The organism is Filobacillus milosensis (genome assembly GCF_004402015.1).
GTDB classification, from domain to species: Bacteria; Bacillota; Bacilli; order Bacillales; family Alkalibacillaceae; genus Filobacillus; species Filobacillus milosensis.
Map to the genome: position 1 here is coordinate 1 of NZ_SOPW01000016.1, position 57,671 is coordinate 57,671.

General features: G+C 37.8%; 55 protein-coding genes (1 of these 55 running past the window's edge). 23 read left to right on the top strand and 32 right to left on the bottom strand.

What is annotated here, in order from left to right; translation table 11 throughout:
- Nucleotides 1-184, bottom strand: a 184-nt coding sequence (locus E3U55_RS13205) for a transposase (protein ID WP_134340956.1), incomplete at its 3' end; no start/stop codon positions are given.
- Between the two features lie 138 nt (nucleotides 185-322).
- Nucleotides 323-1,147: an STAS domain-containing protein gene (locus E3U55_RS13210; RefSeq protein WP_134340957.1), complete on the bottom strand. Its 825-nt coding sequence runs from the start codon at nucleotides 1,145-1,147 to the stop codon at nucleotides 323-325.
- A 182-nt stretch (nucleotides 1,148-1,329) separates the two neighbouring features.
- On the opposite strand from E3U55_RS13210, the gene E3U55_RS17570 reads away from it, so the two are divergent.
- Nucleotides 1,330-2,010: a hypothetical protein gene (locus E3U55_RS17570; protein ID WP_194840921.1), complete on the top strand. Its 681-nt coding sequence runs from the start codon at nucleotides 1,330-1,332 to the stop codon at nucleotides 2,008-2,010.
- A gap of 155 nt (nucleotides 2,011-2,165) precedes the next feature.
- Nucleotides 2,166-2,837 carry a GDSL-type esterase/lipase family protein gene (locus E3U55_RS13220; RefSeq protein WP_134340958.1) on the top strand — a complete coding sequence of 224 codons (672 nt, stop codon included), beginning with the start codon at nucleotides 2,166-2,168 and terminating at the stop codon, nucleotides 2,835-2,837.
- Between the two features lie 186 nt (nucleotides 2,838-3,023).
- On the opposite strand, the gene E3U55_RS13225 is transcribed toward E3U55_RS13220, so the two are convergent.
- The 6 genes from E3U55_RS13225 to E3U55_RS13245 form a co-directional block, all read right to left on the bottom strand.
- Entirely contained in the window at nucleotides 3,024-3,734 is a 711-nt protein-coding gene (locus E3U55_RS13225; protein WP_134340959.1) for a DsbA family oxidoreductase, read from the bottom strand.
- Between the two features lie 68 nt (nucleotides 3,735-3,802).
- Nucleotides 3,803-3,949, bottom strand: a complete 147-nt coding sequence (locus tag E3U55_RS17425) for a hypothetical protein (RefSeq protein ID WP_153801951.1) — start codon at nucleotides 3,947-3,949, stop codon at nucleotides 3,803-3,805.
- A gap of 298 nt (nucleotides 3,950-4,247) precedes the next feature.
- The gene (locus E3U55_RS13230) at nucleotides 4,248-4,604 is read right to left on the bottom strand and encodes a DUF779 domain-containing protein (protein ID WP_134340960.1); all 357 of its coding nucleotides are present in this window, start codon (nucleotides 4,602-4,604) and stop codon (nucleotides 4,248-4,250) included.
- 76 nt (nucleotides 4,605-4,680) lie between these two features.
- Nucleotides 4,681-6,201, bottom strand: a complete 1,521-nt coding sequence (gene exaC / locus E3U55_RS13235) for an acetaldehyde dehydrogenase ExaC (RefSeq protein ID WP_134340961.1) — start codon at nucleotides 6,199-6,201, stop codon at nucleotides 4,681-4,683.
- Between the two features lie 437 nt (nucleotides 6,202-6,638).
- The gene (locus E3U55_RS13240; RefSeq protein ID WP_134340962.1) at nucleotides 6,639-7,076 is read right to left on the bottom strand and encodes a peroxiredoxin-like family protein; all 438 of its coding nucleotides are present in this window, start codon (nucleotides 7,074-7,076) and stop codon (nucleotides 6,639-6,641) included.
- A 97-nt stretch (nucleotides 7,077-7,173) separates the two neighbouring features.
- Nucleotides 7,174-8,364 (bottom strand): multidrug effflux MFS transporter, encoded by a 1,191-nt coding sequence (locus E3U55_RS13245; protein WP_134341026.1) that lies wholly within the window; start codon nucleotides 8,362-8,364, stop codon nucleotides 7,174-7,176.
- A 171-nt stretch (nucleotides 8,365-8,535) separates the two neighbouring features.
- On the opposite strand from E3U55_RS13245, the gene E3U55_RS13250 reads away from it, so the two are divergent.
- The 5 genes from E3U55_RS13250 to E3U55_RS13270 are packed head-to-tail and all read left to right on the top strand — an operon-like array spanning nucleotide 8,536 to nucleotide 12,711.
- The gene (locus E3U55_RS13250; RefSeq protein ID WP_134340963.1) at nucleotides 8,536-9,264 is read left to right on the top strand and encodes a hypothetical protein; all 729 of its coding nucleotides are present in this window, start codon (nucleotides 8,536-8,538) and stop codon (nucleotides 9,262-9,264) included.
- Between the two features lie 17 nt (nucleotides 9,265-9,281).
- A complete protein-coding gene (locus E3U55_RS13255) occupies nucleotides 9,282-9,671 on the top strand; it encodes a GntR family transcriptional regulator (protein WP_134340964.1) in 390 nt (129 codons plus the stop codon).
- Nucleotides 9,671-10,522 (top strand): ABC transporter ATP-binding protein, encoded by an 852-nt coding sequence (locus E3U55_RS13260; protein ID WP_134340965.1) that lies wholly within the window; start codon nucleotides 9,671-9,673, stop codon nucleotides 10,520-10,522. Before E3U55_RS13255 ends, E3U55_RS13260 begins: the two co-directional genes overlap by 1 nt.
- Before the next feature lie 22 nt (nucleotides 10,523-10,544).
- Complete coding sequence (locus tag E3U55_RS13265; protein WP_134340966.1) at nucleotides 10,545-11,477, top strand: ABC transporter ATP-binding protein; 933 nt, start codon at nucleotides 10,545-10,547, stop codon at nucleotides 11,475-11,477.
- Nucleotides 11,470-12,711 (top strand): ABC transporter permease, encoded by a 1,242-nt coding sequence (locus E3U55_RS13270; RefSeq protein ID WP_134340967.1) that lies wholly within the window; start codon nucleotides 11,470-11,472, stop codon nucleotides 12,709-12,711. The genes E3U55_RS13265 and E3U55_RS13270 overlap by 8 nt, the downstream gene beginning before the upstream one ends.
- A 140-nt stretch (nucleotides 12,712-12,851) precedes the next feature.
- Here E3U55_RS13270 and E3U55_RS13275 read toward each other — a convergent pair whose 3' ends face one another.
- Nucleotides 12,852-13,403, bottom strand: coding sequence for a hypothetical protein (locus tag E3U55_RS13275; protein ID WP_134340968.1), 552 nt, complete (start codon nucleotides 13,401-13,403; stop codon nucleotides 12,852-12,854).
- Nucleotides 13,404-13,519: 116 nt separating this feature from the next.
- On the opposite strand from E3U55_RS13275, the gene E3U55_RS13280 reads away from it, so the two are divergent.
- The 3 genes from E3U55_RS13280 (at nucleotide 13,520) to E3U55_RS13290 (ending at nucleotide 16,870) form a co-directional block, all read left to right on the top strand.
- A complete protein-coding gene (locus E3U55_RS13280; protein WP_134340969.1) occupies nucleotides 13,520-14,278 on the top strand; it encodes a C40 family peptidase in 759 nt (252 codons plus the stop codon).
- A 261-nt stretch (nucleotides 14,279-14,539) separates the two neighbouring features.
- Nucleotides 14,540-15,397 (top strand): methyl-accepting chemotaxis protein, encoded by an 858-nt coding sequence (locus E3U55_RS17430; RefSeq protein WP_153801953.1) that lies wholly within the window; start codon nucleotides 14,540-14,542, stop codon nucleotides 15,395-15,397.
- A 12-nt stretch (nucleotides 15,398-15,409) separates the two neighbouring features.
- Entirely contained in the window at nucleotides 15,410-16,870 is a 1,461-nt protein-coding gene (locus tag E3U55_RS13290) for an aldehyde dehydrogenase family protein (RefSeq protein ID WP_134340970.1), read from the top strand.
- 175 nt (nucleotides 16,871-17,045) lie between these two features.
- On the opposite strand, the gene E3U55_RS13295 is transcribed toward E3U55_RS13290, so the two are convergent.
- The 3 genes from E3U55_RS13295 to E3U55_RS13300 form a co-directional block, all read right to left on the bottom strand.
- Complete coding sequence (locus E3U55_RS13295) at nucleotides 17,046-19,187, bottom strand: 5'-nucleotidase C-terminal domain-containing protein (RefSeq protein ID WP_228547567.1); 2,142 nt, start codon at nucleotides 19,185-19,187, stop codon at nucleotides 17,046-17,048.
- 165 nt (nucleotides 19,188-19,352) lie between these two features.
- Entirely contained in the window at nucleotides 19,353-19,517 is a 165-nt protein-coding gene (locus E3U55_RS17435; RefSeq protein ID WP_153801954.1) for a hypothetical protein, read from the bottom strand.
- A gap of 318 nt (nucleotides 19,518-19,835) precedes the next feature.
- Entirely contained in the window at nucleotides 19,836-21,614 is a 1,779-nt protein-coding gene (locus E3U55_RS13300; RefSeq protein WP_134340971.1) for a S9 family peptidase, read from the bottom strand.
- A gap of 143 nt (nucleotides 21,615-21,757) precedes the next feature.
- On the opposite strand from E3U55_RS13300, the gene E3U55_RS13305 reads away from it, so the two are divergent.
- The 3 genes from E3U55_RS13305 (at nucleotide 21,758) to E3U55_RS13315 (ending at nucleotide 25,237) form a co-directional block, all read left to right on the top strand.
- Entirely contained in the window at nucleotides 21,758-22,870 is a 1,113-nt protein-coding gene (locus E3U55_RS13305) for a PQQ-dependent sugar dehydrogenase (protein ID WP_134340972.1), read from the top strand.
- A gap of 426 nt (nucleotides 22,871-23,296) precedes the next feature.
- Entirely contained in the window at nucleotides 23,297-24,448 is a 1,152-nt protein-coding gene (locus tag E3U55_RS13310; RefSeq protein WP_134340973.1) for a thiolase family protein, read from the top strand.
- A 12-nt stretch (nucleotides 24,449-24,460) separates the two neighbouring features.
- Nucleotides 24,461-25,237, top strand: a complete 777-nt coding sequence (locus E3U55_RS13315) for a 3-hydroxyacyl-CoA dehydrogenase (protein ID WP_407644119.1) — start codon at nucleotides 24,461-24,463, stop codon at nucleotides 25,235-25,237.
- Nucleotides 25,238-25,519: 282 nt separating this feature from the next.
- Here E3U55_RS13315 and E3U55_RS13320 read toward each other — a convergent pair whose 3' ends face one another.
- The 4 genes from E3U55_RS13320 to E3U55_RS13335 form a co-directional block, all read right to left on the bottom strand.
- A complete protein-coding gene (locus tag E3U55_RS13320) occupies nucleotides 25,520-25,984 on the bottom strand; it encodes a MaoC/PaaZ C-terminal domain-containing protein (protein WP_134340975.1) in 465 nt (154 codons plus the stop codon).
- Nucleotides 25,985-26,000: 16 nt separating this feature from the next.
- Nucleotides 26,001-27,611: a long-chain fatty acid--CoA ligase gene (locus E3U55_RS13325; protein WP_134340976.1), complete on the bottom strand. Its 1,611-nt coding sequence runs from the start codon at nucleotides 27,609-27,611 to the stop codon at nucleotides 26,001-26,003.
- 76 nt (nucleotides 27,612-27,687) lie between these two features.
- On the bottom strand, nucleotides 27,688-28,761 hold the full coding sequence (locus tag E3U55_RS13330) for a CaiB/BaiF CoA transferase family protein (protein ID WP_134340977.1): 1,074 nt from the start codon (nucleotides 28,759-28,761) through the stop codon (nucleotides 27,688-27,690).
- A gap of 3 nt (nucleotides 28,762-28,764) precedes the next feature.
- Complete coding sequence (locus E3U55_RS13335) at nucleotides 28,765-29,910, bottom strand: acyl-CoA dehydrogenase family protein (protein ID WP_134340978.1); 1,146 nt, start codon at nucleotides 29,908-29,910, stop codon at nucleotides 28,765-28,767.
- A gap of 207 nt (nucleotides 29,911-30,117) precedes the next feature.
- On the opposite strand from E3U55_RS13335, the gene E3U55_RS13340 reads away from it, so the two are divergent.
- From E3U55_RS13340 to E3U55_RS13350, 3 genes are all read left to right on the top strand, one after another.
- The gene (locus E3U55_RS13340; RefSeq protein ID WP_134340979.1) at nucleotides 30,118-31,662 is read left to right on the top strand and encodes a vanadium-dependent haloperoxidase; all 1,545 of its coding nucleotides are present in this window, start codon (nucleotides 30,118-30,120) and stop codon (nucleotides 31,660-31,662) included.
- A gap of 69 nt (nucleotides 31,663-31,731) precedes the next feature.
- Nucleotides 31,732-31,929 (top strand): H-type small acid-soluble spore protein, encoded by a 198-nt coding sequence (locus E3U55_RS13345; protein ID WP_134340980.1) that lies wholly within the window; start codon nucleotides 31,732-31,734, stop codon nucleotides 31,927-31,929.
- 54 nt (nucleotides 31,930-31,983) lie between these two features.
- Nucleotides 31,984-32,166, top strand: coding sequence for an H-type small acid-soluble spore protein (locus E3U55_RS13350; RefSeq protein ID WP_134340981.1), 183 nt, complete (start codon nucleotides 31,984-31,986; stop codon nucleotides 32,164-32,166).
- A gap of 40 nt (nucleotides 32,167-32,206) precedes the next feature.
- Here the strand turns inward: E3U55_RS13350 and E3U55_RS13355 are convergent, their stop codons facing one another.
- Together E3U55_RS13355 and rlmN are read right to left on the bottom strand one after the other, a co-directional pair.
- On the bottom strand, nucleotides 32,207-32,932 hold the full coding sequence (locus E3U55_RS13355; RefSeq protein WP_134340982.1) for a coiled-coil domain-containing protein: 726 nt from the start codon (nucleotides 32,930-32,932) through the stop codon (nucleotides 32,207-32,209).
- Nucleotides 32,933-33,246: 314 nt separating this feature from the next.
- Nucleotides 33,247-34,326, bottom strand: a complete 1,080-nt coding sequence (gene rlmN / locus E3U55_RS13360; protein WP_134340983.1) for a 23S rRNA (adenine(2503)-C(2))-methyltransferase RlmN — start codon at nucleotides 34,324-34,326, stop codon at nucleotides 33,247-33,249.
- Nucleotides 34,327-34,626: 300 nt separating this feature from the next.
- Here rlmN and E3U55_RS13365 point away from each other — a divergent pair, with 300 nt between their 5' ends.
- Nucleotides 34,627-35,007, top strand: a complete 381-nt coding sequence (locus E3U55_RS13365; RefSeq protein WP_134340984.1) for a DoxX family protein — start codon at nucleotides 34,627-34,629, stop codon at nucleotides 35,005-35,007.
- Nucleotides 35,008-35,010: 3 nt separating this feature from the next.
- On the opposite strand, the gene E3U55_RS13370 is transcribed toward E3U55_RS13365, so the two are convergent.
- Together E3U55_RS13370 and E3U55_RS13375 are read right to left on the bottom strand one after the other, a co-directional pair.
- Nucleotides 35,011-35,667, bottom strand: a complete 657-nt coding sequence (locus E3U55_RS13370) for a hypothetical protein (protein WP_134340985.1) — start codon at nucleotides 35,665-35,667, stop codon at nucleotides 35,011-35,013.
- 239 nt (nucleotides 35,668-35,906) lie between these two features.
- Nucleotides 35,907-37,073, bottom strand: a complete 1,167-nt coding sequence (locus tag E3U55_RS13375; RefSeq protein WP_134340986.1) for a TraB/GumN family protein — start codon at nucleotides 37,071-37,073, stop codon at nucleotides 35,907-35,909.
- A 164-nt stretch (nucleotides 37,074-37,237) separates the two neighbouring features.
- Between E3U55_RS13375 and E3U55_RS13380 the strand changes: the two genes are divergently transcribed.
- Nucleotides 37,238-38,842 carry an alpha-glucosidase gene (locus tag E3U55_RS13380; protein WP_134340987.1) on the top strand — a complete coding sequence of 535 codons (1,605 nt, stop codon included), beginning with the start codon at nucleotides 37,238-37,240 and terminating at the stop codon, nucleotides 38,840-38,842.
- Nucleotide 38,843: 1 nt separating this feature from the next.
- On the top strand, nucleotides 38,844-39,701 hold the full coding sequence (locus E3U55_RS13385; protein WP_134340988.1) for an ROK family protein: 858 nt from the start codon (nucleotides 38,844-38,846) through the stop codon (nucleotides 39,699-39,701).
- Between the two features lie 124 nt (nucleotides 39,702-39,825).
- Here the strand turns inward: E3U55_RS13385 and E3U55_RS13390 are convergent, their stop codons facing one another.
- The 3 genes from E3U55_RS13390 to E3U55_RS13400 form a co-directional block, all read right to left on the bottom strand.
- A complete protein-coding gene (locus E3U55_RS13390) occupies nucleotides 39,826-40,851 on the bottom strand; it encodes a nuclease-related domain-containing protein (protein WP_194840922.1) in 1,026 nt (341 codons plus the stop codon).
- Between the two features lie 175 nt (nucleotides 40,852-41,026).
- Complete coding sequence (locus E3U55_RS13395; protein ID WP_134340990.1) at nucleotides 41,027-42,304, bottom strand: glucose-6-phosphate isomerase; 1,278 nt, start codon at nucleotides 42,302-42,304, stop codon at nucleotides 41,027-41,029.
- An 86-nt stretch (nucleotides 42,305-42,390) separates the two neighbouring features.
- Nucleotides 42,391-43,401, bottom strand: coding sequence for a TraB/GumN family protein (locus E3U55_RS13400; RefSeq protein WP_134340991.1), 1,011 nt, complete (start codon nucleotides 43,399-43,401; stop codon nucleotides 42,391-42,393).
- A 646-nt stretch (nucleotides 43,402-44,047) separates the two neighbouring features.
- Here E3U55_RS13400 and E3U55_RS13405 point away from each other — a divergent pair.
- The 3 genes from E3U55_RS13405 to E3U55_RS13415 all read left to right on the top strand — a co-directional run bounded on the left by E3U55_RS13405 (nucleotide 44,048) and on the right by E3U55_RS13415 (nucleotide 48,332).
- Nucleotides 44,048-45,631 carry a Mur ligase family protein gene (locus tag E3U55_RS13405; RefSeq protein WP_134340992.1) on the top strand — a complete coding sequence of 528 codons (1,584 nt, stop codon included), beginning with the start codon at nucleotides 44,048-44,050 and terminating at the stop codon, nucleotides 45,629-45,631.
- Between the two features lie 141 nt (nucleotides 45,632-45,772).
- Nucleotides 45,773-46,978: a lysophospholipid acyltransferase family protein gene (locus E3U55_RS13410; protein ID WP_134340993.1), complete on the top strand. Its 1,206-nt coding sequence runs from the start codon at nucleotides 45,773-45,775 to the stop codon at nucleotides 46,976-46,978.
- The gene (locus E3U55_RS13415; RefSeq protein ID WP_134340994.1) at nucleotides 46,968-48,332 is read left to right on the top strand and encodes a sodium/glutamate symporter family protein; all 1,365 of its coding nucleotides are present in this window, start codon (nucleotides 46,968-46,970) and stop codon (nucleotides 48,330-48,332) included. Before E3U55_RS13410 ends, E3U55_RS13415 begins: the two co-directional genes overlap by 11 nt.
- A gap of 33 nt (nucleotides 48,333-48,365) precedes the next feature.
- On the opposite strand, the gene E3U55_RS13420 is transcribed toward E3U55_RS13415, so the two are convergent.
- The 9 genes from E3U55_RS13420 to E3U55_RS13460 form a co-directional block, all read right to left on the bottom strand.
- Entirely contained in the window at nucleotides 48,366-49,157 is a 792-nt protein-coding gene (locus tag E3U55_RS13420; protein ID WP_134340995.1) for an SDR family oxidoreductase, read from the bottom strand.
- Nucleotides 49,158-49,486: 329 nt separating this feature from the next.
- A complete protein-coding gene (locus E3U55_RS13425; RefSeq protein ID WP_134340996.1) occupies nucleotides 49,487-49,837 on the bottom strand; it encodes a DUF4870 domain-containing protein in 351 nt (116 codons plus the stop codon).
- Between the two features lie 124 nt (nucleotides 49,838-49,961).
- Nucleotides 49,962-50,960 carry a DUF3231 family protein gene (locus E3U55_RS13430; RefSeq protein ID WP_134340997.1) on the bottom strand — a complete coding sequence of 333 codons (999 nt, stop codon included), beginning with the start codon at nucleotides 50,958-50,960 and terminating at the stop codon, nucleotides 49,962-49,964.
- A 318-nt stretch (nucleotides 50,961-51,278) separates the two neighbouring features.
- Nucleotides 51,279-52,595, bottom strand: a complete 1,317-nt coding sequence (locus E3U55_RS13435) for an S-layer homology domain-containing protein (RefSeq protein WP_134340998.1) — start codon at nucleotides 52,593-52,595, stop codon at nucleotides 51,279-51,281.
- Nucleotides 52,596-52,874: 279 nt separating this feature from the next.
- Nucleotides 52,875-53,270, bottom strand: a complete 396-nt coding sequence (locus E3U55_RS13440) for an ectoine synthase (RefSeq protein WP_134340999.1) — start codon at nucleotides 53,268-53,270, stop codon at nucleotides 52,875-52,877.
- A 19-nt stretch (nucleotides 53,271-53,289) separates the two neighbouring features.
- Nucleotides 53,290-54,564, bottom strand: coding sequence for a diaminobutyrate--2-oxoglutarate transaminase (gene ectB, locus E3U55_RS13445; RefSeq protein ID WP_134341000.1), 1,275 nt, complete (start codon nucleotides 54,562-54,564; stop codon nucleotides 53,290-53,292).
- 38 nt (nucleotides 54,565-54,602) lie between these two features.
- Nucleotides 54,603-55,088, bottom strand: a complete 486-nt coding sequence (gene ectA, locus E3U55_RS13450; RefSeq protein ID WP_228547568.1) for a diaminobutyrate acetyltransferase — start codon at nucleotides 55,086-55,088, stop codon at nucleotides 54,603-54,605.
- Between the two features lie 330 nt (nucleotides 55,089-55,418).
- Nucleotides 55,419-56,477 carry an ABC transporter substrate-binding protein gene (locus E3U55_RS13455; RefSeq protein ID WP_134341002.1) on the bottom strand — a complete coding sequence of 353 codons (1,059 nt, stop codon included), beginning with the start codon at nucleotides 56,475-56,477 and terminating at the stop codon, nucleotides 55,419-55,421.
- 63 nt (nucleotides 56,478-56,540) lie between these two features.
- Nucleotides 56,541-57,005: an ABC transporter substrate-binding protein gene (locus E3U55_RS13460; protein ID WP_228547569.1), complete on the bottom strand. Its 465-nt coding sequence runs from the start codon at nucleotides 57,003-57,005 to the stop codon at nucleotides 56,541-56,543.
- 131 nt (nucleotides 57,006-57,136) lie between these two features.
- On the opposite strand from E3U55_RS13460, the gene E3U55_RS13465 reads away from it, so the two are divergent.
- On the top strand, nucleotides 57,137-57,671 hold the 5' portion of the coding sequence (locus E3U55_RS13465) for a DUF3231 family protein (protein ID WP_228547570.1). 479 nt of this gene lie beyond the right edge of the window; only the first 535 of its 1,014 coding nucleotides appear in the window; it begins with the start codon at nucleotides 57,137-57,139; its stop codon lies beyond the right edge, outside the window.

Sequence of the window (57,671 nt, forward strand, 5' to 3'; positions counted from 1 at the left end):
AAGCTTGAACGTGTTGAATTTTTTGTACTCTATAATCATGTACTCGATTTGTGACTGTGTAACACTCTGGGCAGCAATGAGGTTGTCTCTCCAACTCCATATGGAGTTGGTAAAGTCCATCCGCTTCAACTGTTTTTGTAATAATAAACTCTTCTAATCCAGGCAATGAAATGTTAAAATTCATAATACACGCATCTCCTTTTTTGTACTTGTTTATTGGTCTAAACAAAGTTTAACAAAATTAGGAGATTGCGTGTTTTTTATTTGTCAGAAAATTATCTGTACCCCAACATATATTTTAGAGCCGTTTCTATAAATTCACTTACTCAAACACCTTATGTTTAACTAATGCTTGATTCAATGTACTATGCGTTTCTATGTTTTTGAAGTGAAGGCCTAGATTGACCATAGTTTGAGCGACTTCTGGTCTGATACCCACTAAAATAGCATGTGTACCTACTAATTCCATAGACTCAACAATATTATAGATATGGCTGGCAACCATCGTGTCAATGACAGGTACACCAGATAAATCAATAAACAAGTTGTTTAAGTCTTGATTGTTCGCTTCTTTTAATGCTGTATCTAATAAAATCTCAGCACGTTCTGTATCGACGTTACCAACAACCGGTAGCACTGCTGAGCCTTGCATTAATGGCACAACAGGTGCTGATAATACAAGGAAGTTATCATGTGATTCTTGAATTTTCGTTTTATAGTTTTCGATAAATGCTGTTGTAAATGAATAGATTCCTTCATCTAAAACAGGATCTAACCTACGAATTAATTCAAAAATACTTTCAATTGAGAAGTCATTTTCTTTCGCTATTTTTTCAACTTCTCCCCATATAATTAACCGTAAATTTGAAACTCTCTCTAACGTCGTGTTTAACTCCGTGCCACGCTCAATCGCGAACTTTCCAGTATTCATTCCCCACTCTGACATTTTTTCAATTTGTCCCTCAACACCAAAAAGACATGCATCTGCGAAAAATCCTGCTAATTGAGCCCTTATTTCCTGCGCTTGTTCATCGTCTATACTTTCTGGATCAGCTGCCAATAACGTCGCAATATCATACTTCTTTTCTTCTAACTTTTTCCCCATCAGTTCAATCTCTTGTTTTACTGTTAGAGTGTTTTCCGACATGACTTCTAGCACCTCAGTGATATTATTTGATACTCATAATTATAACGAACGATTCGCTATTTTCCTAATAAAATCGTTTTAATTTTGAATAAATTACGCATAACGACCCATTAATGAAGACAAGCACGTTTGCCTAACTATTGAATAGTTTAATTATGAAGGAAATAAAGGGAGGTTTAACTATGGATAAGTACCAAGGAAAGATGCAGGATTACAAAGGAAAAGGTAAAATCCACCAAAATAAAGGTAAGCTCTATAACCAAGCTGAAGGTAAAATGAATGATGCTAAAGGAAAAATGTATCATCAAAAAGGGAAGATTCAAAATCAACCTGATTACAAGATGCAACCTAAGATGAACCCAAACATGCAAAATTGGGGGATGGGCCCTAATCAGCCTTATGTTGGTGGAATGCAGCAAGGGCAAATGCAACCTAACGTTGGTGGTGTACAGCAACAGATGCAACCCAATGTAGGCGGTGCTCAACAAAGTCCAATGCAACCTAATTCTCAAATGAAGCCTGAAATGCACAAAAAGCAAATGTTTGATATGTGTAACAAACATCACCTTTACCTGGTCCAGGTAGAGACGGTTGATGGTCAATTGTTTGAAGGAATTATTGATGAGTACGATGAGGATGGTGTAACTTTAATCGTCCCATTCGGAGACATGGATGACGATCGTGGTGGCCCTGGATTTGGCCCAGGTGGTGGCTTTGGTCCTGGTGGGGGACCAGGTTATGGTTTTGGTCCAGGTTTCGGCCCCGACTATGGCTACGGTTACCCAAGACGATTCCGTCGTTTTAGACGTTACCGATACCCATTCTTTAACTTGTCTAGAATATTTTTCCCATTCTTTTTATAAAAGGGATGGTATGTACCCATTCCTCCAGGCTGCTTCTTACATTTAATGATAAGAGGCAGCTTTTTTTGTGAGAAATTAGGCGGTAACTTTTTAAGCAAAAGTTGGGCGAGCTTAGGTTATCAGCCTATAGAACTTGTTTTTGGAGGAGGGAGACCATGAATGACTTTATTGTATATAAAGGGATAGGGGATTCGTTAACCGTAGGAATTGGCAATTACTTTTCTAAAGGTTTTGTTAATCGTTACGCGCAACGTACGGTCGAAACACTACAGATTCCTGTTCGGACGGAGGTATTTGCCAAAAATAAAATCACAAGTGCTGATTTGTTGTATCGAATTCAAGATGAGAAAGTTCAATCACGATTAATGACAGCGAATATTATTACTATAACGATTGGTGGAAACGACCTTTTACAAGCAAACCGAGAGTTCACAAGAACTTTTATCCCTGGTGTTTTCGACGAAGCCACCTTTAGTTTTTATCGAAATATGTTAGCGGTATTGGCTGAAATTCGCTTTCTTAAATCACTTCACCCCACACCTTATATCATTCGTTTGATCGGTTTATATAATCCATTTCCTCATTTATCCTATAGTGATTTTTGGGTTCAACGTTTTAATGACATATTGCTTTCATTTGAAGATGATCATATTGCTTTTGTTGATATATACCCTTACTTTATTTACGGTGCAGAACATTTATTAAATTTCGGCGGGCTTCACCCTAATAAATACGGTTATGAAATTATTGCTGAAGCAACGGCTGCATCAGGATATGAACCGTTAAAAACTTTCTTATTAGAACACAGACAGCAGAAGAAAAATTAGAGAGGTGACTCATGATGATGAGTCATCCTTTTTTGTGTTCAGGTTAATGAAAAAGTAGCGAATAAGCCACTCAAAGTAGCGATAAAACCTCTTAAAAATGTATGTAATTAAAGAAGCTTTTGCCTCAAAGCACAAAAGCCATCCACAAAAATAAACCAGCCATGAATTATCACGACTGGTTATAACTTAACGACATGAATCGTCATCACAGTATTCAGTATTGGATTTTTTTTGGTTCAGAACTTGTATCTGAGGCTTACTTTTTTCTTCTTCATGGACTTTATTAAGAACGTCTTTAAATACTTCTATTGGCTGCGCACCGGATACTGCGTATTTTTCATTAAACACAAAGAACGGCACCCCTTGAACACCAATTTGCACAGCATCTTGTTGGTCCGCTACTACATCGCGTTTGTGCTTGCACGAACCGAGTACTTCCATCACTTCATCACGTTTGAAACCAAGCTCTTCAGCAAGGTCTCCCAACACGTCATGGTCTCCTATATCCTTACCTTCTGTGAAGTATGCGCGCATTAAACGTTCCATCATTTCATACATTTTATTTTGTTTATTAGCATAATGACTTAATCGATGGGCATCTTCAGTATTCGTTGGAATCACTTGGTCAAAATTAAATTCCAAGCCTACACCCTTTGCCTGTTCAGCCATATTGCTATTCATTTGTTTTCCTTCTTCATAGGTCACACCATATTTAGTCGCTAGCAGTTGGTGAATATCTTGTTCTGGATTCTTCTCTGCATTCGAATCTAACTGAAAGCTTCTAAAATGGATTTCGATATTTTCTTTATGATCAAATTGGTTCATCGCTTGCTCTAATCGCCTTTTCCCAATATAACAGAAAGGACAAACGACATCTGACCAGATTTCAATCTTCATCATCAAACCTCCATAATCTGTCTCAGAGCCATTATTGTATATTTAGTTCTAAAACTCAATCAAAACGCTTATTTCGTATTCACGTGTCTTGCTTCGCTTTCTTGCAAGTTGAGCTCTTTCTTTCGATGTTTGAATAAGCTATTTAACCCTTTGTACAGTAGGAATGCGGCTGCACTTAATACCATTAGAGTTAACATATAATATACGATTGTCACCGCAAATCACCTCGTTTTTAACAATCTTATACATAGTGTACGTATGGAATTATAATATTGCAAAACTATTGACTCGGTTGGCAAGCCTAATTTGTCAGTTTGGAGGGAAAGTTTTAATAAAACGGTTATTTGGTGCTGTGTTTCGGGCAAAAATTTAAGTTTAATTGGATTAAGTTTTGGTGTTTTTGGGAGAAGAAATTTGATGGATTGAGCAAAAAAGAGGCTTTTTCAGAAACGAATTTAACGTTTTTGAGAACTCTTCAAAAAAACCCCTTGCGCGAATACGCAAGGAGCTTCACTATTTTTGTAGTTCCTCATTTTCTTCATCTGTAAAGGCACGAGAGCGAGTTAAGAACCTCTTACCTTCCACGCCTTCAAGGGAGAACATCCCACCCCGACCATCAACCACATCAATGATGAGCTGAGTGTGCTTCCAATACTCGAATTGATTACGATGAATATAGAAAGGCGCGCCACCAATCTCACCTAAATAAACGTCTTGATCACCAACCATTAGATCGCCTTCAGGGTAACACATCGGCGAGCTGCCATCACAGCAACCACCTGACTGGTGAAACATAACGGGTCCGTGTTTACTTTTTAGTAATTCGATTAGCTCCAAGGTAGCATCTGTCGCTTTGACGCGATCGACCATACTAACACTCACCTTTCTTGTTATTGAAAGAAGCCTACTCAAGAGCAGGCTTCTACTTTATTATATTCAATCAAACTTAGAAAAAGCCTAATTTCTGAGGGCTATAGCTGACAAGTAAGTTCTTCGTTTGCTGATAATGACTTAACATCATCTTGTGGTTCTCACGACCGACACCTGACATTTTATAACCACCAAAGGCAGCATGAGCCGGGTAATCGTGATAACAGTTTGTCCAAACACGTCCTGCTTGAATACCACGACCAAAGCGATAAGCTTTATTAATATCACGTGTCCACACCCCTGCACCTAAGCCGTATAACGTATCATTTGCGATTTCCATAGCTTCTTCATCTGTTTTGAATGTCGTAACTGATAAAACAGGTCCGAAGATTTCTTCTTGGAAAATTCGCATTTTATTATGACCTTTAAACACAGTTGGCTGTACATAGTAACCGTCGGCAAAGTCACCGTCTTTAACGTTCTGCTCACCACCGATTAAGCACTCTGCGCCTTCTTGTTTACCAATGTCTAAATAAGATAAAATTTTCTCCAACTGCTCGCTTGAAGCCTGTGCACCCATCATAGTATTCGGGTCGAGTGGGTTGCCAGTCGAAATAGCTTTTACTCGCTGTAATGCTCGTTCCATGAACTCATCATAAATATCTTCATGGATTAATGCACGAGATGGACACGTACAAACCTCTCCCTGATTTAGCGCGAACATGACTAAACCTTCAATCGCTTTATCTAAAAAGTCATCATCTTCTGCCATCACGTCTTTAAAGAAGATGTTTGGTGATTTACCACCTAACTCAAGTGTTACAGGGATTAAGTTTTGAGACGCATATTGCATAATCATACGACCTGTTGTCGTTTCCCCAGTGAATGCCACCTTATCAATGCGTGGGTTCTGTGCTAATGGTTTACCAGTTTCCAACCCAAACCCATTAACAATATTCAGAACACCTGCAGGAATTAAGTCTTCAATGAGCTCCATTAAAACTAAAATAGATGCAGGTGTTTGTTCTGCTGGTTTAAGCACCACACAGTTACCAGTTGCTAGTGCTGGCGCTAACTTCCAAGTCGCCATGAGTAACGGGAAGTTCCACGGAATAATTTGCCCAACCACACCAATCGGCTCATTAAAGTGATAAGCCACGGTGTCATTATTGATTTCTCCAATTGAACCTTCCTGTGCACGAATGGCTCCAGCAAAATAACGGAAGTGATCAACTGCTAACGGTAAGTCTGCATTGAGTGTTTCACGAACAGATTTACCATTTTCCCACGTTTCTGCAACCGCCAACATTTCTAAGTTTTCTTCTATTCGATCAGCAATTTTATTAAGCATATTTGCTCGCTCAGCAACAGATGTTTGAGCCCACGCTTCTTTAGCCCCATGAGCGGCGTCTAAAGCAAGCTCGACATCTTCTTTAGTTGAGCGAGGAATTTCACAAAATGATTTACCCGTTACTGGTGTGACGTTTTCAAAATACTGCCCATTAACTGGAGGTGTCCATTTTCCACCAATATAGTTTTCGTACCGTTCTTTAAAGTTAATTACTGCTCCATCTGTGTTTGGAAATGCGTAAGTCATTATTTCGTCCTCCTTTTAATAATTCACAAGAGCTTCCATAGAATCGTGTATGCGCTTTCAATTAACGATTATGTATTAGCATGTTGAAACTCTTGTCCATCAATTCTACCAAATAATTCAGAATATTTAGATTAAAGTTTAATTACAATTGTAGACAAGCTTGTCATATTTAAATCTATGAGTATTAACTCAAATTTATGAATTACATCTTTTCAATGATTATTTAGTAATAGAAAGGAAGGATTTCATCCATTTTTAGAGTATTGAGTCTTACATTTCCGGAGCTTTTTTCGTAGTTTCAGGAGCTTTTTTGTAAGTTTAAAGGGTCGAAACGTGTCGAAAGAACTTAAATAACACCTTTTTCCGGACCTTCAACCTTCTTTTCCGGACTTTATAGAAAAAGGATACTTGAAATGTTTCCAAGTATCCTTTATTGTTTAATTTTTTATCACTTCTAATATCTTTCTTACTCTTGCATGTTTTTCTGGTGATTCATCGATGTGTTTCCAGATTAGTTTACCGTTTTCATCAAAAATGAAAGTGCCACCTTGGATAAAAACATCTTGAGTAGTCATCGATTTTTTCACAAATTCGGCCTGCTGTTTGTCTTTAGGAATCACATTTTTCAACTTACGTGTCAGCATACCTAGTGCGACTTTTGTAAATAACTTGAACCTCGATTGTGTAATCGTTCCTACCCCTTTAAACGCTTCCTTGTTAGGATCACCCACAATGCCAAAAGGATATGGTCCAAACGAGTCTAAAAATTGTTTAATAAACGATGCTTGAGACGGCGCTACAGCTATCACTTGGTAACCTTCACGCTCAATTAAATCATACTGTTCACGCAACTGCGCGAGATATTGGCGACACAATGGTCAACCAAGATGACGAGTAAATACTAGAATGGTATTTTGGTTTCTAAGAAGTTCGTTTAGTTCAACGGTACTTTGTTGTGTTTCTACATCATAATTAAGATTCACTACCTATGACCTCCTTAGTTTTAACTAATAATATATAACTTAGCACAACGAACACTTGGCTGACGACTATAATGGTTGCTAATGGCAAGATTGTGCTTGTTCCAAATAGGCCAACTAATGGGGCAACAGTTCCCCCAAAAATAAACTGGAACAATCCGAGCAATGCCGAAGCACTTCCCGCATTACGTTTCTGCGTTTGCATCGCTAAAGATAAGCTTGTCGGATTAATCATCCCTGTACTAGATGTAATGAAGAAAAGTCCAATTACCACTAAAACAAGTCCCCCATCAATAAGTGAAGCTGTTAGTAATGTCGCCCCACCTGTAAGAGCTACGATAAAACCAGCAACAAGTAAACGTTCTTCCTTAACATAGTCTGTTAATCTCCCGACGACTTGGCTCATTCCAATAAAACCTAGTGCATTTAATCCGAACACCATTGCATAAGTTTGCGGGGATAAAGCGAAAATATCCTGCAAAATAAATGATGAACCCGAGATATATGCGAACAGTGATGCAGCAGTAAAAGCTTGAACTAAAGCAAACCCCATATAGCGACGGTTTTGCGCTAATCGTGTAAACACACTGAAGGTAGTCTTCAAACCGCCTTCTGAACGTTCTTCATGAGGCAATGTTTCTTTTAATTTAAATATAGCCAGAAAAACTAGTAAAAGACCTACTACAGAAAGAATCGTAAATAAACCTCTCCAGCTGGTGAAAAGTAAAATCTGTCCACCTAGCATAGGCGCTAAAATTGGCGCGAGCCCCATAACTAAAATCAGTAATGAGAACATTTTGGTCATCTCAGAACCATCATATAAATCTCGAATGATTGACCTGGAAATGACAATCCCGCCAGCTCCAGAAAACCCTTGCGCAAAACGAGCAAGTATCAACACCCAAATATTTGGGGCAATCGCACAAATAATAGAAGCAATAACATATATCATAATGGCAATGACGAGCGGTTTTTTTCTTCCAAATATATCACTTAATGCGCCGATTGTCAGTTGCCCAAAGGCAATGCCGACCAGACTCGCGGTTAAACTAAGCTGTGTTAGGGATGTTGTTGTTCCCAAATCTTCTGCTAAAGATGGGAAAGCTGGTAAATATAAATCTATCGTTAAAGGTACAAGTGCTGTTAATGCACCTAACATTAAAAGTAGTTTCCATCGTTCCATTCTTGATTGTGACAAAAATAACACCTCTCCTTAATATTCACATAAACCATGCTATAGCAACAAAAACAAAAATAAAAGTAAGTTGATTAAAATTTGTTGACAGTGTGTATATGAAGTGTATATACTGTGTATATAGATATAAACAGTATAACAGTTGGGAGGCTTTTAAATATGAACAGTTGGAAAACAGCCAAGGATTTAGCTTTTTTCGAAATAAAAAATTCTTGGTTGCATCGACTTCTTCTTCTTTCACTAAGTGGTGGCATCATGTTAATCATTACCCTTGGAGCATTTCAACATTACTTTGAAAACAGCACGATGGGGATTGATATATTTTTCATCTTAATAATTTTCTACAGTTATGCTTGGGCGGTACCTAAACCCTTTCAATATCAGAAGATTAGTGATGAAAACTATGCTTCACCTGTCTTCATTTTTTTACATCAATTAGCAATTAAAAATGAAGTGTTAATTAAAAGTCGGTTTATCATATTTTTCACGATGATATTACCGTATTTAATTATTTTTATCAGTTTACTTTATATATCTCCTCAGTTAAGAGGTATTTTAGATGTCACTTCATTTATCTCATTTGTCATCTTATGGGTAAGTGTTGGTCTAGCATTTGGTGCTGTTTTTCCAGCATCAGATTTAGGCGATGTGAATGTAACAACAGAGAAACTTCTACTATATATATTTCTTTTAATAATCGGAGTTGGCGTAGTTTTCGCTTTCGCTTACGCACTATATGGTAATGGAATTATTCATTTTACAACCTACTTGGCAGCTCAATGGCCACTACTTACCGCCATTGGTTCAATTTTAACGGCTATTGTATCAGTATTATTTTGGTGGAAACATGCGCTAAAAAAGATTCAAGTCATAGACTTTTTAAATTAATTGGAGGGAGTATTTGAATGGAACTTCCAATCAAGATTTCACAACAATCAAGAGAACCCATCTATCATCAGATTGAAAACCAGATAAAAGCACTAATCGCTAGTGGACAGTTACAAACTGGTTCCCCCCTCCCTTCCATCCGTGCGTTATCAAAAGATCTGGAGGTGAGTGTCATTACCACAAGACGTGCTTATCAAGACCTGGAGTATCAAGGATTTATTCAAACCTTACAAGGAAAAGGGACGTTTGTTGCTGATATCAACCCTGCACTTAAACAGGAAATGAAACACGACTCTGTATCTCAAGCATTATCTCAAGCAATAGATACCGCGGTTCAACATAACTACTCTAAAAAACAAATAAAAGAGTTATTCCAATCTCTTTTAGACTCAAGGGGGGATTTGTGATGAATTCAGTGATTGAACTTAACAATGTTTCAAAAACAATTGATGAATTTGAATTAGGTCCATTAAACATGGCCATAGAACCAGGCCTAATTACAGCAGTTGTAGGTAGCAATGGGGCGGGTAAAAGTACATTTATAAAAATGTTGATGAACTTAGTGAAACCTAATAACGGTCAAATTCGTATGTTAAGCGAGGATATTCAAAACAATGAGCATTGGAAAGACCAAGTTGCATATTTGCCTCAACGCTTTACAGGTTATGATCCATATACAGGTAAACAGCTAAAAGTACTGATTTCTAATTTCTATCCAACTTGGGATGACCATTTATTTGAAGAGATTGTTGAGGCATTCGATGTCAATCTATCTAAAAAATTTAGTAAGCTATCACAAGGGATGCAGCAAAAACTAGCCTTATCATTAACGATCGCTAGAAACACAGATATCATGATTCTTGATGAACCAACATCCGATATGGATATCCCGTCCAAACAAAAATTAATGGCTATCCTCGTTGAATGGATGGAGCGAGGCAATCGCTCACTAATTTTTGCAAGTCACCAAACGGATGAAATACGCAAGTTAGCTGATACTATCGCAATCATCCAAGACGGTCAGATGCTTGGTCATTTTGAAAAAGAAGAACTGTCACAAGCTTATACTCAATATTGGATCACAGAACCTTTGCCTGAAGAACCATTACCAGGTGAGAAAAAGCGAAAAAATTCTCGCACGATCATTACTGATAACGAAATAGAATTAGAACTTCAATTAAGTCAACATCAACTCGAGTGGTCTCATAAAGAGAAATTAGATATAGAAGAGGCTATTACTCTGATGTTAACGATATAAAAAAACTAAGGGAGAGAGAGTATTGAAGAAAGTCTTAAGCGTAGAGAACTTACAGAAGTCGTTTAAGAACACTAAGGTGCTGAAAAATATATCATTTGATGTGCACCAAGGTGAGATCATGGCCATTTTAGGTCCAAACGGCGCGGGTAAGTCAACAACCATTAGAAACATTATGGGTATTATGTATCCGGATGAAGGAAGTGTAACCTTCCACAATCATGAAGGAAAAGAAATCCCACGTCACAAAATCGGCTATTTACCAGAGGAACGTGGCCTATATAAAAATGTAAAGGTCATGGATGTTTTACTTTATTTTGCAAGTTTAAAAGAATATCCGAAAGAGAAGGCCAAACAGCGTGCACTCGTTTTCTTAGAAAAACTAGGATTAAAAGGTAAGGAGTACGCTTCTGTAGAAGAGCTTTCAAAAGGTATGGGACAGAAAGTGCAATTCATCGGTTCAATTATTCATGAACCTGAACTTCTTATTTTAGATGAACCATTCTCTGGTCTAGATCCGGTCAGCCAGGAGATTTTCAGAGACGAAATTAAAGAGCTTGCGAAAAATGGCACAGCTATTTTATTAAGTTCACACCAGATGAACCTGGTAGAGTCTATGTGTGATCGCTTATTCATGATTAACCGTGGAGAAAAAGTAATTTACGGTTCGATGGATGATGTAAAAACAGAATATGCGAACTTCAAATGTACAATTCGTGGTAAAAATGAAACAGCTGCACTTGAGCGTATCCCCGAAGTCACGCGTGTTGACCAAAGTGATGATATTTCAATTCTATATTTAACTCAAGATGTTGAAGTGACTAGCTGGTTAAAACAATTGCCAAACGACATAGACGTACAAGAATTATCAGTAGACCGTGTATCCTTACACGAAATATTTGTTGATATTGCAACAGATCGAAATCTAGCAGAGGAAGTGGGTGAAGCTCATGCGTAATAGCATGAAAGTGGCCAAGTGGGAATTTAAAAGAAATATACGCAACAAATCATTTATTATATCTCTATTTTTAACACCCGTTCTTTTCATTTTATTTTCTACGGCACCTACTTTACTCAGTAACCTCAGTGAAGATGAAGAAGCAGGAACAACGGTTTATTTAAATGATCAATTAGGTGTTTATGAAGCGATTGAACCGATGATTGAAAATGAAGATTTTGTTGACTGGAATGTTGTTGAGACGTCTGATCAACCTAAAGCGATGCAAAGTCAATTAAAAGAACAAGAAGACGCCGCCTACGTTTTAATCAATGAAGAATCTCTTAAATCAGGTTTGGTCACCTTTATGATTGGTGACGATTTAGATAAAGGTTTCGAAAATGAACTACAAGTGTTCCAACAACCATTGAAACAAATGCAGTTACAACAAGCTGGTCTATCGCAAGACCAAATGCAACTCGTGAACACGCCAATTCAGTACGAACTTGCAGAAGTTGAAACAGCTGCTGGTGATAAAAGCACTGAAGAAGCAATGGGGGGCTTCCCCTATGAATCAGCGATCCCTGGAATCTTTGCAGGTTTAGTTTTATTCTCTATTGTCATTTCGGGTATGATGATTTTCCAAAGTGCTTCACAGGAGAAGAAAGACAAAGTGGCAGAAATTATTCTATCTTCAGTGACTGCCGGAGAATTAATGCAAGGTAAAATCTTAGGTTACTTTACTCTAGGAATCTTACAAGTTGGTGTTTGGATTACGCTAGCGCTACCTATTGCTCTATGGAAGCTGGAAGACGTTCCTGTGTTAGAATACTTGTTTGTTCCTGAAACAGCACTCCTTACATTTATCGCGGTTTTAGGTTATCTATTATTCGCATCACTATTTGTTGGGTTAGGTGCTACAGTGGAAGATTACACGACGAGCGGTAACTTCCAAGGAATGGTAATGATGCTTCCGTTCCTACCATTTGTATTAATTGCACCTATTTTCAGTAACCCAAGCGGCATCGTTGCTCAAGTAGCATCATTCGTACCATTTACGGCACCGGGAGTATTAATTATGAGACTCTCTGTCCTGGACGAGTGGCCTTGGGTTGAGATTTTAATTGCTATTGTTGTTTTACTTGCAAGCATTTGGATTTTCATGAAGCTTGCGGGCAAGATCTTCCAAATCGGTATTTTAATATATGGCAAAAACGCAACACCACAAGAAATTTGGAAATGGTTAAAAGCATAAGAAATAAGGGTCTGGCATCTGTCAGACCCTATTTTTATCAACCAGAGCATAGAACTTATTATTGCACTACAAGAAAAACTTTGACCTCTATGAGAACTTAGCCCCTCTCTATGAAGAAAACTCAGCTTATCTTCAAACCCTTAAAACAAACCTTCATCTGTCACTTTAAATTGGACCTCAGTTTCGATTTTATATTCAACTCCATTATAGCTAAAATCAGCATACCCTTGAATTTTATAAAAACCTTTTGGGAAATCACCATCTGTTACTTGATGAATAAAGTTGATGTATTCCTCGGGGTCTGACATAGAAAAACCACCTGATCCAGTGTACTCTTTTCGAATAGGCTCACCTCGTTTTAAGGTCGTTGAGAGCTGAGGATCATTCGTCGCATAACCCATCTCATAACCTCGAGTCACTTCTTTAGCAGGGAAATATAATGGTGTTGCACCATGTACAATTTCTACAAATTCTTGATCCCCATCGTATTCTAATTCTGCGTATACCTTCACGTCTTTACCATCTTCATATTCTGCCTGTTCCGTCACTAAACGATAGATAAAGTCTCCATCTCGAACTTCACTTGAAGTATCAGTCACTTCATGTTTGTTAAGCTCCTTGTCAGAAGGCGCACCGGTTGACTTACAGGCAACAAGCAACCCTAACAAAACTAATAACCAAACTTTTTTCACGTCCATCACCTCTAAACTATTAGACGGTAATTTAAAAATATTGTTTCAAATCATGCACTTTTTTGGGTGAATACCTATATCTTGTAGTATACGACTATGAAGATGAGGTGTTTAACATGGGAGACCCAATCGTAACGGGGACTTGCACGGCTGATACGGTTTCGGTTCACATTGACTTGTTTCGATACCCAGTTCGATACATTAAGGTTTACTCAGGTGGGAATTTAGTAGGTACGTTTCACCCGATGTCGGATTTTCATTTACGTAATGAAGAAGGCAAACCTATTAAAGTGGTTTTAGTTTTTGCTGATGGTGATAAACACGAAACGATGATCATTGGGAACAAAAATAGAAAAAGCGAACGCATGCTAGACTTTCAACCAGGAGACATTCTGGTAGCCAGTGATAATTTTGGAGACTTTCCTCCACCCGGCTATATGGGGCACTCTGCAATGGTCTTAGATGGCCGACATATTATAGAAGCAACCACATCCATGCCTCAGGTTCGAACATCAACTATACAGGAATTCATTGATATTCATCCGAAATTTATGCAGTTACGTTGCCTCGACCGTTATGCCGCTCATAATGCAGTGGATTTCGCTTATGAGTTTTTACAAACTTACGATGATCATCTTAAAAAAGGTGAAAATATGGCACCATTTTCATTCAGTCCACTTGTGTCATTAGATGATCCTTATAATTCAATTTATTGTTCTAAACTCGTTTGGCTTTGCTATTACTACGGAGCTGGCATGAATTTAGAAAATGATTATTTCCTTTATTCACCAGAAGATTTATCGACGCTAGAAAATGACAATCGATTTATGGTTATTTATAAGCATCCTGAATTTCAATTTAAATTGAATACTTAAAGGGTTACTTATTTAGTTTAATAATTCCTTAAACTTACTGGGATAATGACTCCTGTTAAGCAGACAGTTTAATGAATAATAACTGTTGCTTAAAGGGAGCATTTTTTTGCCCATTTTTCCATTATTTATTACCAAAATATGGACCAACTATTTGCATCCAAAAATATTTTATAATAATTAGTTATTTTAATATCCTTAAAAACGGATATTTTTAGACGATATAATTGTTATGCATTTTTTTAAAAAAAGGAGAGTTATATTTTGCAGAAAGAAGTTGAAGTACATCACCCACTTATACAAGCATTCGTTAGAGTTGGCCCACTATTACAGTCACTTATTAACGCTGATGTTACTATTGGAGTTTACGACACTGAAAAGTTAATTATTAATTTTCCAGCAAAAAACTTCTCTTTAAACGTCTCGCCTGGCGACCCTTTAGTTGAGGGAGATATCGTTGCGAACGCCATTAAAGAGAACAAAAACCAAGCCGCAACTGTACCACCAGAGTTATTTGGCGTCCATTTAATTGCAAGAGCCATTCCTTTACATAATGAAGATGGAGATGTCATTGGTGGAATCGGCGTTGGACAAAGCATAACAGACGCTCAGCAACTAAATGAGACTTCTTCAAGTCTATCAACTGTAGTAAATGACGTCACACATACAATCCAAAATATGTCACAGTCAATTACAGACCTTGCAGGCAACATCACTCTAGTTTCAGATAAGGCTGGACTTGTTAAGGAAAATGCTGTAACGATTGAGAACATGTCCAATGTTGTTAAAGATATTGCAGAGCAAAGCAATTTACTTGGTCTAAATGCTGCGATTGAGTCAGCCCGTGCAGGTGAACATGGAAAGGGGTTTTCAGTTGTAGCAGATGAAATTAGAAAAATGGCTAATACTTCTAAAGATAAAGTCTCGGAAATCCATGATATTACAAATCAAATTAAGAGCGCAATTGGCGATTTGAATGAGCATATTCAAAATGTCAACATGCAATCAGATTCTCAATCGGCTGCAATTGAAGAATTATCTGCAACAATGGAAGAAGTAAATTCAAGTGTAAAAATTCTAGCAGGTCTGGCTAAAAAAAACGTAGAAGTCAACGAAAAATAGGAGGCATATTAAATGAACGAACTAAAACAATTACACAATCAATTTATAAACGGCCAGTGGCGTGATGGATCCAGTGATAGAAAAATGGAAAATCGAAATCCATTTGATAATGAATTGTTGGCGACTTATCATGCAGCCTCTAAAGAAGATTTAGATCAAGCTTATGAGACTGCTAAAGAAGCACAAAAAAGCTGGGAAAAAACTAACCCTATCGTTCAAAGGGAAGTATTTGAGAAAGCACATCAGTATATTGAGAATAACCATGAAAAAATTGTAGAAGTAATTATTGATGAAATTGGTGGAACTCGTTTAAAGGCAGAATTTGAGATTGGATTAGTCATTAATATGATTAAAGAAGCTTCAACATTTCCTTTTAGAATGAATGGTCAAATTCTCCCTTCACCAACTGATGGTAAAGAAAATAGAGTTTACCGTGTACCACTTGGCGTTGTAGGGATAATCAGCCCGTTTAACTTTCCATTCTTTCTATCTATGAAATCTGTTGCACCGGCATTAGGGGCAGGTAATGGTGTCGTCTTAAAGCCTCATGAAGATACCCCGATTACTGGTGGTACCATGATTGCAAAAATCTTTGAAGAAGCTGGTTTACCTAAAGGATTATTAAATGTTGTTACTACTGAGATTGCCGAAATTGGTGACAATTTTGTTGAACACCCCATCCCCCGTTCAATTTCGTTTACTGGTTCAACTAAGGTTGGTCGTCATATAGGTAAAGTAGCTGGAGAGAATTTAAAAGAGGTTCACTTAGAATTAGGCGGTAATAGTGCATTAGTTGTGCTAGATGATGCAGATATAGATCTAGCCGTAAGTGCAGCTGTCTTTAGTCGTTTTACTCACCAAGGGCAAATTTGTATGTCTGCGAACAGATTAATCGTACATGAAAAAGTATATGACGAATTTGTGGAAAAATTTGTAGAAAAAGTATCGAGACTTACAACTGGAGATCCCAAGAACTCAAATACAATAATTGGTCCTTTAATCAATGAAAGACAAGTACAAAACACTGTACAACTTATTGAAGAGGGTATAAAAGAAGGTGCCAAACCAATAATTCGAGGTAATGTGAATGGAAACATCGTTGAGCCTGTAGTTTTTGACGAAGTTAAACGTGATATGAAGCTTGCTAAAGCAGAATTATTTGCTCCGGTTGTATCAATAATGAAGGTTTCTAATGATCAAGAGATTTTAGAAATTGCGAATGATACATCATATGGACTTAGCGGTGCTATTCACACACAAGACATAGAGCGCGGAGCAGAATTGGCCAAAGAAATGGATACTGGCATGATTCACATTAATGATGGAACCATCAATGATGAGCCAAACGTTGCATTTGGAGGCATGAAAAATTCTGGGGTAAGTCGTTTAAACGGTGACTGGAGTTTAGATGCCTTCACAACGACTAAATGGATTTCGGTACAACACACTCGAAAGCAATTCCCATACTCATAAAATATATTCTCTCTGTTATAAAAATGATAAGCTCCCCTTGAAGTAATACTATACTTAAGGGGAGCCATTTTTTGTCTAGAGAATTCTATTATCTAACTTTAATAGATAAAGAATATTACAATTAGAGAAGCATAATTGACATTTCACTTATTTCCAACGTCAACACATTTATATATTATTCTAAAATATTCAACCAATTATAAATAACATATGCTGCTTCTACACGGCTTGTTGATGAAAATGGTTTGAATTGGCCATTAGGATAGCCCTCTACCAACCCAAGCGCGTGACCTTGTAAAATCGCACTTTTCGCCCAACTAAAACTATAAGCGTCACTAAATACAGATTTTTCAGAAGGTGTAACTTCATCATTTGTTACGTACTTATAAGCTCGAGTTAGCACAGTAATCATTTCTGCACGTGTCATACTACCGTTTGGAACGAATTTATCTTCAGTTCGTCCAGCTATAATACCCGCATCATATGCAGCATCTATAGCCGCTGCACGATCGCCTTCTACATCTGTAAAGTGGATGTTACCATCACTTTCAAGTTCTAGAGCATTATTTAATAATTGAACAAACTCTGCTCTTGTGACTGGTTTATTACGATTGAATTTCCCTTCATAAACACCTTTGAAAACACCTTGTTCAGCCAGTTCATAAAGAACTTTATATGCCTGGTCCGAAGCAGAAATATCACTAAATGGTAATTCTAGCTCGACTTCAGATATACGTCCTTCTTCTCTATATTCAATAGGTCCTTCAAGAGTTTTTATATAATCTACTGTAGCATCTAAGTCCGTTGGTCCAACTACCATGTTTTCTGATAGTTTTTCAATTTCACTATCTGTATCACCATACATATAGTTATTTACCACTACTGTATAATTTTCATCTGGGTCAATTTTCGTGCCATCTGGTAAATAAATGTTAACTACTTCTTGTGTCGCATCTTGCCAAGTATAGTTGAAACCAGCAACACTGTAGTCTGGACCGTATTGTTCGCTAATTTGATTGTTCAACACTTGTTCAAGATCTGCACCAGTTAATTCAACCTTGTTCAATACGTTTCCAAACGGTTGAACTGTGAACACTTCACCGTAAGTTATATCACCTTGGTCAATATTCGCACGAATACCGCCACCGTTCATAAGAGCGAAGTCAGCATCCATTGCCCACTTCATGCCATCGGCGATTAAATTACCTAAAGCATTGTCTCCAACTTCACCACGCTCGGCATAACCACCAATTAATTCTGTTTTCGCTTCACCTATAACTTCGTTTTTAATTTCAGCCACTTTATCTTCATATTTTTGAAGAATAGCTGCTACCTCTTCATTTGGTTCCATTCCATGTTGAGCAACTGTTACAATCTCAGCTTTAGCATCAACAATGTCACCTGTTGTCGCATTAATTTTCAAATCAACATCTGAAAAAGCCGTACCATATGAATAAGCTTGAACGATTAGTTTTCCATCTACATAACCATTATTCTCAACATGATTATGCGCTGCAAAAATCACATCAACTTCATCATCTACATTATTTGCAATACGAGCTGCATCACCTGTTATTGTTTCACCTTCTTGGAAACCAGGGTTGTGTGCTAATACAACAATTGATTTTACACCTTGCTCTTTTAATTCTGGGACGTACTTATTAATGGCTTCAACTTCATCAGTAAATTCAACGTTCTCATTACCTTCTTTTATAACCATGTTAGGCGTTTCAGTCGTTACAACACCGATGAAACCAATTTTTTGTCCGCCTACTTCCTTTACTACATAAGGGTCAATCAATAATTCCTTAGTATCTTTATACTGTACGTTCGCAGCAACATTCGCGAAGTCCATGCCATCATAACCCTCAGTACCATTCGGGTGGTCACCACCATTAATCATACGTAGCAGCTCATCCACACCCTCATCAAATTCGTGGTTACCTAGAGTTCCAACATCCATTCCCATCGCTTCCATAATTTCTACTGTTGGTTCATCTTGAAAAGCTGCAGAAACTAATGGACTACCACCAATCATATCACCCGAGTTTACAACTAAAGTATTCTCTGGGTTATCTGCTTCTCTTTCCTTCAAGTAAGAGGCTAGGTAATCCGCTCGTCCAGCTGGATCCTCTTCACCATCTCCATCGAAATCAGCAAAGTAACTCTCATAATCAATTTGACCATGTAAGTCATTTACACCTAAAAGTTGAACTGATACATAATCGTCATCCTCTGCATACAAACTACCGATTGGTAGAATGATAGAAAATGACATAAAAATTAAGAAAAACTTCTTCTTCATTAATTTTTTCATCCCCTATTTCCCCTTTCTATGTAACATATCACTATAAATATAACATACTAATCTATCAAATATTGTTAATTTAATGTAAATTAATCCAATATCACTAGCAAATATTACAAAAAATTTTGGGGTATAAAAAAAGGCCCACCAATTTGGCGAGCCGTTTTGACATTATTAGCGATGTCCTACTTCTACTTCCATGTCTAGTCCGTTTGAAACTTCATTTATCTGAAGGGTTGATTTCTTTCTCTTAATGAGAGAAATAACCTTATCTGCTGCGTATAGTACTAGGAAAGTTAAGAACACTGATAAAGATACAAAGATAAGAGATGTTTCCATGCCCCTCATCCCCTTCCATTAAAAATTGTGATTTATTATCATTTACAAGTATATAATATCAAATTTTACGGTAATTACAACCTTAAATATAAAATTCTTTTATAAATTTATGTATTCTTACACATATAAGCATATACTTCATTTTTAAAAATGCTTTAAAGTTATAAAGTGTTGAATTTTTCTGATTTTAGAAATGGCTTCATACTGCCTTCTCACCGTTTTTCATAAAGACAATATTGATAAACTAATTGTTGAACCGCCAGTAAACCATAAAAAAACCTAGCCGTATTATCTACGACTAGGTTTAAATAAGCACCTTTATACATATTGCTCGAAGAATTCGAGTACTTTTTTATAGACTTTAATTTCATTTTCTTTCTTAGAAAAACCGTGGCCCTCATCATCGAGCACTAAGTACTCTACTTCAGTTCCTTGTTTTTCTAACGCTTCTACGATTTGATCCGATTCCGCTTTAACGACTCGCGGATCCTTCGCGCCTTGAATAACGAGCATCGGCTTCGTCATTGATTCTAAGTAAGTTGTTGGTGAGTCCTCTTCAAATTTTTCTTTATCCTTCTCTGGATCTCCTACCCACTGTTTCATCATCGGTTTCCAGTGTTCTGGCACCGTATTAACGAAGCTAAATAGATTACTTACACCAAAGATATCGACGACAGCTTTGAAATATTCTGGGTGGCGTCCGTGTAATAGTAGTGCCATATATCCACCGTAGCTTCCACCCATTAAGAAGATTTTATCGCGGTTAGCATAACCATTCTTGATCAACCACTCTAATCCTTCAACATTATCTAGACGCGGCCCATGTCCCCAGTCACCTTCAATTACTTTTGTGAACTTCAAGCCATAACCGGTTGAACCACGGAAGTTCGGAGTGAAGATACTGTATCCTTGATAGATTAAGAACTGGAATAGCGCACGGAAGAACGAACGTTCCGCTGCTTGTGGTCCACCGTGCGGCCATAAGATGACATGACCATTATCGTTTTCAGGCTTTGCACGGAAGAACATTGCTTCAATTTCCGTTCCATCAAACGAAGGATAATTCACAATCTCTGGGTCTACCATTTCTTCTTTAGCCACGCCAGGAACTCCATAATTCGTCATCTGTTCCCATTTACCGTTAGCATATTTATAAATGTTAAAAGGTACCGTCGCTGAACGACCCATTAAATAGACATTCCCTGACTTAGCTACTTTAACTTGCTCAATAACACTTACTGGGGCATCAAGTTCCTCAAGCGTACCGTTTTCTAAGTCATATCGGTAGAATGAGTCCACGACACCTTTTACACCTACTAGATAAAGAGAGTTTGATGATTCATCATATTTAACATCCGTTAATGCCTCTTTTTCTAATTCTTTTACTTTCTTAAATTCCTTTGTCTCTAAATTATATTTTGCAAGATAAGAGAAATCAGCATTATAAGTCGTCGTAAAATAGATTTCTGTTTCAGAAACAAATTCCAATCCACTAAATGTATGCTGTTCATCTGTCTCTGGCGTTAATCGGTGGTGTTCTCCTTTATAGATCGCAAAGGCTAACTGCGAGGTATTAGCGAACATTTTTAAATAAGTAAAACTAGATTCATCAGGGCTCTTTTTCGCTAAATAAGTTGGTGCGCCTTCACCTTCAAGAAAGATTTCTTCCTTGTCATTTTCAATATCATAGACATAAGATTTTAATAAAGTCTGGTCTTCTTTATTTGATGTGTAATAAACCTTTTTCCCATCATTTGAAACCATCGGCATCATGTGACGGTGCCCTTCTGATGTACGCACGGGCTTGAGCTCACCGCCTTGAGGTGGAATAGCGTATAGCTGCGTATTTTCATCACCATCTTGATCTGATTCTAATAATATAAACTCACCATTTTTATCATATTGTAGTGATCCCGTGCTTTGATTATGGAATGTTAATGGATACGGAAAAGTGTTTGGTAAATCCATGGCCCATAGATTATATTTACCATTTAAATTTGTTGAAAATGCAATTTGCGATTCGTCAGGACTCACCGCAAATCCTTGAATGCCAAACGTTTGAAAAAATAGTTCTACATCTGGTTTTTTAAATTTCATTAAGTTATGCCTCCCCTTTAATTTGCTCTACATAACTTATTTCGCTAAAAAATCTTAAAATCCTACGACAATCGAAATATTTTTTGTGGTTTATTTTTGGGAAAAATAGGTAATATGTAGATTATAGAATGGAGGTTTCAATCATGACTAGACTGACACTCATCATCTGCACCTTTTTACTCGTAACAGCTTGTACAAGCAAGACCTCTGGCGACAATTCTTTAGAAACAAGTAAAGGTGTAGTAGCTAATACTCAATTAGAAGAAAAAGCGCCAATAAGATTAAATGAAGAAGATCGTGTGACATTAGTTGAGAAGCTAGCGATCCCATGGTCTATTGATAAACATGAAGAAACCTTCTATGTTACTGAACGGACGGGTCGATTACTTGAAATTAATGAACGTGGAGAGATAAATGAACAAGAACTTATTCTATCTCATGAGGTATTACCTTATGGCGAGGGTGGTTTATTAGGTTTTGTCTTAGCGCCAGATTTTGAAGAATCAAAACAAGCCTATGTCTATCATACGTATCAACATGACAATCAAATTCTTAATCGTGTTGTGCTATTAGAAAAAAATTATAATCAATGGGAAGAGGTCAATGTCATCATTGAAGGCATACCAGGAGCTCAATACCATAATGGTGGGCGTTTAGAAATTGGGTCAGACAATAAATTGTATGTCACTACGGGGGATGCAATTAATCGAATGCAGGCTCAAAATTTAGACAGTTTAGCTGGTAAAATTCTAAGAGTAAACTTAGATGGGTCCATACCTGAAGATAATCCATTTCGAGGATCTTTTATTTATTCATACGGGCATCGTAACCCACAAGGAATGACTTGGGATGAAAATGGCACCATGTATAGTTCAGAACACGGAAACAGTGCTCATGATGAGATTAACATCATTAAATCTGGTGGTAATTATGGTTGGCCATTAATTGAAGGCGATCAGGAGCGCCAAGGAATGATTAGTCCAATTTACCATACTGGCAACAATACATGGGCCCCATCAGGAATGGATTATTACAATGGCAAGCTATACATTGCAGGGCTTCGAGGTTCAAAAATTATATCTTATGATATAGAGACAGGAAAGGCTGTAACCTCCTACGAAGACAGCGGGCGTATGCGTGATATCTACATCAAAAATGGATATTTATATACCATTACAAGTAACCGCGATGGACGAGGTAATCCTGATGAAAATGACGACCAGTTATTACGATTAAAATTAAAAGGTGAATCATAAATAAAGAGGCGTCTCCAAATGAGGTACGCCTCTCTTTATGTTTATGGCGAGTAAATGGGTAGTAGTGGCGAGAGATCCACCCCGCAGCAGTTGGGTTTAGTTCATTTAAAAAGTCATCCATTCCAACTGGTCGTTGAACGACAAGCACTAAAACTGCAACTTGTTCTGGGTATTTTCTGCATAATATCTTTTATACAAAACGCCTAATGATTGCCCGACAAGAATAGCGAGTTCGTCGATGCCCTTTGAAATTCATTCACTATATTTTTTGGAGACTACTTAAGATCATTCGAATTACGTAGCTTTCCCCACCTCTCAAGGATTGAATTCTTGTACGTCTAAGGGCTGATTTTTTGTGTGATTTTTTTCAGATAATTTTAATAATTTGTTATAATTAAAACACGTACAAAAGAGAGGGGTATCATCATGCGAGAAGTAGTTATTGTAGAAGCTGTGCGAACGCCGGTTGGACGTCGCAAAGGTTTATTAAGTCATATGAGAGCGGATGATTTAGCCGCATTAGCATTAAAAGAAGTGGTGGAAAGAGCTGGTGTCGACCCAAGTCATGTAGAGGATGTCATTATGGGTTGTGTATCTCAAGTTGGAGAGCAAGCTGCAGATATCGGAAGAGTGGCAGCTCTAATTGCGGGATATCCAATTGAGGTTCCTGGTACAACACTTGATCGTCAATGTGGTTCAAGTCAACAAGCGGTACATTTTGCATCACAAGCTATATTAAGTGGCGATATGGATGTCGTTGTTGCAGCAGGGATTGAAAATATGTCGCGTGTTCCAATGTTCTCAAACATGAATGGCGCTTCATTCAGCCCAAAATTAACAGAGAAGTATGAAATGATTAACCAGGGATTATCTGCCGAACGAATTGCTGAAAAATGGGGATATTCGAGAGAGCAACTAGATGAATTTTCTTATGAAAGTCATCAAAAAGCTATTAAAGCTCAAGAAGAAGGACGATTTGAAAAAGAAACGTTCCCAATAGAAGTGACGCTTGAAGATGGATCAACTCAAACGATCACAGCAGATGAAGGTCCACGTCGCGAAACAACGCCTGAAAAATTAGGTGAACTAAACCCTGTTTTTAAAGAAGACGGCGTGATTCACGCGGGAAATGCGAGTCAAATAAGTGATGGTTCGGCAGCGTTATTACTCATGTCGCGAGAAAAAGCTGATGAACTTGGTTTAAAACCTAAATTCAGAATCGTTGCCCGTACTGTTGTAGGTTCAGATCCAACCCTCATGTTAACAGGACCAATTCCAGCAACTGAAAAAGTGCTTAAGAAAGCTGGATTGAAAATTGACGATATTGATTTATTTGAAGTGAATGAGGCATTCGCTCCCGTACCATTAGCTTGGTTAGATGAAACAGGGGCAGACCCTAAGAAGTTAAATGTAAACGGTGGGGCTATCGCGCTTGGCCACCCGTTAGGTGCTAGTGGAGCTAAATTAATGACGACACTAGTCTATGAACTTGAGCGCACTGGTGGACGTTATGGTTTACAAACAATGTGTGAAGGTCATGGAATGGCAAACGCGACAATCATTGAACGAATCGATTAATAGATAGGAGGAATGATCTTGGATATTGAAAAGAAGGTAGGGTTAGTGACTGGAGGAGCATCAGGGTTAGGCGAAGCTACGGTAAGAAACCTTGTTAAAAATGGCGCGAAAGTTGTTATAGCTGATTTACAAGAAGAAAAAGGTCGTGCCTTAGAAGGTGAACTAGGTGCTGAACGGGCTATATTTGTAAAAACTGATGTGACCGATGAAGCAAGTGTTCAAGAAACTTTAAAACAGACAAAAGAAGAATTCGGCCAGTTACATTTGGTCGTAAATTGTGCCGGTATCGGAGCTGCCAAGAAAACAATTAGTAGTAAAGGGGTTCATGATCTAGAATCCTTCCAAAAGGTTATTCAAGTCAACCTTGTAGGAACTTTTAATATGATTCGGTTAGCGGCGGATGTGATGACGTCAAATGAACCGAGCGAAGAAGGCGAGCGTGGAGTTATTATTAATACCGCTTCAGTAGCAGCGTATGAAGGTCAAGTCGGTCAAGCGGCATACAGTGCTTCTAAAGGTGGGATTGTCGGAATGACGATGCCAATTGCTCGTGACTTATCGCCACATGGCATTCGTGTGATGACTATTGCTCCTGGATTGTTTGACACACCACTTTTTGCTTCACTACCGGAAAAAGCGCGTGAAGCTCTTGGTGCGATGACACCATTCCCATCTCGTTTAGGTTATCCAACAGAATATGCGAAGCTTGCTGAAAGCATTATAGAAAACCCAATGTTGAACGGAGAAGTGATCCGACTAGACGGTGCCATTCGTATGCAACCAAAATAAAATGAAGCTGACCGAACGCATCGGTCAGCTTTTTTATATCATAAGTTAAGTTTTTTGATTCTACGAATCGCTACAGGCGGACGCTTTCCGCGGGCACGGCCTCAACTTCCCAAAACTCACTTCCGTTCGTTTTGCGTGATTTTCGGCTCGCGCTGTTCCCGCAGGAGTCGCCGCCTTTCGCTTATTATCAAAAATGCAATCCACTAATCCTTTCTTGAAATAAATCAACTTCTAGCATTAATAGCACACTATATTCTGAATTTAATAACTAAAACATCATAATTAAACCTTCATCATGATCATTGTATCGCAACTCATGACCTCTTGTTCTTCATGGTTTATCACTTGAATATCTAGATTTAGTATCCCTTTAAAGTTATCTAGCTGTTTTTTGCTAGAGACCGTAAAAACTCCTCGTAGTTCATCTCCAGCATAAACCGGTGCACGCCAAACAACTTGATTCATCCCCATCCCACCCAAACAATCACGACCTAAAATATCCTTCTTAATGAATTCAACCCAAACTATTGATAATGTTTGAAAGCCTGAAGCTATGAGCCCACCGAAAGGACCGTCCTTAGCCGCTTCTTCATCTAAATGAAAATATTGAGGGTCATTTTGTTCAGCAAATTGCAGAATTGCTTCCTTAGTCACAACAACCGGCTCAGTTAGAAACGTTTGCCCGACATCAAACTCCTTTAATTTCATCTCTTCACCTCTTGAAATAGGAATAGGAACTCGCATCATGCGAGTTCCCTCATCATTACACCGTTAAGTGATTTTGCAGCTGTTCTCTTAAGTTATTTTTCTGGAATTTACCTACTGAAGTTTTTGGAATTTCATCCATAAAGACAATGTCATCCGGTAACCACCATTTAGCGAATTGCGGTTTAAGAAATTCGAGCAGTTCATCCTTACTTGTAACGACATCAGATTTTAGCACAACTGCTGCTAGTGGACGCTCCTGCCACTCAGGATGAGGAACACCAATAACTGCTGCTTCAAAGACGGCATCGTGAGCCATTAGTGCATTTTCTAAATCGATCGTTGAAATCCATTCCCCACCACTTTTAACTAAATCTTTGGTACGGTCAGCAATTTTAATAACTCCTTCTTCATCAACCGTTACAATATCACCTGTGTGTAACCAACCATCCTGGAAAGCTTCTTCCGTTCGCTCGTCCTTATAATACTCATCGGCAATCCATGGTCCACGAAGAAGCAGTTCACCCATATCTTCACCATTCCACTCTACTTCGCCTTCATCATTGACGACTTTCATTTCAAGACCTGGTACGAGATAACCTTGTTTCGCACGAACTTCTAATCGGTCTTCAGATGATAGATCTTCTTGGTAACTTTTTAGTCGAGAAAGTGTCGCAAGTGGTGTTGTCTCTGTCATACCATAAGCATGGATGAATGGCACATTGTGTTTGGTTTCAAAAGCACGAATCATGCCCATTGGAGCTGCTGAACCACCGCAAAGTACCGCTCGTAATGATGACATATCGTATCTTGCAGCGTTTGCATCTAATTCTTTTAATAAGCCTAACCAAATGGTTGGTACACCAGCCGTAATCGTAACCTTTTCACTTGTAATCAATTCTGCTAATAACTCTGGTGTAAAGGCCGGTCCGGGCATGACTTGTGTTGAACCAAACCAGGTTGAAGCAAAAGGCATCCCCCAGGCATTCACGTGGAACATCGGAACTACCGGCATCACGACATCTGACTCCGAAATGGCTGCTGAATCAGACAATCCTAATGCAAAACTGTGAAGTGTAATGGCACGATGGGTATAAACTACGCCTTTAGGTTTTCCGGTTGTCGCTGAAGTGAAACACATTCCAGCTGGATCATTTTCATCAATATCTTTTGGAAATTCATAATTCGGATTTGCATTGGCAATTAAATCTTCATAGGAGTATAGAGGAGAAAGTTCTGAATCAGGTAGTGAATCATCTGTCATAACAATAATGGCTTCAACTGTTGGAATCTGATCTTTAATGGCTTGTAAAATCGGTAAAAACATTGGATCAACTAACAAAACTTTATCTTCTGCGTGATTAATAATATAAGTAATGTGTTGTGGAGATAGACGAACATTAATGGTGTGTAATACAGCTCCCATTCCAGGAACAGCAAAATAAGTCTCTAAGTGGCGGTGATCATTCCAAGCTAGAGTGGCTACCTTGTCACCACGCTCTACATCGAGTTTTTCTAAAGCACTTGATAATCGTCTTGTTCGTTCACCAATTTCTCGATATGACACACGATGAATTCCCGAGGATGTTCGAGAGACAACCTCTTTCTTAGGGAATAATTTTTCTGCCCGTTCAAGCATCTTGCTGATGAGTAAAGCACCTTCCATCATATTGGACCCTCTCCTTTTTCAATTAAAAGTTTTTATTATTCACCCGTCATTAAACGGGTTATTCACACCTTTAAAATCATGTTGGGTCTTTAGTGGACAATATATCATTTGTATGTTCACCCAGTTTTGCAGTTTGATAGCTTTTATGAACGTATCCATTATGAGGTTGTACAAAAGGTAAACCATTTTCGCAATGAATTAAATCACGTTCATCAATATACTGACTGTTCATTACTTCATCTATTTCAAGGACGGGGAATAGACAGCAATCATGCATCTCACCTAATTCAATCCATTCATTAAAGGTTTTCGTCATAAACAATTGCTTAACATTTTCGGTGACATCTTTATTTTTGAGCTGATTCGGAAAATTTTTTAACCAATCCTGTCGATTAACAGCTTGGCAGAAATTTTGCCAAAACTTATACTCCAGCGCACCTAAAGACATGTACCGACTGTCCTTCGTTTCATAGATTCGGTAATTAGCATAATCTCCATTTAAAACAGGGATTCCGTCTGATAGATTAGCAAATTGATTTAACATCACATGATTCCCCATCATAGAAAAAACGGCATCGGTCATCGCTAAATCAATATATTTCCCTTGCCCGGTACGTTCTTTTAGAAATAAAGCTGCAAGAATCGCTTCACTAGCTGTAATGCCACCTATTAAATCAGCGACCGTATTCGTCGGCAAAATTGGTGTACCGTGCTCATCTTTTAGCTGACTTAACATCCCACTCATTGCCAAATAGTTAATGTCATGACTCCCTTGATTAGAATAGAAGCTATGTTGCCCAAAGCCAGTTAGCGAAAGGTAGACAATCTGCTCATTTACCTTTTTCACATCCTCAAAACCTAACCCGAGTCGATCCATCACTCCAGGACGAAAGCTTTCAACCACGACATCCGCCTTTTTTAAAAGGTTCAGTGCTTGCTCTTGTCCTTTTTCTTCCTTCAGATCAATCACAACGCTTTTTTTGCCACGATTATTCGCAGCATACAAGGTTTTTTGCGCCATGAAGCGAGAGGGGTCTCCTTGAGGAGGCTCAACTTTGATTACTTCAGCCCCCAAATCTGCTAATCGAAGGGTTGCGAAAGGGCCGGGTAAGTATTGGGAAAAATCTATAACTCTAACACCTTGCAACATAACCTACAGCCCCATATTTTTAGCAATGATATTTTTCATAATATCGTTGGTACCTGCATAAATCGACGACACAGGGATGTCTCGATAACGGCGAGCAATCGGATATTCTTCCATATATCCGTAACCCCCATGCAACTGCATACACGTACTGGCGGTTCGCCTCGCCATATCTGTGATCCACCATTTCGCCATTGAGACATCACTCACCACGTTTTCACCATTCATATGGCGCTCGATTACATCGTCTAAGAATGTTCGACCGATTTTAATTTCTGTCGCCATTTCAGCAAGTTTAAATTGAACGTTTTGGAACTTCGAAATTGACTGCCCAAAAGCCCGGCGCTCTTTTACATATTCTGTGGTCATTTTCAGCATTTCTTCTGCAGCTACCTGACCGCTAATTCCAACGGTTAAGCGCTCTTGTTGCAGTTTATCCATTAAGTAATAAAATCCTTTATTTTCTTTACCGATTAGGTTTTCTTTAGGAACCTTTACATCTTCAAAAAAGAGTTCTGCCGTATCTTGAGAGTGCAAACCAATTTTGTCCAGCTTACGACCTCTAGAAAATCCAGGCATATCTTTATCAACTACAAGCAGACTAATTCCTTTATGTGCTGGATTCGCTTGTGGATCTGTTTTAGCGACAACTACAATTAAATCTGCATGAATCCCGTTTGTAATAAACGTTTTTTGACCATTTAATATATAATGATCCCCATCTTTAATTGCAGTTGTTTTCACACCTGCCAAATCAGAACCCGCACCTGGTTCAGTCATCGCAATCGCCGTAATATACTCCCCAGACACACACTTAGGGAGCCAACGTTCTTTTTGTTCCTCTGTTCCAAAAGAATCAAGATATGGAACAACGATATCATTATGTAAGCCTAACCCTACTAAGCCTGTACCTACACGCTCGATCTCTTCATTGAATACAACGGAATAACCAAAGTCCGCATTTAACCCTCCGTATTGTTCATTAACCGATGGACATAGAAACCCGTTTTCTCCCATCTTTGTCCACAATTCACGAGGAATCAACCGGTCCTCTTCCCATTGCTCAAAATATGGTACGACTTCTTTATCCATAAATTTTTTTAGTGATTGACGATATAATTGATGCTCTTCGCTTAAATACCTTGGAGACATTCACATACTCCCCTTTATATGAAATCATCATCTGTTTATTTTTTTAAATTTTCTTAATATTAAAATATCACGATTCTGCTTACTGGTAAAGTGTATGAAATAGCAAACAAAGATAGAATGAAATGCCTTTAATCCAAGTTATATCACCCACTCAATACTTATTAATAATCATAAAGTATAAATATATTAAATAGAGGATGATGCAAAATGCGTCAACACAAAGACGACTGTGAAATCGGCCCATTAAGCCCTGTTCAAAGAAGGAATACGGCCTATCAAGTTAGAGAGAATGCTGCTCTATCAAACTTCAGGAAAGACCCGTTGTTAGAAGAAAATTGTAATCAAGATGAGTGCCATTATCCAAATAAAATAGGTAACTTTTCAAAGGGGTTACCCCATAACGATTTAGGAGTAGTTGATCAGGGTGCCTATGAATCTCTTAATCAAGCTTTAAACTCGGGTAATCGAGATGACTTGGAGAACATCCCGCTAGCAGGTCCTGCAAAACTAGTTAACCCTCAAGCCGCTTATGCTTATTCGCTCGTCGGTCGTGATTCACACCAATATGATATACCTGCTCCTCCATCGATTAACAGTGCAGGTATTGCTAGTGAGATGGCGGAAGTATATTGGCGCGCCATTACACGCGATGTTTCTTTCAATGACTATGAATCTAACAAACTGATTCGATTGGCAGCAGAGGATCTTTCTAGTTTTTCAGAATACAATGGACCAAAAGAAGACGGTCAAGTCACACCTGACACCATTTTTCGTGGCAACAGTGAGGGAGATTTACTAGGGCCGTTGATATCGCAATTCTTGTGGAAGAGTATCCCTTATGGAAGTAATAGAATCACCCAAAAGAATCGAACGACTATAGCAGACCATAACTTTATGACGACTTACAACGAATGGTTACACATTCAAAACGGAGGAACGCCAACTGAGCCAAGCAATTATGATAAAAAGAGTAGATTTATCCGGAACGGCCGTGACCTTGCTGAGTGGGTACACCGAGATTTCAGCTTTCAAAGCTTTTTAAATGCTTGCTTGATTTTGATTGGGTTTGGAAGAGACGCCATTGATCCGAATAATCCGTATTTACACTCAAAAACTCAAATCGGCTTTGCTACTTTTGGAGAACCACAAGTATTAGACTTGGTTACTTCATCGGCAAACATTGCACTAGAAGCTGCATGGTTTCAAAAATGGATCGTCCATCGCCGTTTACGTCCTGAAGCCTACGGTGGGCTCGTTCACAATTATTTGACCAACAAATTGAAGGCTCCCGTTCATCAAGAATTGCTTAACTCTAAGTCATTAAAAATAATCGATAAAGAGTATGACACGTTTCTTTTACCCATGGCATTCCCTGAGGGTTCACCTTTACACCCTGCTTACCCAGCAGGTCATGCGACAATTGCCGGGGCGTGCGTAACAATTCTAAAAGCATTCTTCAATGAGAATTTCCAAATCCCTGACCCAGTTATTTCTTCATCAGACGGTCTTTCTCTTAAACGTTACAAAGGAGCCACATTAACTATCGGAGGGGAACTAAATAAATTAGCTTCAAATATTGCACTAGGTCGTGATTTTGCTGGTGTTCATTGGCGATCGGATGGTATTGAAGGAATCAAATTAGGAGAAAAAGTAGCCATTAGTATTTTAAAAGACCATAGACATTCATTTAACGAAGATTTTAAAGGGTTCACTCTAACCAAATTTAACGGGAAAACAATCACGATTAGTTAATGAATTTAATACAGTATATTTTGTTTCATTAAGTTAAAAATAATACTACTACGTTTCCGGAGGTTTCCTATGGATATTCAAAAACTAAAAGACATTGTCGCATCCCCCACACTCATTCAAGTCAAATACCATGGCGTGCCCGTTTATATTCAAGAAATTGATGAAGACAACGGCACGGCTACCATTTATCCATTAGACAACATGGACCAAGTACAGGAAGTAGACTTAGACGGTTTATACGAAGATGACCCCAACCACACCATGTGATCAAGCGTTAAGCAACGCTTAAGATAACCCTTTAATGATAAAAGGAGGTCTTTGATGGATCGATTACGTGCTGAAGAAATTGCGAGCTCACCCAAGATTTGCAACGTGCAATACAATGGCAAACGAATTTTTATTCAACATGTTGAAGAAGGTAATGATGTTGCTCGCGTTTACTACCTCGACGACCCTGCCAATGAGTTTGAGGTGCAATTATCTAACCTTAGAGAAAAAAAGTAATGTAAAAGGGACTCGTTTAGTTCAAAACGAGTCCCTTTTGCTAGTCATCATCTTTTTGTTTGGACACCATAAATGTCATTGGGTTTTCTTTACCAGATAACAGCTGATGGACATATGATGAGGTTAATTCATAGTTATCTTCTATCTTCTCAGCCAAGTGATGACTTCTTTCATACAAAATGGACCTGAAATTCGTCATTTGACGAGCAACTTTTTCAATTAAGGCTTCTTGGTTTTCTAGTTGATTAACAATTTGTTTTTGTTGTTCATCATAACTTAAGATTTGTTCAGAAATCTGCTGTTGAACTGCAAATATTTCTTTTAATTGTTCAGCCAATTCCTCATTAGAGTCGTCTTGTTTAAGTAATTCTTCAATGATTTGTTGATTGGAATCATGCAGTTTTCTAAGCTCATCCATTAACTGCGCCTTAGCCTGTTGTTCTTGTTTCATCCAATCCTCCACTTTCATCTGTTTTTGATTGATTGAAGAAAAACGTTGTAACGTTTGTTCTTTAAATTTTTCATGACCTGTATGTCGACTCTCAAAGTCATTTAATTTTTGTAGAATATTCTTTTGCGTGTGATCATGACGTTCAGTGAGTTGGTTAAGCATATTATAGGATTGAGTAAGGTTTCGATTAATTATTTGTTGTTTTTTTACCCACTCAGAAAACCGGTCAACCACAACCTGTCGTTGATTTGGTTCTTTTATTTCAGCATTTGAACGATATATATTTGACTGTCCATCATTTATAAATATAGCCAAACTATCACTTCCTTTAGGTCTGCTCTTATAACATATGCAAAAGCCTAAACGATGAGTGCCTGTCTAATGTTGGTTAGTCAAAAGTCCGGGTGAGTTTTAATCAGAATTGAGTTTCTAGTATCTCAATAAAGTTTCTAGTAAACCTTGTAATCTGTCTAGTATTTTTCTTGTTTTGTCGAGTAAATCACTGATTTCTTCTAGTATTCATTCGAGTTTGTCTAGTAAAGTATATGAAGTTTCTAGTAAACGCTAAAAGTTTCTAATAAAAGTTTTAAAAAAGCGAGTACCCAATATGGATACTCGCTTCTTATAAGTTAGGCGTTAACCTGTTTTTTCTTTTTTGTTTTTTCAATCTGCTTACTTCTTAACTGACCGCAAGCGGCGTCAATGTCACTACCTTGTTCCACACGTACACCACAGTTGATGTTGTTCTCCAGTAATGTTTCGTAGAACTTCAGGATGTTTTGCTTACGACTACGTTCATACGGGTGGTCAGCAACTGGGTTGTAAGGAATTAAGTTCACGTATGATAGGTGACGTTTATCCTTTAATAATTCCACTAGCTGCTTGGCTTCCTCCACGTGATCGTTGACATCATCTAATAAAATATATTCAAACGTAATGCGTCGATTTGTTTTTTCTAAATAGTAATCGATGGCCGGCATGAGTTTTTCAAGTGGATATGCACGGTTGATCTTCATAATACGTGTACGAAGCTCATTGTTCGGTGCATGAATCGATAGAGCCAGGTTCACTTGTAAATTCTCATCAGCAAACTGATAAATTTTATCTGCTAGACCACTTGTTGATACGGTAATATGACGCGCACCGATTGATAAACCTTTTTGGTCGTTAACAATTTTTAGGAAATCTAATGTGTTGTCATAGTTATCAAATGGTTCACCAATTCCCATTACAACGATGTGGCTCACACGATCACCATCACCACGAGCATCTAAATCGTGCTGAACATTCATAATCTGTTCAACAATCTCACCACTGGTCAGGTCACGGTTTTTACGTAAAATCCCACTTGCACAGAATGAGCAACCAATGTTACAGCCAACCTGAGTCGTCACACAAACGGATAAGCCATAATCAAAACGCATAAGTACCGTTTCGATATAGTTGCCGTCTTGAAGTTCAAATAGAAACTTCATTGTGCCATCTTTTGACTCTTGTTTTACTGCTTCAGTTAATGTCTGAACCTCATAATTGTCTTCAAGTAACTGAATGGTGTTCTTATTCACATTTTTCATATCGGAAAAAGATTTGACGCGCTTACGATAGAGCCAATCCCACACTTGGTCTGCACGGAATCGTTTTTCTCCATTGTCAACAAGCCAATCCTTTAATTGTTCGTAGGTCAATCCATAAATGGATTCTTTATGCATGTTAAAACCTCTTTCTAATTCAAGAAAATTTATTCGTTCTAAGCCCATAAATTCCCTTGTACTTTTAACCCTTTACCTATACTACTAATTGTAACATGTTATAGCAAGATGTAAGGTCTTCCAACACTTTACTATAACTCAGATCACAGGGATGATTCAACATTTTTTTCACCGTTTAGAGTTCTCCCCTACCTTAGTGCCCTCTGAAAACTTGTCATGCTTGTCTTAAATTCTCATATAGATTAAGTAAATGCGCCTTTAGTGTTTGGCGTCGAATTTTTCATTAAGGAGGGATGAAACATGGTTAACGTAACAACCACTCAGCTGATCCGTTATTTAGTCGGGTTTGTCTTTATTGTATCTGCACTCATGAAAGTAACCGGCAATGGGTTAGGAACGAATTTCGCAAACATGGGTTTCCCATCACCAATTACTATCATGTATCTTGTTGCTATTATTGAAATTATATGCGGCTTGCTTATTTTACTAAACCGTTATGTTAAACTAGCTACTATTCCACTCATGGTGATTGTCATTGGTGCTTTGATTGTGACAAAACTTCCAATGCTTCACGGTGGAATCGTTCATACGTTATTCCAAGCACGCTTAGATATTGTGATGTTAGGGCTTTTATTTTTACTTTATCAACAATATGACGGAAGCAAACTATTCAAGAAATAAGTTTTACCAAATATCAAACACAGACCCGTGTTTTGTAGGATTACCAACTTTCTCTTCGGTTACTTGTTGGGTGTTTGGATTGTACTGATATTTCAACCACCCAACATATAACCCTTGTTTATTCGCCTGTTGTTCTTCCCACATATTGACACCACTTACCCATTCCCCTGTTGTGTCACCAGGTGGACTACCAGGTTTCGGAAAACTTGAACCATTTGCTGCGATGACTGTGCTTTTAGTGAGTTTAACTAATTCCTTTGGAAAGTCACTTGAAGCTACCCGACAACCCGTAAAAATGATTTCACTATCCTCACAAAATTGAACTTCCCCATTTCTGATTAAGCGAGCTAAATCACTTAAATATCTTGCATCATCATGGTCATACAATTGCTTTTTTAAATAGAATCCATTAAGATCTGGCCCACCAATTTTTACGCCGCCTCGATTACCATTTGAATCATAAGGCCACGCGTGTGAGAAGATAATTAATTTCTCGATGCAATCCCGACCATTATTAGAAACCTCTACTAGATGTTCTAATAAATTTTTACCCGATGTCCATTGCCTCGCATTTTCAAGTCCAACCGAATTAACCGCCCAAGACTTAAAAGCCATTTCATCCTTACCGGTAGCCGCCAACGCTAATTTTTTTCTAGCCATTTTTTAATCACCTTTATATATTGATATTAATTATATTTATGCGGGCGATTGACTCATGTTGAATATGAGATTCTATAAGGACTTATCTCCTCTCTATGAGAAAATCTCTGCCTTCTACGAGAATTTAGCTGCTTTCTATGAGGCCTTGTTTTTTTCTATGAGAAAAACTTGGTTTATCATCAAGTTTTTACGGTAAAAAAAAGCGAGTGCCTCAAGAGCCACTCGCTACAACTTACTTTTTATAAATTTTCTAAGAACACACGGATGACATCAGCTCCCCCGATAAACGTACCTAGTGAGCTTCCAATATTAGCCATAACTACGATTAATAAAACTCGTGTGACTTTGTTTTGCCAAAAGCCTTTTAAGGAATGAACATCTTCTGAAAGTCGTTCAAAGTCAGATACATTCGGCTTTCGAACAAAGGCTTGAACGAAACCAGCAAACCATCCGGCTGCCAATAATGGATTCAATGAACTGATTGGGGCCACTATGAAGGCGGTGAGTATAGCCAGAGGGTGCCCCATGGCAATAGCTACACCAATAGCAGAAAGCGAACCGTTCCACAAAATCCACGATAAAGCCTGATAAGTACCTGCCGATGGATTCGTAATAAAGGTATACACAATTACTGATAGAATAAAGATTGGGATTGCCCAGGCAATAATCTTTGGTGTTTTTGATTTTGGTGGTATTTTATTTAATTCTTTTAGATTATTTTCTCTATGGATTTCTTCTTTTACGCCTGGAACATGTGCCGCACCAAGAATAGCTACAACTTTATCCCCTGGCGCTTCTCTAATTTTTTGAGACAAGTATTGGTCACGCTCGTCAATTAAAGGTTTTTTCAGACGAGGGAATGACTGGCTGAACTCTTGCAGAACAGAATCCAACATATCCTGTGATTTCATGCGTTCGAGTTCTTCTTCTGATATTTCTTCATTATTAAATATGCTGTATACGATGCTCATAAGCAGCTTGAATTTCCCTTTAAATCCAAGGTTTCGCCAAATACGCGAGAATGTCACTTGGATATTTCGGTCAGCTAAAACAAGATTGGCATCTGTTTCTTCAGCCGACTCAATCCCTTGAATCATCTCTTGACCTGGGTTAATTCCAAACTGTTTGGCCATACGGTTTTGGAAAGATGAAATCATCATGTTCATAAGAAGCATGGTGGCCTTCTTCTCTTTGATGACTTTAAAAACATCCATTTCCTTCCATTTATTACCGTCTTTGATTGATTTATAACGTTGTTGATCGAGCTCGACACAGACTGAATCTGGTTGCTCGGCTTCAATCACTTCTTTAACTTGCTCAGCACTTTGTTTCGATACGTGTGCCGTACCGATTATAATAACTTCTTTTCCATCTAAATTTATTCGAGTGATATTTTCTTCTGACATAACAGACCCTCTTAACCTAAAATTTGTTACATAAAAATAGTGTATCATTAAATTTACGTTTACAAATAACATTTTGTTAACTTTATCGGAAAATTTAAACTTATAGCAAGCTGAAACACCTATGGGCTTATGGTAGAATAGTTTAAAAAAGAGAGTGGGATTCCGTGACAGATTGGTGGAAGAAGTCAACCGTCTATCAGATTTACCCTCGTAGTTTTATGGATTCTGATGGTGATGGGATAGGCGATATTCAAGGTATTATACAAAAGCTAGATTATTTAAAGAAACTTGGAATCGATATCATTTGGTTGAGCCCGGTATATGACTCGCCAAATGATGATAACGGTTACGATATACGAGATTACTATAAGATTATGCGTGAGTTTGGCACGATGGATGATTTTGATGAGATGTTGGACGCTATCCATCAACGTGGGATGAAGTTGATGATGGATTTAGTTGTGAATCATACGTCGGATGAACATAAGTGGTTTCAGGAGCACGATGACTTTTATATTTGGCGAGACGAACCGAATAATTGGAAGTCTGTGTTTAGCGGGCCGGCTTGGGACTACGATGAAGCTCGCGAGCAGTATTATTTACATATCTTTTCTAAAAAACAACCGGATTTGAATTGGGAGAATCCTAAATTAAGAGAAAAAGTGTATGAAATGATGCGCTGGTGGCTCGACAAAGGTGTTGATGGCTTCCGGATGGACGTGATTAATTTTATATCTAAGGATCCAGCGTTACCGGACGGACCAGATGGCGATGGCAGTCAGCACTTTATGAATGGGCCACGCATACATGAGTTTTTGCGTGAGATGAATGATGAAGTTTTATTGAAGTATGACTGTGTGACGGTTGGTGAGATGCCCGGTGCAGGGACTGATGACGCACGTATATATACAGATCCGGAGAACCGTGAAGTGAATATGATCTTTACGTTTGAACACATGGATTTAGACGGTGGCCCAGGCGGTAAATGGGATTTTAGAGAATTGAATTTAGTTGATTTAAAAGAGAATCTGGAAAAGTGGCAACACGCTCTGCATGGTGTAGGTTGGAACAGTTTATATTGGAATAACCATGATCAGCCCAGGATTGTTTCGCGGTTTGGAGATGATGACGACTTTCGAGTGAAATCGGCTAAGATGCTTGCGACGTGCCTACACATGATGCAAGGCACTCCTTATATTTATCAAGGTGAAGAGATTGGTATGACGAATGTCACGTTTGATTCGATCGATGATTATAAAGATATAGAGACGTTGAATATGTATAAGGAAAAACTTGAAGCCGGTGTGGGGCACGATGATATTATGCGCTCGATCTATGCGAAAGGTCGCGACAATGCACGCACGCCGATGCAGTGGTCGAAGGATGCGAATGGTGGGTTTACATCTGGTGAGCCTTGGATTGCTGTTAACCCGAATTATAGGGAAATTAATGCCGATGCTGCGCTTGAGGACACTGATTCAATTTTTTATTACTATCAAAAGTTGATTGAGTTGCGTAAGTCGGAAGACATTATTACAGATGGCGACTTTCGTTTATTACATCGTAATCATCCTGAAGTATTTGCGTATGAGCGTGTTCATGGTGTTGCCCAACTTGTTATTTACTGTAATTTCAGCTCAAATGAACACCGCTTCGATCGGCCTCATGGTGAGGTGTTGATTCAGAATTATGATGGGTTAGCTTCTGGTGATGAGCTCGTGCTTCGTCCATGGGAAGCAGTTGTTTTTGACCAGAGAAAGGGGAAATAACATGAAGGTTCTTGGAGTAGATATTGGCGGAACAAAAGTAAGGTTGGGTGTTGTAGATGATTCAATGAACGTCGAACTTGATTATAAAGTCCCAACTGCTTTTCCGCTGTATGATTTGTTAGAAAAAGAGGTTCTTAAAATTATAGATGAACACCCTGATGTTGAAGCGATTGGTATAGGAACACACGGCTTTGTCGATTCGAAAAACGGACGCATTGTGTATGCGACTGAACTATTGCCGGGATGGACTGGTACTGAGGTGAAGGCACAGCTTGGAAAAGTTACGGGTCTGCGTGTTGAAGTCGATAACGACGCAAATTGCGCTGCATTGGCTGAGGCGAAAATTGGTGCGGCGAAAGAATACGACCGTACGGTTTGCTTAACGCTTGGGACAGGCCTTGGCGGCGGTGTCATTATCGATGACTTCTTACTGTCAGGTGGGCCGAATGGCGGTGCGGCTGAACTTGGACATATGACACTTTACCCTGGTGGCGTGGAATGCCCATGCGGTCGACGTGGCTGCTTTGAACAATACGTATCTGGCAGTGCCTTGCGCCGTCGTATTGAGGAAGCTGGGTTGCCTTATACGCCAGAGGAACTGTTCACAGCTGATGACGCTGGCGCTAAGAAGCTGATTCGCGAATTCACTTACGATTTAGCGGTTGTGATCAGTTCGCTTCAAGCCACATTCGATATGGAAGTGGTTGTGATTGGAGGCGGTGTGTCCGAAGCATCCGATTACTGGATGGAAGGCCTGATGGAACAACTCAAGCCAATGCTACTGAACGACCTCGATATCAAAATTGCTCAATTTAAAAACGACGCCGGCATGTTCGGCGCCGCTCAGTTAGTTTTATAATGAGAAAATCCGCCTTGAGGGCGGATTTTTTCGTTGTTATCTTAAAACTTATTTGCTCTTTTTATAATTTTATTTGCTTCTTCAAAATTTATATTTGCTCTTTTGAAAATTTTATTTGCCTATTTTAAAAATTTATTTGCTTATTTTTGAATTTTATTTGCCTATCTTGATATAACTTAACCAAATACTCTAAATAACCAAAATCCTTTTCGTAAGAATATTCCAATCTATGCTTTCTTCCTTTGTTTTTCCCATATTTATTATAATTTTCACGGCCCAACATTCGGCTAGCTGTATAAACTGACTTTACTCCCGTCATCTCTCGAAATTCTGCATTTGTTAGCGTCGGCCCCACAAGCAAATAGCGATCCTTAATAGCATTAATGTGTGCATCTCCAGAGCGGCTGCCGCATCGATTACATTCCCAACGCATGCGCATCATCCTCATCCCCAGCCTTCCACACTCCATACAGAACACACCTTTATTCCATTCATGTTCAACAATGCCGAAGCGCCGGTCTGGGTATGTGACATATGGTTCATGGGCATCAAGAAAAGCGTGTCCAAGGCGGCTTATTTCTTTTCTCGAAATAATTTGTCTAGAATACTGGCTTGAAATCTCACGTAGTCTGCTCGACAACCTGTTGACGGGAATGATTTTTTCTTTATATCGTGAATCACCAGATGGCCGGAAACTTGGGTTGGTCATAACGACCAATGTCTCAATTGGGATGTCTGGATAGTTAAACATTTCCATCCATACTTGAAGCAGATACCGCTGTTCTTCTACTTGGAGAACAGGATCGTCATAAACACGAACTTCATCGCCGCGTTTTTGAACCACTCGATAGAAATCACTGTCAAAAGCAACATCATCGCTATAGTTCTTCGCTTCCATTATTAATAAAAACCTTGGTGTCAGAACTAATGAATCCATTTGAAAGTATGCACCGTTTAATGGCAAGCGTAATTGGAATAGTAAGTCATGAGAAAAATCGATCTTACTAATTGGATACATTAACTTCTTTTCACCGTAATAACCTGCACGTTCCTTACCTACTGCGTTCACGATAAAGTTGTGTTTTGAGTGGTGAGTGGGCAGCCTTAACAACAAACTTTCCACCATCAGTTGGTACGGTTGAATTGACAAAGGTTTGATAATCATGCATTTTGCCTCCAGCATTTTTATAAAAACATAATAGCCGAAATTTCAACCAGACTCAAAACACTGAAAACCCGCATTCCACCTAGGGAAAAGCGGGTTTTCTAACACCTTTTGTTTACTTTTTAACTCAAACAAACTCGAAAATCTAAAAACTATCTTTTTAATACCCTGGCTTTTTCAACAACTTAAATATAGCTGTCTTGTAGTCTTCCACTCCTGGCTGGTTAAATGGGTTGATGTCTAATAAGTAAGCACTATATGCGCAGGATAGCATGTAGAAATACAATAAGTACCCAAGGTTATACTCATCAAGCTTGCTTACATGGATGCCGATTTGAGGAACACCACCTGACAAATGTGCCTCAGAAACGCCCTTATAAGCAACTAGATTAAAATCATGCAATGATAAACCAGACAAATAGTTTAGCTGATCTGCGTTATTTTCAGCTTCAAACACTTCCAAGTCTTCATCCGCTTCATCCACAATCAAGAACGACTCCATTAAGTCGCGCTTTCCGTCCTGGATGTATTGACCTAATGAGTGCAGGTCAGTGGTGTAAACTACCGATAAAGGCAAAATTCCTTTATGCTCCTTACCTTCACTTTCACCAAATAATTGCTTCCACCATTCCTGAACAAAACTTAGCTTCGGTTCAAAAGTTGCCAACACTTCATTCGTGTAACCCTGCTCATATAAATCATGGCGAATGGCCGCATATCGAATGGCCGCGTTATCCTCAGCATCAAACGCCTTCAACTCATTTTCCGCAGCACGAGCTCCTTCAACCAACCCTTCAACATTAAATCCAGCAGCTGCAATTGGTAACAAACCAACAGCCGTAAAGACAGAGTAACGTCCACCAACATCATCAGGCACTACAAAACGTTTATAGCCTTTTTCTTTCGCCAGTGTTAACAGTGCGCCTTTTTCTTCGTCCGTTGTAACATAAATGCGTTCGGCTGCTTCATTTCCATAACGCTCTTTCATATATTTTTGTAAAAACCGAAAAGCCAACGCGGGCTCAGTCGTCGTTCCTGACTTTGAGATCACATTTAAAGCCACTTCACGGTCATCAACGTACGCCATTAATTCCTTCAAATAAGCGCCGCTCACTTGATGGCCAGCAAACAACACTTCGAAATCTGGGTTTTTATCAAAATAAGGTTGAAGTGCCTCAATGACAGCTTTCGCACCTAAATATGATCCACCGATTCCGATAACGATTAACACATCAGCCTGTCCACGAATCGCTTCAGCTGTAGATTTTATGTTATTTAAAAAAGACTGGCTTAATCCAGACGGCCAATCCAACCACCCTAGAAAGTCAGAGCCAGCACCTGTCTTTTCATACAAGCCATCATGAATCTGCTTAAGCTTTTGTTTTTTATCGTCAGTCATGACATCAGCATAATTTCCCGAATATGTAACGTTAACCATTCTGTTACCCCTTTCTCTCCACTTCTTGTCACTCATTATATAGAAAATAAAGAATAGCCGCTACCTCAATGTAGCGACTATCTTTATTAGTGAACGCGTTCAACATCATACCCATTCTCTTTTAAAATTGAACCGATATGTGGCTCTTGAATTAAATGTAACGAACCGACGATGACAAAATACGTTTTCTCGTCTCCAGATTCTAGGAACTTCATGATTTGATCAGCCATATTGTAATTTCGGTCATCATTTAATGCTTTTAGATAAGCTTCAGCATTTGGATGTTCTTCTTCAGAATCTTCAACTAACATATCGAGCAAGGCTTCTTTGTCACCTTCACGATAAATATCTAACATCTCGTTTATTTCTTCTTTATATTGCCCGGAAACGGCCAGCATCTCTTTTAACATTTCAATTTGATAGTCTTCTGATGCAGCAGTTGCGAGAAGGTTGAGCTGTTGTTCCATCGTTTCTAGTGCAACCACCTCTTTTCCATCCATATCCGCTTTATTTAAGAAATATTGATCGACACCAAAGGTATAACCGAGTTCTTGTGCTTTTAATTGTTGAATTAAATTAGATATAAACCATGGCTTATATGTTTCGAACTTCTTCATTTGCATACCGAATCCTTCGATAGTGGTCGAGACCTCTTGATAGAGTTCATCAGAAACATGGTCTTTAAGCTTTGTTCCGTCTTGGTATGTTCCAAGCTCCTTGTACAATTGATTCGCCTTACCTAAATCGATATTATTCATATCAACTTCTGGTACGACAACATCCGCTTTTTGATAAGCTTGTTCAATTTCTGTATGTAAAGGGTATAAGCTTTTTGGTCCAACGTGAATGGTACCTTGTAAATAAACTGTAACTCCCTCATTTTCTACTTTCCATAAGAAACCTCCAGGGCCATCTTCTCGACCTACCGTTTTGTCTTCTGAATTCTCTTCTTCAGTAGACTCGTTTTCAACTTCTTCCTGTTCTTCGGTATTCGTTTCTTGTGATTCGTCCGTTTCTTTTGGTTGTTCGTCTGCGTTACAGGCGATTAACCATAAGGACAAAAACAGTATTGCAATAACCTTTAAGTAATTTTTCATATGTAAGACTCCTCTTCCAAAAGATAGAAAAAAATAATTACCTCTATCTTAACTATTTTACTAATAAAAATCTATAACGTTTTTAGGTCATAAGTTTTAGATCTTAAAAGATTCATGATTTTTTTGTCTAGTCCTTATAAATCTTGAATAATCAGGCATTCTATGTCAATATTTAATTAAAATAATAACTTTTGTGTATTTACTTTACATGAGTTTTTAGAGATTTATAAAGTCGCCATTTTAAGGGAATAATCATGAGAGAGGGCTTTGTTCAATACTCTAGTTAATGATTAACGTTTAGACATTGGCGTTTTGAGGTAAATATTCATGAAGATAAAAAACTATATTGGATATACTTCTCCAAGCCATTAAATTGACACTTCGAAATATACACATCTATACAATCTACCTTTATTTTAGTTAAAGAGTTTGTAGATACAAGTTTAATTTGTAGCTTTACTAATAAAATGGGACTAAAATTCCTATTGATTACGTATATTGAACTAATATATTTTTTCAAAGAATTTTATAAAAAGGACAACTATTGAAGGTTTTTACAACTTGCGTGTGGTATATTTTACCACAAACACATTCGCTAAATAAATTAACCCTTAAAAGTAAATTATTTTAGAAAGAAGGGTCTAGGATGGAACTAAATAAACTCCTACAAGCAATAGACGTTTTAAAAACATATAATAAACAAAATCCTGATATCACTGGACTAGCCTACCATTCAGGACGTGTTACTAATGGTAACCTTTTCGTATGTATGAAAGGGTTATTAACGGATGGTCACAAATACTTAGAACATGCTGTTCAAAACGGCGCAGTTGCTGCAGTTGTGGAAGATGTTCAAGAGGATATCAATATTCCTCAATTTGTTGTTAAAAATAGTCGTATTGCATTGGCAAGATTAGCGAACCATTTTTATAACGAACCTTCCAAAAAACTTAACATGATTGGTGTAACAGCAACTAACGGTAAAACAACAACAACATTCATGACCAATACCATATTAGAAGAAGCTGGTTTGAAAACAGGATTAATCGGTACAGTAGCCGTGAAATACGGGGATTATTCTTTTCCATCTGAGCTAACAACGCCTGAATCACTTGATCTTCAGTATTATTTGGACCAAATGGTTAAACACAATGTCTCACACGTTACCATGGAGGTTTCATCTAAGGCACAAGAGGCCCACCGTGTAGAAAAAGTTGATTATGATATCGTATCACTCAATAACGTGAGTCGTGAGCACATTGATGATCACGGGTCCTTTGAAGATTATCTCGAAGCTAAGTCTCGAATGATTAGAAATGCCAGTAAAAGAAGTTATGCTATTTTGAACTTAGATGATGAATACTCAGCTTCTTTAATTAATGAAACAAAGGCAAAAGTTGTGACTTTTGGTGTTGAAAATGATGAAGGGCATGTAGCTTGTCGGAACTTAGATTTATCAACTGGCCGAGCCAAGTTTACGGTTGAAATACGAAAAGCTTTCGGGAAATACCCTAACATGATACATCCACAATCATTTGATATTGAGCTGTCTGTACCAGGACTGCATTCCGTTTATAATTCAATGGTAGCCATTATGATTGGATTATTAAGCGGCGTCGCCATTCCGACCATTCAATTCGCATTAAAGAATTTCGTTGGGGTAGAAAGACGATTTGAATACATTTACGAAAATGATTTTAAAGTCATTGATGATCACTTTGCAAACGCCGGTAATATAGACGTTACTCTAAAAACCGTTGAACGTATGACTTATAATCAATTTCATCTCGTTTACTCCATCAGAGGTGGAAGAGGTCCTACAGTAAACCGTGAAAACGCTGAAGCCATTGCTTATTGGGCACCTGAACTTGGATTGAAGGAAATTTTCGCAACAAAAAGCTCGTCTCATGTTGCAGATAAAGACCAAGTCTCTAAAGACGAAGAAGAAGCTTTCTTAGAAGTGATTGAAAAAGCCGGATTAAAAGTCCACGTATATGAGGAATTAGAAGATGCCATTCATAACGTCATCCAAAAAGTAAAACCTCAGGACTTAATTATTCTGGGTGGAGCACAGGGAATGGATTATGGAGCAGGTTTAACCTTACAAATCATAAACGATCTAAAACCTAATATTTCTGAAGAGCAATTGTTTATTCCGTTACGAAACAGAGTAGCCGGTGTTACTAAGGAACAAAAGAAGCTATTATTAAAATTAACACCTCACCAATAACTTGCTCCTCTTACAGAAAGACAAGCTAAATAGCTTGTCTTTTTTTTATATTTAATTTCCTAAATTAAAGATTAAGATATTAATTATTCTATGTCATAATAGACATATAATATATCCCTTTTTAAGGTGTTGAGATACATTATGAGCATTGAAAAGAAGCCATCAAAACTTGTTCAACATATGTTGTTAGGGCCAATTCGGGCATTCATTAATTTACGCTCTGACATCCAAGTGGTGCGAAATGACACTAAAGGATTAAAACCACCTTATGTTATTCTTTCTAATCACGTTAATAATTGGGACCCATTAATCCTAAATTCATACGTGGATGAGCCGATCTGTTACATCGCTGGCGAACCACTTTTCCGTCATCCATTTCTTAAACACGTTTTGAATTACGTCGGTGCCATTCGTAAAACCAAATTTACCAATGATACTTCTACGATCCGAAATGTATTAAAAGCTAAAAAGCATGGACGAGTTATTGGTGTTTTTCCTGAAGGTAATCGCAATTGGGATGGTTATAACGAACCACTCATCTATTCCACTTCAAAACTAGTAAAATTATTAGATGTACCAGTTGTGTTCGCTAAGATCAAAGGAGGTTACTTGAGTCACCCTCGTTGGGGAGATGGACACCGAAAAGGGAAAATCGAATTAACTTTTGAACAAATTTCTGATCAAGGTGACTTTATAAATGCTTCTATCGAAGACATCCATAACCGGTTGACCGAAGCCATGCACCATGATGAAATGGCTTGGCAGAGGGACCATAAAAATCAGTACATATCTAAGCACCCGGCACATTACTTAGAACGACTTTTATTTGTCTGCCCACATTGTCAGACTCCTGGATACATGTATTCCAACAAAGATGAGTTTAGATGCTTAAACTGTAATTATCTTGTGACATATACACCGGAAGGTCATTTTGAGTCTATAAATCAACCAACCTACCATTTAACACCTTATGAATGGAAAAATTGGCAGTTACAATTTTTAAGAGAAAACCTTTTTAGGGATGATTTGGTTAATGTCTGGGGAGATTGCTTGAAAGACCCTGTAAAGCTTTATGTATCCTACGACCAACAACCCTTTAAATTAGTTGGTGAAGGAACATTAACATGGAACAATCAGCAATTTGACTTTATTAACAGCAAAGACCAAATTACCTTTTCTATTCATCAAGCCGATGGTATTAATATTCAATTTCATCATAAATTAGATTTTCTCTATCATAACGCTTTTTATCGACTTGTTTTCTATCAACCTCGAAGTTCTGCCTATAAATGGCTTCAAGTTACTAAACAAATTAAGAAGCAAGAGGGAGTTTCTCATGGAACATAACTGGTCATTCGTACTGGATTTTATATATTTATCTGCCTTTATTCTGTTAGCCTCGATTTTAAAAGCCCGTATTCCAGCTATTAGAAAATTAATCATTCCAACATCCATGATTGCAGGATTTATAGGCTTAATTGCAGGACCTGAGATTATCGGATTGATTCCCTTTGAGGTCGACATGCTAGGAGCGATTGTTTATCATTTGATGGCGATCGGCTTTATTGCCCTTTCTTTAAAAGACCGTCAAGTTCATACCAGTCCAGCCATTTTAAACTCTGGAATGTTGATTGTCTCTACCTATTTAATACAAGGAATTGTTGGTTTTGGTATTTTACTACTACTTGTCGAATGGTTTTATCCTGATTTCTTCCCAGGCATAGGCCTGCTTTTACCTCTAGGATTTGGGCAAGGTCCGGGACAAGCATACTCCATTGGGTCACAGTGGGAAGAACTTGGAGTTATAGGTGGAGGGAATTTAGGATTAACAATCGCTGGAATAGGTTTTATTTGGGCAACTATCATCGGCATTATATTAATGAATATTCTAGTTAAAAATAAAAAATTTGCTAGTTCTGAGCAAGTCAAGAAAAGTCATCATCCCGTTGTTGAACAATCGGCGCCTAATGAAATCCCATTAAGTGATGCCATTGATAAATTAACCTATCAAATAGCCTTAATTAGCTTTATTTATCTAATGACATATTTAACGATCCTTGGTTTGGATACAGTCCTTACACCACTTGGTACGTTTGGAGCAACGTTAGCTCAACTATTTGTCGGCTTTCATTTTTTAATTGGTAGCCTTTACGCAATAACGTTCAGAATAATATTAAATAAACTTCAAAATAAAGGTCTAAAGCTTGAGCATTCGCCTAACAATTTTTTACTTCAACGAATTGCAGGTTTTTCATTTGATTATATGATCACTGCATCGATTGCAGCTATTTCCATTTATGCTTTACGGGATTACATAGTTCCTATTTTGTTGATTACTACTATTGGTGGGTTGTTAACGATTTTTTACTTAGTTTGGATCACACCTAGAATTTTTCCAGAAGACGCGCTTTCTAATACTCTTGGTTTCTTCGGGATGCAGACAGGTACAATTTCAACAGGAATGGCTTTAGTTAAAGCTGTTGACCCACACTTCCAATCTAATACCACTGAGAACCTTGTGATGGGGAGTGGAACAGCGCTCATGTTTGGTTTTCCTTTATTACTTCTCTTAAATGTCCCTGTTGTCGGTTATGTGCAAGGTACTCCAATGCTGTACATTTATTCATTTCTCGGATTGGTTGCATATTTTTTGGTGTTATTAATTGCATTATGGTTCCGTACGAAAAGACAAGCAGGTTAAAAAGCTCTCGCTATTTGGCGAGAGCTTTGTTTTTTATAACGCCTTTACAAGACCACCATCAACAACTAATGATTGTCCTGTCACATAAGTATTAGCACCTGATCCAAGAAAAACAGCCACCTTTGCAAACTCGTCCGGTGTTCCGTAACGACCAATAGGAATAGTTGCTTCAGTTTGTTCCTTAACTTCTTCAGATGAAACACCTAACTGATCGGCTCTACTTTGATCCAATTGAGCTAATCGGTCTGTTCCAATTCGACCAGGACCAAGAGTATTAATTAAAATGTTATGTGGCGCAAGTTCCTGTGATAAACCTTTAGCTAACCCTACTATTCCCGCTCGAAATGTGTTTGATAAGAGCAGGTTGTCCAAGGTTTGCTTAATTGAAGATGAAGCAAAATTTATTATACGCCCGGAGTTTTGTTGTTTCATGTAAGGTAAGACCTCACGAATAGTCCTAATAAAACTCAATAGATTTAGTTCAAATGCATTTTGCCAGTCTCCATCACTAAATTGTTCAAATTGTCCTGGGGGTGGCCCGCCAGCATTATTAATTAATACATCGACGGTACCATTCCGGTTAACCGCTTTTTGAACGAGCTGTTTTATTTGGTCTGGCTTCGTGACGTCACAAACCGCATAGTCTACCTGATCGTTTCCACTTTCATTCTGAATCTCTTCGACTGTTTTCTTTAATTCTTGTTCATCACGACTGGAAATCATAACGTGTGCGCCTTCTTTTGCAAATTCTAACGCTGTTGCTTTTCCTAGTCCCTTACTCGATGCTGTTACAATCACAGACTTTCCTTTTAGATTAAGATTCACAAACCCACCACCTTTTTAGTTATTTTACCAAAAGACTATGTTAAAGTTTAATGTTGATGTTTCGACATAGATTAAGTTGTTGAATTATGATGAGCGAAGGTGGCGACTCCTGGTCGGCTAAGGTCGGTCACGTCCTGCGCCTGCGGTTACTCGGCGCAAAATAACGCAAAGAAGTAAAGCAAGTAGCTTTTGTGACCAACGCCGACACTTAACCATCCAGGTCTTCGAAAAGCGTCCACCGAAAGCGAATCACAATATCAACAACGGACTTTATCAGAGCTTACCAAAAAATAATAAAGCTGCCGGAATTATACCGACAGCTTTATTCGCTATTTTAGTATCTCAAATTTACCAACTAAAGGCAGAGGTTTCATCTCACCTTTTGCTGAGTTAATGATACCTAAGATCCAAAGAATAAAGACAAATAGGTTTCCTAAAGGTAATACCAGTAACCAACCAATAATAGGAACAACGGTACCAATAGTATTAATAATGATTGCAGTTAATAATAAAATTAATCCCTGATTCGCATGATACATCGCAAATTTTGATTCTTTATTTACGAGTAATGGAATAAAGAAAATAAAATATGAGACTACTCCAAGACCTTTATTTTCCTCGGCATCTTTTTGTTCTTCACTTTTCACTTCTTCATTTTCTTTTACTTGTTCTTCGCTCATATACATCCACCTTCCCAAATTTTTGCCTATTCAAAGTTATGCTATAAAATGGAATTATATGAGACTTAATTATTATTTTTTAGACAGGCTACTAAAAAAACAAGCACTTAAGCGACATGATCGCTTAGTGCTTGTTTTCCTTTTTCTTAGTTTGCGGCGGTTCTTCCATGTATCCATTGTTGATCATTAGCTTAGCGCCTTTATGGGCGTAGGCAAAAATATCCTGCATAATTTTTGTCATTTTTCCTACCAAATCATTTCTTAAACTAAATGCTGTCCCAACAGAACTTCCACCTATGGCAAAACTACAGAATAAAGACACGCTATACAGCATAAGTTTATCTGAAAATGGAGCTGCTGTTGAGTTCGTCACGTTTCCACCTGGTGTTGCTGGTACATGAATATCATTATCCAATAACACTTCGCTGACAGTTTTGATAATATCTTTCGAAATACCTTGACCTTCATGAAAATATTGTTTAACATCTTTTAAATTAGCACATTGGGCAAAACCTATTATCATTTGCATACCAACATTATTGGCTTCTACAGTGTGGTATAAGTGTGCTACTTCAACCGTAGTCAAAGGGCGCTTTTCTTTAAATGGATTAAAACCACTTAAATAGTTAGTTTCCTGTACAAACTCAACTTTTTTAGGCATTGCACAATAAGGTGCTCTGGTTAACAATCCTTTATCCAACAAGTATTGAGTACACTTATCAAAATATTTTTGTGTCATACTGGTTAATTCTCTGAACATCACGACGATATCTTGTCTATAAACCATTGTAATATTCAAGGCTTGCATTCCCATACCTATTTCATTCATAAGTCGAATGAATAATATATCAAACCCATTTTCAAACAATTTTGGTGCGCCTTTATTGACGTCTTCTTCAGTAAAACCAAATGGTACTGCTGCCCCTTCAGTTTTAAAGATATCTTCTATCTTTAAAACATAAGGACGAGTATCTTCATACAAACTAACTAAAATTTGCTTAGCTTCTTCATCATCTGCATGTTCAATAAAATACTCCAACGTCCTTAAGAGTAAAGTCTTTTGCTGATAAGTCATCCAAAGAACGCCAATCTCAGATGAAGTGATACTTGGACTTTCTGGCATATCTATTACCCCCAATAGTTCAATCCTATTAGATATTTTTGCTTGATGGAGGAAATTTATGCATGAAATAAAGAGTGGCTAAAACCAGAAGCTGTATTTAGGAGTAAATGTTATGTTTATTGCGAACTTCTTTATCTATTAAGCGACTTTTTCATTGGATTAAGAGAACTTTTCTCCGTTTATTAGAATTTTTATGTCCCATTAACCGAATTGAAGTTTAGTTTATTCAAGTTTTCACTAATTCGTTAAGTAGTAAGTTCCATCTATCAATCAAAAAATCAAGCCATAAGCGACTAAACTGCTTATGACTTGATTCATCTAATCTAACTGCATAGCTCTTGCTATGAATGATGCTATTTGTCCTCTCGTAACAAATTTTTTCGGTTTAAAAGTACCATCCTCATATCCCAATGTTACACCGTTTTGAGCTAGAGTTTGAATATAACTATAAGACCAGTGATTTTCAGCAGGCATATCACTGAAAGTAATTTCTTCTCCAGTGGATTTTAAATCAAAGGCCTCTACAATAATCTTAGCCATTTGATCACGGGTAAGGAGTTCATTGGATCTAAACGTTCCATCTGGAAATCCATCGATTACTCTCTCATCTGTTAACTGGGCAATAGCATCATATGACGCCATACTTTTATCTAAATCCGAAAACCCTGGTTCAGCAGGCGTAGAACGGTCAAAGACTACACTGTGATACAAAGCCATACTCACTTCTGCTCTTGTTATTTTCTGTTTCGGCTTAAATGTTCCGTCCCCATAGCCTCTTATAATATTTTTTCCATATAAGTATTCAATATCTTTTTTAGCAAAATGGCTTTCTGGTACATCCGTAAAATCTTTTGCTGTAATTAATGACATGTCTTCCCAAAATTCATTTGCAAGCACTAAATAGCCAGTGGTATTCGGGTGGACATTTTCGGGATTTGGTAAATACTTTTTAGCATCCTTACTAATAGCTTCACTTGTGCTAACATACGTTGCACCATTTTCTACTGCTACCTGTTTAATTGTCTGATTTAAATAAGTAAGAGCCAAATCGAGCTGAGCTTTTTGCTTATCCGGTAAGTACGGAAAGGGGTTATAATAACCCATTAAATAGACTTGTGCTTCAGGATTCAACGTATTAATTTCACTTATCGTACCAGTCAGGTTTTGTTTAACTTGATCGAGTGCCAATAGGAATTGAGCTTGATCAAAGTTCACTTCCCCTGTATCAGTATTAACAGTTACTACTTGAAGAACATCATTAGCACCAGCAGATATAGTAATCACTTCCGCTTCTGCAACAGTTGCTCGTATACCGACTTTATCGAATTCTTCTGGTATTTTTACATCATTCACTAAATCTTGATAAACATCATCTGATTTATAACCTGCTGCTGCATACTGTTTTGTATAATTATTTAAAAGTTTCAAGTTATTTAAATGATGGGCTAAATAATCTGCATATCCATCTTTAGGTGGATTTTCTGTCGATGAGGTTGGAGTAATTCCTAATGCTAAGGAGTCTCCAAGAGCAACGTAATCCAATTTCTCATCTGCACTGATGGATAATGGAACTGTTACTAATAAAGATGAAATAAAAAATGTAAGCAATAGAAATTTGATCAATCTCTTTTTCAAAATTACTTCTCCCCTTTTTTCGTTACTAAATCAATACTATTCAGTCTAGTACAATTTATTCATTATTCTCGTGATTAAGGGAAAAGAGAATTTTTTTGGGTTTTAAGCGAATTTTTTTTGGAATAAGAGACTTTTCAGAGAACTTTTTATGAGATTAACCGAACTTTGATTAGTTTTATTAAATTTTATAGGGTCGCTATATAAAACTGAGTTCATTTAAAATTAAAAAATTACATATAAAAAGGCTGCCGATTAAAATCGACAGCCTGTTCTATAATATTAATCTTCATCTACAGGGTAAACACCGTTTTCATCATGAACTTCTTTACCTGAGATTGGCGGGTTAAACACGCAAACTACACGCATGTCTTCTTTACCACCACGTAGTAAATGCTCATCATTTTCATCTAATGCATAAAGTGTACCCGGTGTGATTTTATGAATTTTACCATCTTTTAAAGTTTCAACTTCTCCGTCACCTTCTATGCAGTAAACTGCTTCAAGGTGATTTTGGTACCAAATATGAGTTTCAGTACCTGCTTTAATTACCGTATCGTGTACAGAGTAACCCATGTTGTCTTTTTTCAAAATTAAACGACGGCTTACCCAGTTGCCATTTTCAGCATGTACGTCTCGTTCAGTTCCTAGAATATCTTCTAACTTTACGACCTTCATCGATTTCTCCCCTTTGTTGTTAGTTCGTTACTGGTTCTTTTACTACGCTTTTAACGCTCTCTTCAATGATTTCTAGACCTTGTTTTAGAGCTTCATCATCAATATTAATAGCTGGGAATAGTTTAAAGACTTCGCCATCCATACCGGCAGTCTCCATAACTAGTCCGCGTTTGAAACATTCTGAAGTTACCTTGTCAGCAACATCTCCATTTTCACAAGCGATACCAACCATTAGTCCACGTCCGCGAACAGTACCTTTTAATTCAGGGTACTTGTTCACAATATCTTGTAAATATTTAAGGGTGAACTCTGATTTTTTCTTAATGCTCTTCTCAAACTCTTGGTCTGTCCAGTAATCTAGAGCAGCTGAAGCTGTAATAAACGCATGGTTATTACCACGGAATGTTCCGTTATGCTCACCTGGGCTCCAAATATCTAGCTCTGGACGGAATAAAGTTACAGCAAACGGTAGTCCATAACCGCTTAATGATTTAGATAGACATACGATGTCCGGTTCAATGCCTGCTTGTTCGAAGCTAAAGAATGTACCTGTACGTCCAATACCAGCTTGGATATCATCAACGATTAATAAAATATCCCACTTTTTACATAACTCATCAATTTTCTTCAACCATTCAAAGCTTGCAGCGTTAATACCACCTTCACCTTGAACCGTTTCTACGATCATAGCTGCAGGGATGTCTACACCACTACCGCTATCTTCTAAATAACGCTCAATATATGGGATTGTGTCTTGTTCATCTACAAAGCTATCGTAAGGCATAGTTACAGAATGATTTAGCGGGACACCTGCACCTTTACGCTTAGAAGCGTTACCAGTTACAGATAGTGAACCAATCGTCATTCCGTGAAAGCCTTTGGTAAAGCTAATGATATCCGTACGGCCCTTAACTTTACGAGCTAATTTTAAAGCACTTTCTACTGCGTTCGTACCTGTTGGACCAGGGAACATCATTTTATAGTCTAACTTACGTGGTTTTAAAATCACATCGTTAAACTTTTGAATGAATTCAGCTTTTGCAGTTGTTGCTTTATCTAATGAATGAGTAATACCATCATCTGCAATGTATTCAATAAGCTTTTCTTTCATTTTCGGGTCATTGTGTCCGTAGTTTAGTGCACCCGCACCAGAGAAAAAGTCAATATACTCTTTCCCATTTTCATCCCATAACTTATGACCCTTCGCTTTGTTAAAAACTGTTGGGAAGTCACGGCAATAACTACGTACTTCAGATTCTAACGAATCAAAAATGTTCATATCTGTCTTAGTCATTATTTTCCTCCTTAAAATTTATTCATGTTATAGCTGCTTTATTTATCAATTGGTCCGATACGAAATCGGTGTTCTTCTTCGTGTTCATCTGAAGGAAATAAATCCTTCGTGAATAGTTCAGTTATGTCACACTTTGTGTTGTTTTTGCGTGCGAAGCCTTTGAATAATTTTTTAGAAGCTTCGTTTGATGGAGTAACTGTTGCCTCCAAGAAGCGTACATCTTTACACGCGTCTCGGTTAAATAACTCCTTTAATAATTGTGAAGCTACTCCTTTGCCTCGCTGTGAAGAGTCGACACCAACCTGCCATACAAAAACTACATCTTGCTTTTCAGGTGGTATGAAGCCTGTAATAAATCCAACGACTTTCCCCTCTTCTTTTGCTACGACACAAGTTTCTGAAAAGTATTCACACATCATAATGTATTTGTAAACAGAATTTTGATCTAACGTTGAATTATTAACTAATTCCCACATAGCAGAGCCGTCTTTTGGAGTCGGCTCTTCAAATGTAACAGTTTCCAATTGGTTTAGAGTTGCTGTTGCATTTTGAGTACTAATAAGAAAGTTCTCCTTTCAATTTCCGTTTTTTCAAACCTACGCTTATATATAATAAGGGTGCCTTAATTTTTAATCAAACCAGTTTAAACTGAATAAATAAGGATAGCACATGTTTAATAGTGGAAAAATAATGCTTAGTATAAACGAACTTAAAAATGCTATCGTATTATTAATTTTCCTTAAGAATATTAGAGATTTAGTGTAAATTGGATTATTTTTACATTAAAAACAAGTAAAAAATAACACTCAATCCAAAATGACTTGAGCGCTATAACGCAGCAACGGTTTGCTGCGTTAATAAAATTTATTAAATTGTTTAGACCAATGTTCTTGCGTGACACTTGTTTCTGCAAATTCCAATGTTGTTATATAAGGTTTAAAATCTACATTTTTATTCACAGCATAAAGACTTCTCGGACTAAATAAAAATAAGCTCAACGTATCCTCGTAGACGTATCGGTCGACGTCTTTAGACTTCTCTAAAAATAATTCTTTGTTTGTTTCTGCTGCCATTGCATTAAAGAGTTCATTAAACCTTGGCAACTCTGGACCAATCCTTAAAGCTCCATCTGTACCAAAGAACTCTCTATGAAAAAACGCTGGCGTACCTTCTAAAAACAAAGCGGTTGCATCAAGAATAAAAAGGTCATAATATGGATTTAAATTTTTCTCAGCAATTATTTTTCTCCATTTTATTTCTTCATGTGTGGGGATAATATACAGATTAACAGGTATCTTTAAGTGTGCCTCTATTTGATTAGCGATTAGCTGAGCGACCGATTCATATTTGGATAACGAAGCTATTTTTAAAGTTTCACCTAGATTCCAATCTGATTCTCTAAGTAATTTATTTGCTTCTTCAGGATGAAAACCTAGTGGCGTTAAACCTTCTGGAAAATCAAGTGCCCATGGAGGCGTTAACGAAGGTACTAAATCTGCATATCCGTTATACGACTTTTTAATAATATCGTAACGATTAATCGCGTAATTTATCGCCAGTCTTAGTCGCTGATCTTGAAATTTTTGTTTATATCGATTAAATACACCAGTCACAATCGTATTACCCTTAACACTAACTAAATTTGCAAATTGCGATTGTTGTACGGCATAAGCCTTGGTGGGAGCCACATTGGTGACAATATCTACTTCACCGATTGTTTGCATACATAAATCAGTAGCCAATTCTTGTGTTAAATCATTGCGAAAAATAACCTGGTCTAACTTAGGCATTCTGAATGGGTCTCTATAATTGTTATTAGCTTCGAGAATTACTTGAGGTGTGCGATCTTCACAAGTTGTGATCCAAGTTAAAGCTAACGGGTCAGTTTTGATGATAGCTACAGTATTATAAATTGATGAGTAGCCAGCACTTAACGTAAATGGGCCAGTACCCCACGGGCCTGGAGCATCAAGTACTCACCAATGACCTTCACCTGAACCCAGCTTTTTATAACCAAAGCCCAAATTTCTCCAAAATAATTCGTCAGCTAAATGTTGAGCACGAAACTTTCCTAATACCAATCCATCTGGTTTTGGAAAATGAAACCTTACTGTAAAGGGGTTAATTTGTTCAATTACTGTTCCCTCGAACAAATTTAGCCAAGTCCCTGGTGGATGAGGTGCAGCCCATTTACCGACTTCCTCAAAATTGTTTAACACTACTTTAGCATCAAAATACTCTCCATTCTGATAATAAACGTCACTATGTAACCTCATTTCAAGTGTATTCGCATCCAACCATTCAAAGCTTTCAGCTAATGCTGGAATAATTCTACCCTCTTGATCTGCTCGAACCGGCTCCTCCATCGTATTAAATAAAACATACAACCAATTTAATGGCGACCAATCCACTACTTTTAACACTCCACCGGAATTTATCACACTAAAATACCCCCAGCCTCTTCGGATTAATATATGTTATGAATCGATCCGCTCCACTATCCATCATCTTTGAATAAATTATTTAAATTTAACCAAACTAATTTAAGGAATTGTACAGGGAGGTATAGAAGTTGGGACACTCAATCCATAACACCCGATTGACTTCATCGGAAATTGCAAACCTTTGGACACAATACATGAATGATAGTATGTCTATTTGTGTAATGCAGCATTTCCTTCAACACACACAAGACCCAGAAGTTAAATCCATTCTAGATTTTGCATATGAATTATCAAACAGACATGTCAATAAGATTTCATCCTTCTTAAAGGATGACAATTACCCTGTTCCAATTGGATTCACTGATGAAGATGTTAATTTAGACGCTCCTCCAATTTTCACAGACAAACTCGTCATAAATTATATGTACATCATGACTGTCCATGGACTGTCTGGATACGCAGGGTCACTAAACACATCCATTAGAGAAGATCAGGTAGACTATTTTATTGAATGTAATAAAGAAGCTATGGAGTTATACAGACGAATTACGAAAATAATGACTGATAAGGGTATCATAGTTCGTCCACCCGACATTAACCCTCCAGAGGAAGCCTCCTTTATTACTAAACAAAGCTATTTAACGGGATGGTTCGGAAAACGAC

Coding starts and splice junctions, on each gene's coding strand:
- E3U55_RS13210 (WP_134340957.1), bottom strand. CDS start 1,147: ATGTCGGAAAACACTCTAACAGTAAAACAAGAGATTGAACTGATGGGG.
- E3U55_RS17570 (WP_194840921.1), top strand. CDS start 1,330: ATGGATAAGTACCAAGGAAAGATGCAGGATTACAAAGGAAAAGGTAAA.
- E3U55_RS13220 (WP_134340958.1), top strand. CDS start 2,166: ATGAATGACTTTATTGTATATAAAGGGATAGGGGATTCGTTAACCGTA.
- E3U55_RS13225 (WP_134340959.1), bottom strand. CDS start 3,734: ATGAAGATTGAAATCTGGTCAGATGTCGTTTGTCCTTTCTGTTATATT.
- E3U55_RS13230 (WP_134340960.1), bottom strand. CDS start 4,604: ATGGTCGATCGCGTCAAAGCGACAGATGCTACCTTGGAGCTAATCGAA.
- exaC (WP_134340961.1), bottom strand. CDS start 6,201: ATGACTTACGCATTTCCAAACACAGATGGAGCAGTAATTAACTTTAAA.
- E3U55_RS13245 (WP_134341026.1), bottom strand. CDS start 8,364: ATGGAACGATGGAAACTACTTTTAATGTTAGGTGCATTAACAGCACTT.
- E3U55_RS13250 (WP_134340963.1), top strand. CDS start 8,536: ATGAACAGTTGGAAAACAGCCAAGGATTTAGCTTTTTTCGAAATAAAA.
- E3U55_RS13255 (WP_134340964.1), top strand. CDS start 9,282: ATGGAACTTCCAATCAAGATTTCACAACAATCAAGAGAACCCATCTAT.
- E3U55_RS13260 (WP_134340965.1), top strand. CDS start 9,671: ATGAATTCAGTGATTGAACTTAACAATGTTTCAAAAACAATTGATGAA.
- E3U55_RS13270 (WP_134340967.1), top strand. CDS start 11,470: ATGCGTAATAGCATGAAAGTGGCCAAGTGGGAATTTAAAAGAAATATA.
- E3U55_RS13280 (WP_134340969.1), top strand. CDS start 13,520: ATGGGAGACCCAATCGTAACGGGGACTTGCACGGCTGATACGGTTTCG.
- E3U55_RS13290 (WP_134340970.1), top strand. CDS start 15,410: ATGAACGAACTAAAACAATTACACAATCAATTTATAAACGGCCAGTGG.
- E3U55_RS13295 (WP_228547567.1), bottom strand. CDS start 19,187: ATGAAAAAATTAATGAAGAAGAAGTTTTTCTTAATTTTTATGTCATTT.
- E3U55_RS17435 (WP_153801954.1), bottom strand. CDS start 19,517: ATGGAAACATCTCTTATCTTTGTATCTTTATCAGTGTTCTTAACTTTC.
- E3U55_RS13300 (WP_134340971.1), bottom strand. CDS start 21,614: ATGAAATTTAAAAAACCAGATGTAGAACTATTTTTTCAAACGTTTGGC.
- E3U55_RS13305 (WP_134340972.1), top strand. CDS start 21,758: ATGACTAGACTGACACTCATCATCTGCACCTTTTTACTCGTAACAGCT.
- E3U55_RS13310 (WP_134340973.1), top strand. CDS start 23,297: ATGCGAGAAGTAGTTATTGTAGAAGCTGTGCGAACGCCGGTTGGACGT.
- E3U55_RS13315 (WP_407644119.1), top strand. CDS start 24,461: ATGATCTTGGATATTGAAAAGAAGGTAGGGTTAGTGACTGGAGGAGCA.
- E3U55_RS13320 (WP_134340975.1), bottom strand. CDS start 25,984: ATGATGCGAGTTCCTATTCCTATTTCAAGAGGTGAAGAGATGAAATTA.
- E3U55_RS13325 (WP_134340976.1), bottom strand. CDS start 27,611: ATGATGGAAGGTGCTTTACTCATCAGCAAGATGCTTGAACGGGCAGAA.
- E3U55_RS13330 (WP_134340977.1), bottom strand. CDS start 28,761: ATGTTGCAAGGTGTTAGAGTTATAGATTTTTCCCAATACTTACCCGGC.
- E3U55_RS13335 (WP_134340978.1), bottom strand. CDS start 29,910: ATGTCTCCAAGGTATTTAAGCGAAGAGCATCAATTATATCGTCAATCA.
- E3U55_RS13340 (WP_134340979.1), top strand. CDS start 30,118: ATGCGTCAACACAAAGACGACTGTGAAATCGGCCCATTAAGCCCTGTT.
- E3U55_RS13345 (WP_134340980.1), top strand. CDS start 31,732: ATGGATATTCAAAAACTAAAAGACATTGTCGCATCCCCCACACTCATT.
- E3U55_RS13350 (WP_134340981.1), top strand. CDS start 31,984: ATGGATCGATTACGTGCTGAAGAAATTGCGAGCTCACCCAAGATTTGC.
- rlmN (WP_134340983.1), bottom strand. CDS start 34,326: ATGCATAAAGAATCCATTTATGGATTGACCTACGAACAATTAAAGGAT.
- E3U55_RS13365 (WP_134340984.1), top strand. CDS start 34,627: ATGGTTAACGTAACAACCACTCAGCTGATCCGTTATTTAGTCGGGTTT.
- E3U55_RS13370 (WP_134340985.1), bottom strand. CDS start 35,667: ATGGCTAGAAAAAAATTAGCGTTGGCGGCTACCGGTAAGGATGAAATG.
- E3U55_RS13375 (WP_134340986.1), bottom strand. CDS start 37,073: ATGTCAGAAGAAAATATCACTCGAATAAATTTAGATGGAAAAGAAGTT.
- E3U55_RS13385 (WP_134340988.1), top strand. CDS start 38,844: ATGAAGGTTCTTGGAGTAGATATTGGCGGAACAAAAGTAAGGTTGGGT.
- E3U55_RS13395 (WP_134340990.1), bottom strand. CDS start 42,304: ATGGTTAACGTTACATATTCGGGAAATTATGCTGATGTCATGACTGAC.
- E3U55_RS13400 (WP_134340991.1), bottom strand. CDS start 43,401: ATGAAAAATTACTTAAAGGTTATTGCAATACTGTTTTTGTCCTTATGG.
- E3U55_RS13405 (WP_134340992.1), top strand. CDS start 44,048: ATGGAACTAAATAAACTCCTACAAGCAATAGACGTTTTAAAAACATAT.
- E3U55_RS13410 (WP_134340993.1), top strand. CDS start 45,773: ATGAGCATTGAAAAGAAGCCATCAAAACTTGTTCAACATATGTTGTTA.
- E3U55_RS13415 (WP_134340994.1), top strand. CDS start 46,968: ATGGAACATAACTGGTCATTCGTACTGGATTTTATATATTTATCTGCC.
- E3U55_RS13425 (WP_134340996.1), bottom strand. CDS start 49,837: ATGAGCGAAGAACAAGTAAAAGAAAATGAAGAAGTGAAAAGTGAAGAA.
- E3U55_RS13430 (WP_134340997.1), bottom strand. CDS start 50,960: ATGCCAGAAAGTCCAAGTATCACTTCATCTGAGATTGGCGTTCTTTGG.
- E3U55_RS13440 (WP_134340999.1), bottom strand. CDS start 53,270: ATGAAGGTCGTAAAGTTAGAAGATATTCTAGGAACTGAACGAGACGTA.
- ectB (WP_134341000.1), bottom strand. CDS start 54,564: ATGACTAAGACAGATATGAACATTTTTGATTCGTTAGAATCTGAAGTA.